This is a genomic window from Mesorhizobium sp. P2_E10 (assembly GCF_056404235.1).
Genome location: NZ_JBFUEK010000004.1, coordinates 1 through 57,439, shown reverse-complemented (window position 1 = coordinate 57,439; position 57,439 = coordinate 1). Strand labels below are relative to the sequence as shown.

Below are 57,439 nucleotides of genomic sequence, written 5' to 3'. Positions count from 1 at the left end.
GGTGTTCCGGATCGTCTCGCGGCCATTGCCACTATTCAGAACGATGCTGATGGTACCGTTGGCCGCGATCAGCGCATGACGGCTTCTTCGGACTTTTAGCAGTGCCACTCTGTCGTCGGAACTACCCATTGGACCAGTTTGGACGCCTGGTCGTGGCGCTTCTCCACGCACTCGGGCGGTTGTGCTACGACACGCTCAAGCTCAGATCCGAGCGGCCCGCCTGATCGATTGGGGCGGTCGCCCGTAGATCCGGATAAATGCCCGTCTCATGTTCTCGGCGTCGCCAAAACCGACTGCCTCCGCGATGCGTTCGACAGGTTCGGCTGTCGCCTCTATGCGGCCTCTCGCCAAATCCGCTCGAAGCCGTTCCACGACACGCGCAGGCGTGGTGCCGGTTTGCGCTCGGAATGTCCGGCTGAACTGGCGCAGGCTCATACCAGCCGCCTCAGCCAGCCGCTCGACCGGAAGTTCCTCGGCAATGTGATCTCGTGCGTGACCTAAGGCAGCGGCGATCCGATCGCTCTTTGGCGCAAGATCGATCGACGCGGCGAATTGCGACTGCCCGCCATGGCGACGATGGTAGACAACCAGATACTGGGCCACGGCTTTGGCGATGGCGAAGCCGTGATCTTCCTCGATGAGGGCCAAAGCAAGATCGATGCCGGCTGTGATGCCCGCCGACGTCCAGACATTGCCGTCCTTGCCGTCGGGGCGATGCTTCCCCCAACTACGATCAAAGTATCGAACATGCCGTCCTCGAGTGCGGCGGCAGTCGTGGAGAAGCCAAGGCTGTTGGTCACAGCCCCCGCACCGTCCGCCACGATATGGACGTCATAGGCAGGACGGCCGATCTCGCCATTTGCCGCCTCGAACGCGCCGGCCGGACCAGCGAGGTCGAGCATCTGAAATCCTGGCGAAATGTAGAAGCCGAGCTTTTTCATGGCCGAATGATAGGGAAGTTTGACCTTTAGGTCAAAGTCCTCTCGTCGTAGTTTCTCCTCAGGAGGTAAGCGATGTCACAGCCAATCAGTGTGGTGATGCCGGTGTACGACGGGGTAACCCAACTAGACTTCACCGGTCCGCACCAATTTCTTTCGCGCACGCCCGACCTGGACGTCCGGGTGGCGTCGCTGGGCGGCCAATCGATCACGACAGACCGTCTCACCTTCTCTGACCTGGAGGACCTTGCCACCATCGAGTCCTGTGACGTCCTTCTGGTGCCAGGCGGCGGTGGCTGCCTCGCTGCTGTCGAAAACGAGCTCTACCTGAACGAGATTATCCGGCTGGGGGCGTCCGCTCGCTATCTGACGTCTGTATGCTCGGGCTCGCTCATCCTCGGGGCTGCCGGCTTCCTTGTAGGCCGCCGGGCGGCTTGCCATTGGGCGTGGCGAGAACTGCTGCCGCTCTTCGGTGCCATCGTCGACGACAGCCGCATCGTCCGGGACGGCAATATTCTGTCCGGGGGCGGCGTCACTGCAGGCATCGATTTCGTTCTGGCCCTCATCGCGGAACTGAGCGGCCAACGAGTAGCCGAAATGGTGCAGCTTGGTCTGGAGTACGCGCCCCAACCGCCCTTCAATGCGGGTCGCCCGGATACGGCGTCGCCTGAAATTCTGGAAGCTGTGAACGCGCGCAACGCGACGAACCGAGCGCAACGGCGGGCACGTCTCGAAGGCTGGGTGGCTGCCCGCCAAACGTGAGGTGCGTGAGGTGACAGACATGTGCGGGCTTCACGCCTTTGTTATCGCTACAGGATCGCAAGGCGCCGCATCCTTGGTCTGGGCATCGCGATGCCAATCTCTTCAGCCAACGGGGACGAACCACACGTGTCCGCGAAACGCGTGGAGCGCGAGATGAGCGACTGCGACAAGCCAAACTTCTTTGATGCGCTGGCAGTCGGTCGGGCATTGGATCTTACCCTGCCCGACAGTCGCGCCGTCCGGGATGCCTACGAGGCTGCGCAGACCGAGTCGCCGCCTTGGCTCCTCAATCATGTGGTACGTTCCTGGCTTTATGGCGCGAAGCTCACCCAGAAACGTGCGCTCACCCCGGACGCGGAACTGGTTGCTGTCGCGGTGCTTTTGCATGATCTCGGCCTCGCGCGTGGCGGCGCTCCAGACCGTCGCTTCGAGGTTGTCGGAGCGGACGCTGGCCGCGCCTTCGCCCTCTCCCACGAGATGGGAGAGCGGCGCGCCGAAACAATATGGGACGCGATCGCCTTACACACCACCGGATCGATTGCCCGACACAAGGGGATCGACGTCGCATGCTGCCTGACTGGTATCGGGTGTGATTATGGCGGCGCCGGGTATGATGAATTGAGCGACGACAACAAGGACGCGATCTTGTCAGTCTATCCTCGCCTTGGCATGAAGAACCATCTGACGACTTGCCTTTGTGACATTGCGAGAAACCATCCAAATACGACGAGGGACAATTTCATCGCCGACTTCGCTTTGAAATATGTTCCAGGATATACGCGCGGCCGTTTGTCGGTCGACCTCCTGCGTGAATCGCCTTTTGCCGAGTAGCCGGTACAACTGTGGCACGATGTCCATGCCCGGCAGCCCGAAGAAGTGCATTTGCGGCCAAGGTAGAAGAATTCGCGTCCTGACGAGCGGTTGTACACACTGCCGGCCAAGAGATGTCGGCTTCGGGTCACAATTTCCGGTTCCGCCAGGACATGGCGCGCCGAACGCGTCGCCGCCTCGCCAAGCGACGCAAGCCCCGCGCGCTATCGATCACGAACCCCCGCCTTGTATACTGAGTGACCGATTCTCAGGGACCGACGGGGTTCGAGGCCAAAAGGCGGCGTCGAAATGAGTCATAAAATATAGTGAAATCAAACGGTTAAAATGTTGGTGGGCCCGGAGGGGGTAATAAGATCGTTGATTTCATTGGCTTTTTCGTGGGCCAAAATCAGAAGTCTTCCCGTATCGTTCCGGATGGTTCCGCGACGCTTTCATCGTCAAAACTTGGCTAGATATGCGCCACATTGATGCGCGCCTGCCTTGGGTAACTTCGAAGGCTGGGACAATCCTCTTTGGTCTGCTGCGTTTGGTCCAGTATAGCTGCAGAAACCGTACTTTTGGACGTTAGTTCTCCTAGCGCCACAAGAATGCCTGTGACGGCCTGAACAGCAACGCCTGCCTCGACCCAACTACCCGAGAGTTTGACTGGCAAGCGCATAGGTCACCGGTCCAGCTGAGCCGCCGACGGCAAAATCGTTGAGGGGCTTACCCATCGACATGGTGAGCACCGTGTCGAAAACCGGCATTCCGCTGTGCGACAGAAAGGCGGCGAACTCGCCATTGTCCATGTGAGTGTCGATGCGCAGGAAAGACCCCGAATGGTCGGCCACGTGCGGCCGCACGATCGCCACGGCGTCGGCGTCGCTTTCCGCCACGACCGGCCCCACGACATGGCCCCGCCCGAAGGGCCGACAGAGCGCGAACGCGTTCAGCTTGTCATCCTTGAAAAGACCATAGCCGGCCGAGTGCGCGAAAAGCCTTTCGATGAGCGCCGCCCGCCTCACGCCAAATCCTGCCGCGTCGAGCGCGATTGCTGCGGGAATATCCCTTGCGTCCAAAGTCCGGACATCGCCTCGAATATCGGCGGGCCTGGCCATCGTCGGCATCCGGGCGATGCCCTGGCATTGATAGACGGTCTTCTCGGGCTGGAAGTCGAGCGAGAGATAGAGCCGCCTTGCCGCGCGCGTTGCATTAAGGCGCAAGTCGCGGCCGACGACCTTGTCGAAGACCCGCTTCATCAGCCATTGCCCCGCTCCCAGCGTCTGGAGTCGCGGCGATGTGATGACCATCCCCACGGTGGCGAAATCGGCACCATGCGCGAACCACATAGCGGAACCCAGAACCCGGCCGATATCGTCGAGCGCTACGAACCCCTCTCCCGATTCACGCAGGAATTGCCAATCCTCGGCGCGATGCGGCCATCCCACGGAGAGCGAGAGTGCGTGCAACCGGTCCAGCTCAACGCCTTCGATGTCGCCGATACGCATCGAGAAGGTGTCGATTTTCAAGTTTCCGGGCGGCTTCAAGTCCATGCCTCTGAAATATCCCCGCAAATTGACCGGCGACACGCCACAGCCGCCCTTTGTCCACCAACGCTAAACAAACAGGCCCGTACGATTTGCTCGAAAGCCCCCTGCCAACGCAAGATTCAACTGAAACATTTCCGCTTTCGGCACGCAATCGCGGGAGAACGCAGACATTCTCCGCGGAAATGTAGCAGCACACAATCGTCGGCATCGATCCCGGCGATCCCGATATGCCTTGAGGGCTGGAATGGACGTCTTCGACATCCTCGACCGTCTCGTCGCCTTCCCATCGGTGGCCGGCAAGCCGAATGGTGATATCACTGGCTGGATTGAGGCCTATCTCGCGGGGTACGGGGCGCAGGTCACCGTGCTGCCGGGGCCGGAAGGCGACCGTTCCAATCTTTTCGCGACGATCGGCCCCGCCGATGTCCCGGGCTACATCCTGTCCGGCCACATGGACGTCGTCCCCGCCGGCGAACCGCAATGGAGTTCGGCTCCTTTCACGCTGCGCCGGGAGGGCGAGCGGCTCTATGGACGCGGCACCACCGACATGAAGGGGTTTCTGGCCGCGGCACTCGCGGCCGTGCCCATGCTGACTGGGCTGCGCCTCGCCAAACCGATCCATCTCGCCTTCTCCTATGACGAGGAAGTAGGATGCCGCGGCGTGCCGCATCTGATCGCCCGCCTCCCCGACCTTTGCGCAAAACCGCTCGGCGTAATCGTCGGCGAGCCGAGCGGCCTGCGCGCCGTGCGCGGCCACAAGGGCAAGGCGGCCGCCCGCGTGACGATCCAGGGCCGCTCCGGCCATTCCTCGCGACCCGACTTCGGCCTCAACGCCGTCCACGCCATGGCCGAAACGCTGGCTGCGGTCGTGAGCGAAGCCGAGCGGCTGACGCATGGCCCGTTCGACCCAGCCTTCGAGCCGCCCTATTCCTCGCTGCAGGCTGGCGTGATCAAGGGCGGACAGTCGGTCAACATCATTCCCGACAGCTGCACGCTGGAGCTGGAGGCGCGCGCCATTCCGGGCGTCGACCCGGCCAGCCTGCTTGCACCGGTAAGGGCGAAGGCAGAGGCCTGTGAGGCCGACGGCTTTCGGGTCGAATGGATGCCGCTCAGCGCCTATCCGGCGCTGTCGCTGCCACAGGACGCGCCGGTGGCGGCGCTGCTACAAGAGCTGACCGGCGAAACGCCGATCGCCGCCATCAGCTACGGTACCGAGGCCGGGCTCTATCAGGCCGCCGGCTTCGACGCGATCATCTGCGGCCCCGGCGACATCGGCCGCGCCCACAAGCCGGATGAGTACATTCTCACCGACGAACTCATCGCCTGCCAGCGACTGACCGAGGCGCTGGGCGCCCGCTGCGCGGCTTAAGGGGAACCGGAATGACATTCCTGTTCAATTCCGATGCGCGGCGCGGGGCGATCTTCGGCGAAGCCTTCGCTAGAGAACTGCCGGACGTCCCCTTCACGATGGATGCCGCAACGGTCGATCCGGACGCGGTGCGTTATCTCATTTCCTGGACTGCACCAGAAGACCTCGCGCGCTACCGGAACCTGGAAATCCTGTTTTCCCTGGGCGCGGGCGTGGACCAGTTTCGTTTCGATGCGGTGCCCACGAAGGTGAAGATCGTGCGGACGATCGAGGAGGGCATCATGCGCATGATGCAGGAATATGTGACGCTTGCGGTGCTCGCCCTGCATCGCAACCTGCCTGCCTATCTGGCGCAGCAGCGCGCCGGCGAATGGCGCGACATCTCACAGCTGCAGGCCGGGTCGCGCCGGATCGGCGTGCTCGGCCTCGGGCAACTCGGCCAGGCCGTCCTCGATCGCCTGAAGCCCTTCGGCTTTCCGCTCGCCGGCTGGAGCCGCTCGCCGCGGCAGATCGAAGGCGTGACCTGTCATCATGGCGAACCTGGACTGGAGGAGATGCTCGTGGCCAGCGACATACTGGTGTGCCTGCTGCCGCTGACCGAGGATACGCGCGGTTTCCTGAATGCCGACCTGTTTGCGAAGCTGCCCAAGGGCGCTGCGCTCGTCCATACGGGCCGGGGGCCGCAGCTCGACCATGAAGCCCTTCTCGCCGCACTCGACCGCGGCCACCTTTCGGCGGCGATGATCGACGTCACCGATCCCGAACCGCTGCCCGCGGGCCATCCGTTCTGGTCGCATCCGAAGATCATGCTGACCCCGCATATCGCCAGCGTCACCCAGCCGGCGACCGCTGCGCGGGCCGTCATCGAAAATATCAGGCGCTACCACGCCGGGCTCGACCCCATCGGGCTCGTCGACCGTTCGCGCGGCTATTGAAACCCAACCTGAAAGGCCATCCCTTGTCCCTGCTCAAGACCGTCGACACCAGCCCTGCCTTCCCGCCGCGCGAATCCCGGGCGCTGCCCGAACGGCTGATTGCCGGTAACCCCGCTTTCAAGACCTGGGCGCAGGACGCCGCCAAGGGCGATCTCGTCCACACCGGCATCTGGGAAGCGACGCCCGGCGAGACGCGCTCGATCAAGGGGGAGACTTTCGAGTTCTGCCATATCCTCACGGGCGTGATCGAGATCACGCCCGATGGCAGCGAGGCGGTGACCTACCGCGCCGGCGACAGTTTCGTGATGAAGCCTGGCTTCACCGGTGTCTGGAAGACCATTGAAACGGTGCGCAAGATCTACGTCACGGTAGGGTAATGGCGCCCGAGCGAGGTGCTGGCCCCGCAACAGATTTTGCCGTCCCTCATCGCCAGCACGCAACAATCATCCGCGACTGATCGTCGAACGGTGCATGCTGCGCTCCTGCCCGCGCTAGGCTCCCACAGAATGCTGCAAGGTGGTCGCCTATGACGTTGAGCTTCGATCCGGATACCGTCTCCCTTCCCGTCGGCCATTTCATTGACGGAGAGCTGGTCGCGGCCGAGGGTGCGATCGAGATGCGCCGACCCTCGGATGGCAAGGCATACGCCGCCAGCCCCGTCGCCGACCTCGATATGGTCGACCGTGCGGTGGAGAGCGCCAAGGCGGCGTTGAAGGCCAGCAACTGGGGCGGCGTCCGTCCACGCGAGCGCACCAGGACACTCCAGGCCTGGGCCGACCTGATCGAGGCGGAAGCCGAAACGCTGGCAAAAATCGAGGCGCTGTGCTCGACGCGGCCCGTCGGCCAGCTCGTCGCTGGCGACATTGCCATAACCGCCGAGCAGATCCGCTTCTTTGCCGAATTCGCCGACAAGGAAGGCAGCGAACTGGTGCCGACCGATGACGCCAGTCTCGGCATGATCATGAGCGAGCCCTATGGCGTGGTCGGCGCGATCACGCCCTGGAATTTTCCCATCTCTATGGCCGGATGGAAGCTCGGTCCGGCGCTGGCCGCGGGCAATGCGGTGGTGCTGAAGCCGTCGGAAATGACACCCTTCTCGGCCGTCTATATGGCAGAGCTCGCCGTCAGGGCTGGCCTGCCGGCCGGGCTTATCAACGTGGTGCTCGGCGACGGTCCGACGACCGGTACGGCGCTGACCGGTCATCCCGAGATCGCCAAGGTCAGCTTCACCGGCTCGACCCGCGCCGGCTCGGCCATCATGGAGAACGTCGCCCGCACCGGCGTCAAACCGATCACGCTGGAACTCGGCGGCAAAAGCCCCCAGATCGTCTTTGCCGATGCCGACCTGGACAAGGCGGCGACAGCCATCGCCGGCAGCGTCACCTTCAACGCCGGCCAGGCCTGCGTCGCCGGCACGCGCCTGATCGTCGAGAGGAACGTAGCCGACAGGCTGACGGCCGCCATCCTGGACAAGATGAAGGCGGTGCGGCCCGGCCCGACCTGGGATGAGGCAACCCACTATTCGCCGATCATCTCGGAACGGCAGCGGGCGCGCGTCGATAGCATCGTGCGGACCGCGATCCAGGCCGGCGGCGAATGCCTGACCGGCGGCGCCGCCATGGACAGCCCCGGCTATTTCTACGAGCCGACACTGATCGCCAATGTCGACCAGGCCAACCCGGCGATCGTCGAGGAAATCTTCGGCCCGGTCCTGACCATCCAGACCTTCGAGACCGAGGAAGAGGCGCTGGCGCTGTCCTGCCATCCGACCTACGGGCTGGCTTCCGGCCTGTTCACCTCCGATCTGTCCCGTGCCATCCGCCTGGCACGCAGGCTCGAAGCGGGCACCGTCTGGGTCAACCGCTACAGCCGCTCGCGCGACCATATCCTGCCGACCGGTGGCTACAAGCGCTCCGGCATCGGCAAGGATCTCGGCCGTGACGCCTATCTCGCCAACCGCAGGACCAAGAGCGTCCTGATCAGCCTCTAGAGAGATGCCGATGAAGTCCTACTCGATCGCTTTGATCCCCGGTGACGGCATCGGCCGCGATGTGACCGCCGCCGCCTGGACGGTGCTGGAAACCACGGCCAAGACCTTCGGCTTTGCCCTGACGGGCACCGAGCTCCCCTGGTCCTGCCGCTTCTTCAAGGAGACCGGCCGCATGATGCCGGAAGACGGCATCGACACCTTGCGCGGCTTCGACGCCATTCTTTTCGGCGCCGTCGGCTGGCCGGCGGAAGTGCCGGATTCGGTCTCGCTGCACGGCCTGCTGCTGCCGATCCGCAAGGCGTTCGTGCAATATGCCAACATAAGACCGCACCGCCTGCTGCCGGGGGTCACCGGCCCGTTGCGTGCGGAAAACTTCGACATCCTCTGCATCCGCGAGAACACCGAAGGCGAATATTCGGGCGCCGGCGGGCGCGTGCATCAAGGCACACTGGACGAGGTCGCAGTGGAGACCTCGATCTTCACCCGTGCCGGCGTCGAGCGCATCCTGCGCTTCGGCTTCGAGCAGGCGCGGTCGCGTCGACGCAAGCTGGCCTCGGTCACCAAGTCAAACGCGCAGAAATATTCGATGGTGTTCTGGGACGACATCACGCGAAAGCTGGCCGCGGAGTATCCGGACGTCGAAGTGACGAGCTATCATGTTGATGCGCTCGCCGCGCGCATGATCATGGCACCGGAGAGCCTCGACGTGGTCGTCGCCTCCAACCTGTTCGGCGACATACTGACCGACATCGGCGCGGCGATCCAGGGTGGGCTCGGCTACGCTGCCTCCGCCAATATCAATCCCGACCGCTCGGCGCCGTCCATGTTCGAGCCTGTGCACGGCTCCGCGCCCGACATCGCCCATCTCGGCATCGCCAATCCGATCGCCACCATATGGTCCGGCGCCATGATGCTCGACCATCTCGGCGAAGCGGCCGCCGCCGGCCGGGTCATGCAAGCGGTCGAAGCGACAACCGCGCGCGGCATTGGAACCACTCCGGGCAAAGACAGAACGGAGGCCATCACGGCCGCCGTCGTCGCAGCCCTCTCCTGATTGCAAGGTCGTTTTCGATGAAAAACCTGAAAGACAAAAACCTCTTCCGCGAAGCCGGCCTGATCGGCGGCAAATGGGTCGCGGCCGCTTCCGGAAAGACGGTCGATGTCGTCGATCCGGCGACCCAGACGACGATCGGCACGGTGCCCGATATGGCCGGTCCGGAGACCCAGGCCGCCATCGAGGCAGCGGCGTCCGCTTATGCTGGCTGGAAGAAGAAGACCAACGCCGAGCGCGCTGGCCTGCTGGAGGCCTGGCATGGTCTGATGCTCGCGCATCTGGACGATCTCGCCCTGATCCTGACGACCGAACAGGGCAAGCCGCTGGACGAGGCCAAAGGCGAAATCCGCTACGGCGCGTCCTTCGTCAAATGGTTCGCCGAGGAAGCGCGCCGGATCAATGGCCACACAATCCCCTCGCCGACGCCGGACCGGCGCATCATCGTGCTGAAGGAGCCGGTCGGGGTGTGCGGCATCATCACGCCGTGGAATTTCCCCAACGCGATGATCACCCGCAAGGTCGCGCCGGCGCTGGCCGCCGGCTGCACGGTGGTGATCAAGCCATCCGAGTTCACGCCCTATTCGGCGCTGGCACTCGGCGTGCTTGCCGAACGGGCGGGCATCCCGGCCGGCGTCATCAACATCGTCACCGGCATGCCGGCCGAGATCGGCAACGAGATCATGGCGAACGAGACCGTTCGCAAGATCTCCTTCACCGGCTCGACGCGGGTCGGTTCGCTGCTGATGCGCGGCGCGGCCGACAGCGTGAAGCGGCTCAGCCTCGAACTCGGCGGCAACGCGCCCCTCATCGTCTTCGACGACGCCGATCTCGATCTCGCCGTCGAGGGGGCGCTTGTCTCGAAGTTCCGCAACGGCGGCCAGACCTGCGTCTGCGCCAACCGTATTCTTGTCCAGGCTGGGGTCTATGACGCATTCGCGGCGAAGCTCACTGCTCGAGTCAACGCCATGACGGTGGGGCCAGGCACGCAGCCCGGCGTCGCCATCGGGCCGATGATCAACATGGCGGCGGTCGAGAAGATCAACCGCCACGTCGAGGATGCGCTCGCTAAGGGTGCTTCGATCATCACAACGAAGCCGGCATTGCCCGACGGTCCTCAGTATGTCGCGCCGCTGGTGCTGACCGGCGCCACAAAGGACATGCAGCTCGCCGCCGAGGAAACGTTCGGCCCGGTCGCGCCGCTGTTCCGGTTCGAGACGGAAGAGGAGGCGATCACGCTCGCCAACGGCACGCCCTACGGGCTTGCGTCCTACTTCTACACCGAGAACCTGAAACGCGCCTGGCGTGTCGGCGAGGCGCTGGAGTTCGGTATGGTGGGGCTCAACACCGGCTCGGTCTCGATGGAGGTCGCCCCCTTCGGCGGCGTCAAGCAGTCCGGCCTCGGCCGTGAGGGTGCACAGGCCGGCATCGAGGAGTATCTCGAGATGAAGAGCTTCCACATGGGCGGGCTGGGCTGAGGCATTTGGCTGAAGCCCGAGCGGGCCGGATCGACGATCACTGGATACGGTCGAGCGCCTTGTAGTAGAGGCCGACCATCGGCAGGAACCAGGGCTTGCCGGAATAGCCGGGAATGGAAGGCCACTCGAGTCCCTTCATCGGATTGCGGTCTTCGCGGCCGAGCATGGCATCGGCCAGGATCATGCCGAGATGCGTGGAAAGCTGCGCGCCGTGGCCGGAATAGCCCATCGCGTACCAGACACCGTCTTGGTAGCCGGCCCGCGGAAAACGGTCCTTGGTCATGTCGACCAGCCCACCCCAGCAATAGTCGATCTCGACCTTGGCGAGCTGCGGGAATATCGCCGCGAGGCCCGCCTGCAATATCTGTCCGCTCCTGGCATCGGAGCGCTGGTCCGATGTCGCCGAGAAGCGTGCGCGGCCGCCGAAGATCAGGCGCCTGTCCGGCGAAAGCCGGAAGTAGTTGCCGATATTCATCGAGGTCACGCATGTCCGGTTGCCGGGCATGGTCGCGGCGATCTCGGCGTCGCTCAATGGCCGCGTGGCGATGATGAAGCTGCCGACGGAGATAATCCTGCGGCGAAAATAGCGGAAATTCGGCGTGGTATAGGCGCCGGTCGCCACCAGCACATTGTCGGTGGTGATCCGGCCGCGGGAGGTCGTCAGCTCATGCCTGCTGCCGGCCTGCTTGCGGTCGGTCACCGCCGCGTTCTCGTGGATGATGGCGCCGTGGCGAACGGCCGCCGCGGCCAGGCCTGCCACATAGCGGCCCATATGCATCATGGCGCTCTTCTTCGACAGCATCGCGCCGTGGAAGGGCGAACCGATCTCGGATTTGAGGTCGGCCGCCGACAGCAGCGCCGTATCCGGATCCACTTCCGCATGGAGGGCTTCGAAGTTGCGGGCGATCGCTTCGAAATGCTGCGGCTTGGAGGCGAGCTTCAGCTTGCCGGCGCGGCGGAAATTGCAGTCGATGCCCTCTTCGGCAACCAGCGCCTCGATGGTATCGACGGAGTCGTCGAGCGCACGGTAGAGCGCGATTGCCCGTTCCTTCCCAAGCTCCACCTTGGCCGAAAGATAGCTGTGAGCGAGGCCGTTGTTCAGGTGCCCGCCATTGCGACCGGATGCGCCCCAGCCCACCCGCTCCGCCTCCAGCACCGCCACCTTCGCGCCGGCCTTCGCCAGTTGGCGCGCCGCGGCGAGACCGGTGAAGCCGCCACCGACGATGACGGCGTCATAGTGCCCCTCGACCGGGCCTTGCGCCCCGCCGGAAAAGACAGGGGCGGTATCGTGCCAGTAGGAGACCAGTTTCATCGACGATCCGCCTGTTTCAAAGCCCGACCACGCCCGGAAGACCGGAAATGTCCGGTATCTCGACATAGCCATAGTAAGGGTTTGCCGGTTCGTGGCCGCGATTGACCCAGACCTTGTTCTTGATGCCGAGATCGTGTGCCGACATCAGGTCGTAGCGGAACGAGGACGAGCAGTGAAGAATATCTTCCGGGCCGCAACCCAGCATGTCGAGCATGTATTCGAACCCCTTGAACCGAGGCTTGTAGGCCTGCGCCTGCTCGGCCGTATAAACGGCATGGAACGGCGCACCGAGCTTCTCGACATTGGACATGATCTGCGCGTTCATGGCGTTGGACAGGATGACCAGCGGGATTTCCTTGGCGACCTTCGCCAGGCCGGCCGGGACATCCGCGTGAGGGCCCCAGGTCGGGACCCGTTCATAGACCATGCTGGCGTCGTCGGGGCTGAAGGCGACGCCATTGCGCTTGCAGGCGCGCTCGAGCGCGTTGTGAACGACGTCTGCATAAGGCTTCCAGTCGCCCATGATCTCGTCCAGCCGATACGCGGCGAAGTTCTTGATGAACTCCTGCATGCGCGGTTCGTCCAGCCGGCTGCCGTAAAGGTCGCGCGCCGCTTCCGCCATCTGGAAATTGGTCAGCGTGCCGTAGCAGTCGAAGGTGATGTATTTGGGCCTGAAAGAAGCCATGTCCGTCGATCTCCAGTGGAAGCACATTCTCGTTAGGACGTATTTTCATCATAGGACGGTGAGTGGCGACCCACCTGATCGAAATGGCCCTCCCGAAAGCAGAAAGTTCCGTATCCGCCGTCCGGTTTGGCACGCTGTAGCATCTCGGCGGTCGATGGGAGCGGCGGCCTCGGCGTCAAAGGCATCCGCCGCGGCCGGTGCCAGCACAAGATGCGGCGCACCCCTCGTGCTACGGCGAAAGATACCGCCGAAGCCGAAGCCTTCAGACGATTTGCGACGCGCCAATGGTCGAGACTTGAGGGCAGACGGAAGGATGCCTCATGCACCAGGGCGAGATCGAGATTCAGGACTTCGGGCCGGACCATATCGAGGGAGCAGTGGCGCTTTCTCGCCAGGAGAATTGGCCGCATCGCCCGCAGGACTGGCAGATGGCGCTGCGGCTCTCCAGGGGCGTGGTCGCGCTCGACGACCAGGGCCGTGTCACCGGAACCATCCTGGTGACGCCCTACGGCACGGATTGCGCCATGATCAACATGGTGATCGTCGACAGGAACGTGCGTGGCAAGGGGCTCGGGCGCCGGCTCATGGATCAGGCCCTCGCCCTTGCCGGCGACCGTCCGCTGCGGCTCGTCGCGACGACTGACGGCATGCCTCTCTATGAGAAGCTCGGCTTTGTATCCTCCGGCACGATCCGGCAGCATCAAGGTACGGTTGCAGCGCTCGGCGCACCCGATGGCGTGGAAGCAGCAGGCGCCGGCGATCTGCCTGACATCAAGACGCTGGACCGCGACGCCTATGGCGCCGACCGGGAAGCCCTGATCGATGCGCTGGCCGAACGCGGCCAATTCGCCGTTATCCGCCGCAACGGCACCATCGAGGCCTATGCCGCGATCCGCCCGTTTGGACGCGGCGAGGTGATCGGACCGGTCATCGCGGGAAGCGCCGACTCCGCCAAAGACCTGATCGCCTTCTTCGCCGCGCCGCGCCGCGGTGCTTTCCTGCGCGTGGACACCGACAGCAGGACTGGCCTTGCCGACTGGCTCGAGGAAATCGGCCTTGCCCATGTCGGCGGCGGCGTGGCCATGGACCGTCCACCCAAGAACGGCGCGGAACAGGCCAGGCCAAAAGTTTACGCCCTCGCCAACCAGGCGCTCGGCTAGGAGGACAACAACAATGCTCGCCAATTCCCTGATCGAACTCGACCGCGCCCATCTCATCCATCCGGTCTCATCATATCGCGGCCATGAGGCGCTCGGCGTGCGCGTCTTGAAATCGGCGAAGGGCGCGACCGTGACCGATGCGTCCGGCAAGCAACTCGTTGACGGTTTTGCGGGGCTGTGGTGCGTCAATGCCGGCTACGGCCATGACAGCATCGTCGAGGCGGCGGCCCGGCAGATGCGCGAGCTCCCCTACGCCACTGCCTATTTCGACCTCGGCTCGGAGCCGGCCATCCGCCTCGCCTCGGAATTGGCTGAGCGCGCGCCCGGGAATCTCAATCACGTCTATTTCACGCTCGGCGGGTCGGACGCGGTCGACAGCACGATCCGTTTCGTCCGCTACTACTGGAATGCCAGGGGCGAGCCGAAGCGCGACCAGTTCATTTCCATCGAGCTGGGTTATCACGGGTCATCGGTGGTCGGCGCTGGCCTGACCGCATTGCCCGCCTTTCACGCCGGCTTTGGCATTCCCTTCGAATGGCAGCACAAGATCCCCTCCCCCTATCCCTATCGCAACCCGGTGGGCGAGGACGCGAACGCGATCATCGCCGCATCGCTCGCCGCGCTGAAGGCCAAGATCGAGGAGATTGGACCGGAGCGGGTCGCTGCCTTCTATGCCGAGCCGATCCAGGGCTCGGGCGGCGTCATTGTCCCGCCGAAGGGCTGGATCAAGGCGATACGCGAGCTCTGCCGGAAGTACGGCATCCTGTTCATCGCCGACGAGGTGATCACCGGCTTCGGCCGCACGGGACCTCTGTTCGCCTGCACGGAGGAAGACATCGTTCCCGACTTCCTGACGACCGCGAAGGGGCTGACCTCGGGCTATGTTCCTATGGGTGCCGTATTCATGTCTGATCATGTCTACAACGTCATCGCCGACGGCGCGGGCGCTTCGGCGGTCGGCCACGGCTACACCTATTCCGCCCATCCCGTCAGCGCCGCCGTCGCGCTCGAGGTGTTGAAGCTCTATGAAGGCGGCCTGCTGGAGAATGGCATCAAGGCCGGCGCGCGCCTGATGGCGGGATTGGAAGGCCTGAGCGATCACCCGCTCGTCGGCGATGTTCGCGGTCGCGGGATGCTTGCCGCGATCGAACTGGTGGTCGACAAAAAGAAGAAGACACCGCTTCCCGCATCGGCCATGCCGGCGCGGCGCGTCTTCGACAGGGCGTGGGACAATGGCCTGATCATTCGAGCCTTTGCCAACGGGGTTATCGGCTACGCTCCTCCGCTCTGCTGCACCGACGACGACATCGACGCGATCATCGAGCGCACGCGCCGGACGCTCGACCAGACGCTGGACGATGCCGACGTCCGCCAGGCCCTGGCATGACGGGCGACAAATACCACGTGTTTCGAAATAGCGCCGGGGCAGACGATTTCGCAATTTTGTGCCGCAGCCCAGCGCCTTTTCGGCGAATCCAGCGCGGGGGAAGTGCCAGACTGGTCATAAGACAAGGCCAGAAGCCCCGAACTTCCGGGTTTTTGAAAAGGCCGATGCCCCGGACAGCACGGAATTTTGTTCTGTTCAGCACCATGCAATTCGGCCACGCGCAGAGGAGAGCCAGTCTTGGCCAGGGGCTTTAGCGAATTCAAATACATGACCTTCGACGTCGTCGGCACGCTGATTGACTTCGAAGGTGGCATCACGACCTGCCTGGCCGGGATTGCCGCCGACGCTGGCGTTTCCGTCGATGGCGAAGCCGCGCTGGCCCTGTATCGGCAGGCCCGCTACATGCCCGATGCGGGCCTGTTCCCCGACGATCTCGTACGTGTCTACATGGTCATCGCGCCGCAACTCGGCCTGCCGGTCGAGGAGAAATATGGCGTGCGCCTACGCGACTCCGCCAGCGCCTGGCAAGGTTTCGCCGACAGCGCTGCGGCATTGGCCGAGCTTGCGAAATCGCACAAGCTGATTGCCATGACCAATGCCCGGCGTTGGGCGCTCGACCATTTCGAGAAGCGGCTCGGATCGCCCTTCTTCGCCACCTTCACCGCCGACGATACCGGAACGGAGAAACCGGATCCGGCGTTCTTCCACAAGGTCTTCGATTTCGTCGCCTCCCGGGGTGACAGCAAGGACGACATCCTGCACGTCGCGCAGAGCCAGTATCACGATATCGGCATATCGCGGGCGCTTGGCTTGACCAACTGCTGGATCGAACGCCGGCACGCCCAGAAGGGCTATGGCGGCACGATCGAGCCCGAGCGCTTCACCGCGCCGGACTACCGCTTCACCTCAATGACCGCATTGGCGGCGGCCGTGCGGGAAAGCCTGAAGGAACGAATCTGAGCCCAAGCCCGGAAAGCCGCGACAAGACGAGCATCCCGACCAAACAACCAGAAAGGGGAATACCATGACCGACAAGATCACGAACTGGACCAGCGCAGACGATGCCATGGTCGAAAACGCCATCCGCCGGGGCGCGAGCCGCCGCGAACTTCTCAAGATGCTGTTGGCCGGCGGCGCCGCGGTTGCCGCGGGCAGCCTGGTGCTCGGCCGCGCCACCAATGCCGTCGCCGCCGAGCCGGTTTCCGGCGGAACTTTCAAGGCCGCCGGCTGGTCGTCATCGACCGCCGACACGCTCGATCCGGCAAAGGCGTCGCTCTCCACTGACTATGTCCGCTGCTGTTCGCTCTACAACCGCCTGACTTTCCTCGACAAGGGTGGCGTCACGCAGATGGAGCTCGCCGAGAGCTTCGACAGCAAGGACGCCAAGACCTGGACCGTGAAGCTGCGCAAGGGCGTCACCTTCCACGACGGCAAGGACCTCACTGCCGACGACGTCGTCTTCTCGCTGAAGCGTCATCTTGATCCGGCGGTCGGCTCCAAGGTCGCCAAGATCGCCGCACAGATGACCGGCTTCAAGGCGGTCGACAAGTCGACCGTGGAAATCACGCTCGCCGACCCGAATGCCGACCTGCCGACCATCCTGGCGCTGCACCATTTCATGATCGTCCAGGACGGCACCACGGACTTCTCCAAGGGCAAAGGCACCGGCGCCTTTGTGCTGCAAACCTTCGAACCGGGCGTGCGTTCGGTGGTCACCAAGAACAAGAACTACTGGAAGTCGGGCAAGCCCTATCTCGACTCTTTCGAGTTCATCGCCATCAGCGACGACAGCGCCCGCGTCAACGCCCTGCTTTCCGGCGACATCAATTTTGCGGCCTCGATCAATCCGCGTGCGATGAAGCTCATCGGCGGCCAGCAGGGCTTCGAATTGTCGAAGACGACTTCGGGCAACTACACCGACCTCAACATCCGGCTCGACATGGATCCGGGCAGCAAGGCCGACTTCGTGGCGGGCATGAAGTATCTCGTCAACCGCGAGCAGATCGTCAAATCGGCATTGCGCGGCCTCGGCGAAATCGGCAACGACCAGCCTGTCTCGCCGGCGAATATTTTCCACAATCCCGACGTCAAGCCGAAGGCTTTCGACCCGGACAAGGCGAAGTTCCACTTCCAGAAGGCCGGCCTGCTCGGCCAGTCCATCCCGGTGATCGCTTCCGACGCCGCCACCTCGTCGATCGACATGGCGGTGATCATCCAGGCCGCCGGCGCGGATATCGGCATGAAGCTCGACGTCCAGCGCGTCCCGGCCGACGGCTATTGGGACAATTACTGGCTCAAGGCGCCAATCCATTTCGGCAATATCAATCCGCGCCCGACGCCGGACATCCTGTTCTCGCTCCTCTACGCTTCCAACGCGCCGTGGAACGAAAGCCAGTACAAGTCCGAGAAGTTCGACAAGATGCTCATCGAGGCGCGCGGCTCGCTCGACCAGGCCAAGCGCAAGGAGATCTACGGCCAGATGCAGGCTATGGTCTCCGAGGAGGCCGGCACCATCATCCCGGCCTATATTTCCAACGTGGATGCCCTCTCGAGCAAGGTGAAGGGTTTGGAGGCGAACCCGCTCGGTGGCATGATGGGCTATGCAATGGCGGAATATCTCTGGCTCGAAGCCTGAGAGAAGCCAGCCGGGGGCCGGTCAGCCAGCCCCCGGCACTTCATTGCGCAAGATTGCTTGGCCGAACAACCGCAGGGAGCGCTTCCATGACGTCTGGGGTTCTCAACCTCGTGCTGAAGCGGCTGGGGATCGCGGCCGTCACGCTTTTGATCGTGCTGTTCGCTGTCTTCTTCGCCACCAGCATGCTGCCAGGCGACACCGCATCGATCCTGCTCGGCCAGGCGGCGACTCCGGAAGCGGTCGCCGGCCTGCGCGAGGCCATGCATCTCAACGATCCGGCGATCCTGCGCTTTCTGCTCTGGCTTGTGGGACTGCTCCACGGCGACCTCGGCACCTCCTATGCCAATGAGATGCCGGTCGCGACACTGATCGGCGGACGCCTGGTCAACACCATGAAACTCGCGGGCATCACCACGCTGCTCTCGGTGCCATTGGCGCTGACGCTCGGCATCACCGCCGCCATGCTACGAGGCTCCGTCTATGACCGCACCGTCACCATCCTTTCGATCGGCATCATCTCCGTACCGGAATTCATGGTCGCGACACTCGCGGTCCTGCTCTTCGCCGTTTATCTCAAATGGCTGCCGGCGCTGTCCTCGGTCAACGAGGCGCATTCGCTGACCGACCTCGTGCGCATCTATGCAATGCCCGTGATCACGCTCACCTTCGTCATCTCCGCCCAGATGATCCGCATGACGCGCGCCGCGGTGATCGAAACGCTTTCCACGCCTTACGTGGAGATGGCGCTTCTGAAAGGTGCTTCGCGCGGCCGCATGGTGCTGAGGCACGCGCTTCCGAACGCTCTCGGCCCGATAGTCAACGCGGTCGCGCTCTCGCTGTCCTATCTGGTCGGCGGCGTCATCATCGTCGAGACGATCTTCAACTATCCCGGCATCGCCAAGCTGATGGTCGATGCCGTCGCCACCCGCGACCTGCCGCTTATCCAGAGCTGCGCGATGATCTTCTGCCTCGGCTACCTCTTCCTCATCACCGCCGCCGACATCGTCGCCATCATGTCCAACCCGAGGCTCAGATGACGATGGCGCGCGCGACAACCTCCCGACGGTCCTTCCTCAGCCACAGCTACAGCCTCGTCGGCGTCGTGGCCGCGCTGGTCATCCTGGCCTGGACGCTCATCGCGATCCTGGCGCCTTACCTCATTCCCCATTCGATCGGCGACATTGTCGACGACGACTATTTCGGCCCGATGCGCCAGGGACTGTGGCTCGGCTCGGATTATCTTGGGCGCGATATGCTCTCGCGGGTTCTGATGGGCGCCCGCTACACTGTCGGCATATCGCTCGCCGCCGTCTCCATCGCCTGCTTTTCAGGTGTCGTGCTGGGGATGATCGCGGCCGTCACCGGTGGCTGGCTCGACACCTGCCTCAGCCGCTTCCTGGACGCCATGAACTCCATTCCCAGCAAGCTGTTCGGTCTTGTTGTCGTCGCCGCGGTCGGCTCGTCGATCCCGGTGCTGATCCTGACGCTGGCCGTCATCTATATCCCCGGCGCCTACCGCTTCGCGCGCGCGCTCGCCGTCAACATCAACACCATGGACTTCATCACCGTCGCCCGCGTCCGTGGCGAGAGCACCGCCTACCTCATCGGCTCCGAGATCCTGCCCAACATCATCCGCCCGGTGCTTGCCGACTTCGGGCTGCGCTTCGTCTTCATCGTGCTGTTGCTCTCCGGCCTTTCCTTCCTGGGGCTCGGCCTCCAGCCACCGCTCGCCGACTGGGGCGCGCTGGTGCGCGAGAACATCGGCGCCCTGCCCTTCGCGGCCCCCGCCGTCATCGTGCCGTCGCTGGCAATCGCCAGCCTCACCATCAGCGTCAACCTGCTGATCGACAACCTGCCGCAGAAGATCAGGGACCGGGACGCATGAGCAATCTCGTCGAGGTCAGAAACCTTAGGATCGAGGCGAAGACCGACTCCGGACGGCTTGTCGAAATCATCAAGGGCGTCAGCTTCGACATCGCCGACGGCGAGATCGTTGCCCTGATCGGCGAGAGCGGCTCCGGCAAGACGACGGTAGCGCTCTCGCTCATGGGCTATGCGCGGCCCGGCTGCCGGATCGTCGGCGGCGAGATCAACGTCAACGGCAAGAACATGGTTGCCCTTTCCGAAAAGGAACGCGCCAGGCTGCGCGGCACCGACATTGCCTATGTTCCGCAAAGTGCCGCCGCCTCTTTCAACCCCTCCTCCACGATCATGGAGCAGGTCATCGAGGTCACGCGCATCCACAAGCTGATGCCACCCGAGCAGGCGCGCCAGCGCGCGGTCGAGCTGTTCCGGGCCTTGTCGTTACCAGATCCCGGAGGGATCGGCGCGCGTTATCCGCACCAGGTTTCGGGCGGGCAATTGCAGCGGCTTGCCGCGGCCATGGCGCTCATCGGCGACCCCAAGCTGATGATCTTCGACGAGCCGACGACAGCACTCGACGTGACGACGCAGATCGACGTGCTGAAGGCATTCAAGTCGGTCATGCGGGCGGGCGGGATAGCGGGTGTCTATGTTTCCCACGACCTCGCGGTCGTCGCCCAGATCGCCGACCGCATCGTCGTGCTGAAAGGCGGCGAAGTGCAGGAGACCGGCACCACGGCGGCAATCCTTTCGGCCGCCCAGCACCCCTACACGCGCGAACTGCTGGCCGCCTTCGAACCGAAGCCGCGACAAGCACATGCAGACGCGGATGCCGGGACGAAACAGCTGCTGCGTATCGACAATGTGACGGCCGGCTATGGCGCGGTGCGGGATGACGGACTGCCGCTAATCCGCGCGGTCGATTCTGTCAGCCTCGTTGTCGAGAAAGGGCGCAATCTCGGCATCATCGGCGAATCCGGCTGCGGAAAGTCGACGCTGGCGCGCGTCATCGCCGGCATCCATCCGGCGGCCGCCGGTGATATCGTCTTCAACGGTGAGGAACTGCAGCGTGCCGCCAGGAAGCGCAGCCAGAACCAACTGCGCGAGATGCAGATTGTTTTCCAATATGCCGATACCGCGCTCAATCCGGCCAAGCCGGTGGAGGACATCATCTCCCGCCCGCTGGCCTTCTATCACCGGCTCGACAGGCAGGCGCGCTCGAAGCGCGTCGACGAACTGCTCGACATGGTGCGCCTGCCCAAGACGCTGCGCTACCGTCACCCATCGGAGCTCTCGGGCGGCCAGAAGCAGCGCGTGAACTTCGCTCGTGCGCTGGCGGCCGACCCCAAGCTCATCATCTGCGACGAGATCACCTCGGCGCTCGACACGGTGGTGGCGTCCGCCGTGATCGAGCTGCTCAAGGAACTGCAGCGCGAGCTGGGCCTCTCCTACATCTTCATCAGCCACGACCTCTCCGTAGTCGAGGCCATCTGCGACGAGATCATGGTCATGTACAATGGCGAGCGGGTGGAGCAGATCACGCCCGACAAGCTGACGGCGCCCACCCACCCTTATTCCAAGCTTCTGTTCTCTTCGGTGCCGAAGCTTGACCCGACCTGGCTCGACGGCCTCGTCCGCGACCCCGAACTCGTCAGCCAGTACGGCCACCGATAGAGCGGTTCGCCATTTCACGGAAACCGCGAAACGCTCTATCTGTTTCCTTTCTGGCGCAATTCCAAAGGGAAAGCGATGCGCGCTTTTCCCAGGAAAACCGCTTCACACTTTTCCTGGAATTGCTCTGATTTCCTGGAATTGCTCTGACTACATCGGAAACAGGCTGGGTAGCGGCATGTGCGCCTTGACGATGGGGGATTTCAGCACCACGAAGCTGAAATACTTGTCGATGCCGATATCCATGTCGGTCAGCCGCTCCATGATCGTCTGATACTCACTAATGCCGGAGGTCACGAATTTCATCAGATAGTCGTAGCCGCCCGACACAAGATGGCATTCGATGACCTGCTCGATCTTCTCCACGACAGCGAGAAAGCGGGCGAAGTCAATCTGACGATGGTTCTTCAAGGTGATTTCGGTGAACACGGTCAGCGTCTGGCCAAGCTTGCCGATATTGATCTGCGCGGAATAGCCTTCGATGTAGCCTTCCGACTGCAGTTTCTTGACCCGCATCAGGCACGGGCTCGGCGACAGATGCACCAGATCGGCCAGTTCCACATTGGTGATGCGGCCGTTCTTCTGCAACTCGTGAAGAATTCTGATGTCGATCCGATCCAGTTTCACGGCCGTCTCCGAAGAACGCATGCCGCAGCACAAAATGCTGCCCTGCCAACAACCATTGACACTACCACAGCCCGCTGCCCTGTCCATCCGAGCGGATACCCGCTGAATGGCAGGGACTCCCGATTCCGATGGCGCTTCCAGAATAAAATACTGCTTCGGCCTCAACTGCAGCAGCGGCTGCCTGCGCAAAGCACTAGATTGTAGCGTCAATGTAGAGAAGACCATGCCCGCGCCACTGCAGCAAATCGAGACATCCGGCGAACTGCCACGGTCCGCTGACGCGGTGGTGATCGGCGGTGGCATCGTGGGGGCCTTCGCAGCTTACTATCTGGCGAGGCGCGGCATGCAGGTTGCGCTTGTCGAAAAGGGACGCATCGGCGCCGAGCAATCCAGCAGGAACTGGGGATGGTGCCGCCAGCAGAACCGCGATGCCCGCGAGCTGCCGATGGCGACGCGAAGCCTCGATCTTTGGGAGCGTTTTGCCGCGGACGCCGGCGAGGATACCGGCTTCCGACGCTGCGGCTTGCTCTATCTTAGCAATGACGAGGCGGAACTGGCCGGCTGGGCGCGCTGGCGTGACTTCGCCCGCACGGCCGGTGTCACCACACATATGCTCGACAGCGCCGAGGCCAGTGAGCGAGGCCACGCCACGGGCCGGACCTGGAAGGGCGGCGTCTTCTCGCCAGCCGACGGCATCGCCGATCCATCGCAGGCTGCGCCCGCCGTCGCCCGCGCCATCCTTAAGCTCGGGAGCAGCGTGCACCAGAATTGCGCCGCGCGCGGCATTGAGACCGAGGGCGGGCGCGTGAGCGCCGTGGTTACGGAGAGCGGAACGATCCGAACCAAGGCGGTCGTCCTGGCTGGCGGCGCCTGGGCCTCCTCGTTTTGCCATCAGTTCGGTTTCCGCTTTCCGCAGGTGTCGGTCCGCTCCTCCATCCTGTCGGTTTCGCCGGGCGCAGAGGGCCTGCCGGATGCGCTTCACACGGCAACGATCTCGGCCACGCGTCGCAGCGGCGGCTACACGCTCGCCATAAGCGGACGCGGCCGCGTAGACTTGACGCCGCAGCAGCTGCGTTTCTCGTCGCAATTCCTGCCGATGTTCCTGAGGCGGTGGCGAAGCATCGCACCCGGCGGGCTGGAAGGCATGCGTTCGGGCCACGAAACGCTACGGCGCTGGCGGCTCGACCGGCCGACGCCTATGGAGCGGATGCGCATCCTCGACCCGGCTCCGGACCAGGCGACGATCCGCTTGACCCACGCCCGCGCGCTTGAGCTGCTGCCGGCACTGCGCCAAACCAGGATCAGCGCGACCTGGGCCGGCTACGTCGACAGCACACCGGACGGCGTGCCTGCCATTGGCGAAATCCAGACCATTCCGGGTTTCTTCCTGGCTGCCGGATTTTCGGGACACGGCTTCGGCATCGGGCCCGGCGCCGGGCATCTCGTCGCCGATCTGGTGACGGGAGCGGAGCCGATCGTCGATCCGACATCCTATGATCCCAGGCGCTTCGGCGCTTCGGCCTGGGGGAAGGTCGCCGATTTCTAGCATCTGATCCTCATCATGCGCGGCCTCCGCAATTGCATCAGCCGTTGCGCAGAAAGGCGCCAATAGGCGCCGGCCGGACAGGCGCCTGCCCGCGAAACCGGCCGACAGCGTCGGGCATGCAGCCGGCTTGCGCCGCCACGAGTTCGGCGGCGGCCAATTGGCAATAGCGCCCCTGGCAGCGGCCCATACCGACGCGCGACAGCGACTTCACCCTGTTGGCTTCGCCGCCACCGAAAGTCACGCTCTCTCGTATGTCTCCGGCACTCACGTTCTCGCAGCGGCAGACGATCGTGTCGTCGGGGAGTGCCTGCGCCATCGCTGTCGGCCAGGGAAAGGCCCGAGCCAGGCCGCGGGCAAAGCGCTCGAGCCGCGCGAGCTTGCGCAGATCGGCGCCGGCGGAGGGCGACGGATGTCCGAGATCGGCAAGGCATGCCGCCGCAGCGAGACGCCCAGCGATCTCAGCGCCGTCCGCGCCAAGAAGACGAACCCCATCGCCCGCAAGATAGACGCCGTTGCCGGCACGACCCATCTGGTCGGTCTTTGGCAGCCATTGCCGCCACTGCTCATCATATGTGAAGCCGCATCCCGCGAGGTCGGCCAGATGCGTCTCCGCCCGCAGGTGCCAGCCCATGCCGATCATGTCGCATGGAGTGAGGCGCTGCCTTCCGCCGGCGTCGCGCCAGTGCATCGCTGTGACACCCTGCCCGTCGGCCTCGATCCGTTCGAGCGTCACGCCCGCATGGTAGCGGCCGCCGAGCCTCGCCCGCAGGGCCAATCCGAGCAGCGCGACCGATGGCCGGGCGGCAAGCTGCCAGAGCCCCCGCATCTGTTGATCCCAGGGAGAAGTGTCCAGCACCGCCGCCACATCAGCTCCGGCTTTGAGGAGTTGGGCGCCGACCAGCGTCAGCAAAGGCCCCGATCCGATCAGCACGATCCGCCGCCCGAGGGCCACACCCTGCGCCTTGAGCGCGATCTGCGCTGCGCCAAGGCTGTAGACGCCGGCGCTCTGCCAACCCGGGACCGGAGCGACGCGGTCGGACGCGCCGGTGGCAAGGATCAGGCGGTCATGGAAGATCATCTGCACGCCGTCCTCCCCCAGCACGTGCAGTCGCCCGTCCTGCGCAGCGATAACTGAACTCGCTGCGCGATGGGTGAGCCGCCCGTCTTTGGCCAGCCGGTCGAACGGCGCATGCAGCGCGTCCGCCTTCGCCGCCTCCGACCCGTAGAGCTGCTTCGCGGTGCGGGTGAACCCGGTGGGCGGGCGGCGATAGATCTGTCCGCCTACGCGCTGCCCTTCGTCGATCACCACCGGGTGGAGCCCGGCCTCCACCAGCGTCGCGGCGGCCCTAATGCCAGCCGGGCCGGCGCCCACGATCACGATCCGCGGCGGCATGGTCCCGCTCACGGCCAGCTCTCCGGTGGCATCGTGCGCAACCGCATGCCTTGGCTGACAAATGTCGAGCACGCCCGCAGGCGCGGTCCCTCGTCCTGCCATACCCAGCAATCCTGGCAGGCTCCCATCAGGCAGAAGCCGGCGCGCGGCTCGGGTCCGAACTCGGATTTTCGCAACGCGTGTCCTGATGCCAGAATGGCGGTCAGCACGGTGTCGCCCGCAAGGGCGCCGCGCATCTCACCGTCGAGAAAGAAATGCACCACTGCGCGGTCGCGCTCGGCCAGCCGGACGATGCGGCCGGCGGTGATCATTCCGCTGCCTCTCGCACGGTGCGAGGACGGGGCAGTTCGGGGAACCGTTCGCAGACCGCATCGAACGCCTCCTGGACGCCCTCCTGCCCCGAGCGCCCCTTCATGCGACGGAAGATCTCCGTCTTGGCGAAAAATCGCCAGTGGATCGGCAAGTCCCGCAGAATGGCGGTCAGCAGGTCATAGGCGGCCGGCGTCCACTGCGCTTCGTAGCCATCGCGCTCCGGACCGAAATGAAAATGGCCGGCGGCTGGCCCCTGCCGCGCGCGCAGTCTTTCCGTCGCCTGCATGTCGACCTCGCCGTCGCGGATGACGACCCCATAGTCGCGCTCGGCAGCCGTTGGCGAGACATAGCCACGCAGCACGTCCTGCGCGACGCGCCAGGGCTCGCGATTGCGCGGATCGCCGCGCCCGCCGCCTCCGGCGGAGCGGATATCGAGCACGTCCCCAGGCTGCAGCACCGCCGTGTCGATGTTGCCCAGCCGCCGCTCGTGCTCGGTCCCTGGATTGACGACCATGTCCGATAGGCCGGCCGCCTTGCCGCCCAGCACGCCCCACGGACGAAAGAAGCCGCGATCGCGGTTGCGCGCCGTGATCCTGGAGTCGGGGGCGAAGACACGGAAGGCCATCTCGGTCGCCAGCCCGCCGCGCCAACGCCCCGCACCGCCACTGTCCCTGGCGAGCCCGTATTTCACGAATTCGACCGGGGTCTCGGTCTCGGTGATCTCGATCGGCGTGTTCTTGAGATAGGCGGCATCGGCGCCCGACCCGTTGGTTCCGTCGCGATGCGGCATCGCGCCACCGCCGCCCACCACGGGATTCACCGCCGTGATGACAGTCTTGCTGGTCCGCTCGTCCGTGGTCATGACATTGACGATGCAGTTGTTGCCGGCAGGTGCTGCGGGCAGGCGCTCCGGCACGGCTTGCGAGAAGGCGCCGAAGATGACCGACCGCAGCCGGGCGCAGGTGAGCGAGCGCATGCCCACCGCGGCGGGATGGACCGGATTGAGCACCGAACCTTCGGGCGTAATGCAGGTGAACGGCCTGGTGAGGCCCGTATTGAGCAGGAGCTTCGGGTTGAGTGTGTAAAGCACGTAATAGACGCCCACGAGCAGCATGGTGTGTCGCGGGTCGCCGCCTGAAGGCACGTTGAGCGAGGAGCCGAGCTGCGGATCGGAGCCGGTGAAGTCGAGCACCGCCTCGTCGCCTTTGATCGTCAGCGTCAGCTTCAGCCTGCAGGGATTGGCCTCGACCGAATCCTCGTCGGCATAGTCGGCGAACTGCCATGTGCCGTCGGGCATGGCGCGCAGCACGTCACGCGCCTGCGCCTCCGCATGGTCGAGAAGCGCGGAAACGCCCTCGATGAAGCCGGCCTTGCCGAACTTCTTCACCATCGCCTGGATCTTGCGCTCGCCGGTGTTGAGCGCGCCGACCAGCGCCTTGATGTCGCCGATGTTGAGGTCGGGCTTGCGCACATTGGTGCTCATGATCCGCAGGATCGTTTCATCGAAGACGCCCTCGTTCACCAGCTTCATGGGCGGAAAGCGGATGCCTTCCTGATGGATTTCGGTCAGCGCCCGGCTGAGTGAGGCCGGCACCGCGCCCCCCATGTCGGTGTTGTGGATGTGCCCTCCGGTCCAGGCGACGATCTCGCCGTCGACGAAGACCGGCTTCCACAGATGCGTGTCGGGCGCGTGCGTGGCGACGTGGCCGGAATAGGGATCGTTGGTGAACGCAACGTCCCCCGGCCTGTAGTCGTCGACCATCGCGATCGCGCGGTGATATGAAAGCCCCGGATACCAGGTGGCGCCGAGTTCCATCGGAACGGCGAAGGTCGCGCCTGAACGGTCCATCAGCATCACCGTAAAATCCTGCGTCTCCTTGACGAAGGCGGAGTGCGCGGTGCGGTGCAGCGTATGGGCCATGTTCTCGGCGGCCGCGCGGGCGTGGTTCGCCAGAACCTGAAGGTTTGTCCGGTCAAACATGGCTTTACTCCGGGAAGGTCAGCAAAAGGTTGAGGTGACGGTCGACCCTTGCCTGTGCTCCCGCGGGAATGGCGAAGGTGGTGTCTTCCTGCACGACCACGGCAGGACCGTGGAACGTGCTGCCGGATACGAGGGCCTGCCGCTCGTAGAGGTCGACGGTCTCGACGCTCAGGCCGGTGTAGACCGGGAGCCGACGCGCCGGGATGGCCGAGCCGCCGATCTCGTCGATCTCCGGGAAGGAGAGCTTCGGCCCCGCGCCTACGGCGGATAGCCGGACATTCACAAGTTCTATCTCACCGTCCGGGTCGTGGAAATCGTAGAGCTGCTGATGGGTGAGGTGGAAGGCCTGTGCGACGGCGGCCGCATTCCCGTCCGTCAGCCACTCCGGCTGAAGGGCGACCTCGATCTCATAACTTTGTCCGACATAGCGCATGTCGCAGGAGAGGTTGAGCTCCGCCTCCCCGTCATGACCTTGCTCCGCAAGCCAGTCGCGCCCCTCTTGCGCGAGGGTCTCGAAAGTCTCGCGAATTCCGGGGAGCGACGTGCCCGACAGGGGGCTGAAGATCGTGCGAATGAAGTCTCCGCGCAGATCAGCCACCAGCCCGCCCAGCGCCGACACCACGCCAGGGCGGCGGGGCGCAATGACGCGCCTCATCCCGAGTTCGCGGGCGAGGAAGGCGCCGAGCATGGGGCCGCCGCCGCCGAAGGGCATCAGCGTGAAATCGCGCAAGTCGACGCCGGCGCGCGAGGCGAGTTTCTCGACCTCGACGAACATTTCCGACACCGCGATGTCGAGGATCGCCTGCGCGGTCTGCTCGATCGGGCGGCCGAGCCGGGCGGCAAGGTCCCCGACCGCGCGATGCGCCAGTCCGGTATCGATCCTGAGCTGGCCGTAGGCCATCTCGCTGTGGCCAAGCCATCCGCATGCCACCATGGCGTCCGTCACCGTCGCCCGCACGCCACCCCGGCCGTAGCATGCCGGTCCTGGCGTCGAACCTGCCGACTCCGGTCCGACGCGCAGCACCCCTTGCGCGTCGACACTGGCGATCGAGCCGCCGCCGACGCCGATCGAGCTCACCGACACGGAAGGGATATGCAGTGGAAATTCGCCGATCAGTTCACCGGTTCCGAATTGCGCCTCGCCGCCGATGATGAGCGCGAAGTCGGCCGAGGTGCCGCCAATGTCGAGAGTAAGAATCTTGTCTTCGCCTGCCTGACGCGCCAGCCACGAGGCGCCGATGACGCCGGAGGCCGTTCCCGACAAGAGCATGTTCACGCAGGCACGCTTGCCTTCGGCAGCGTTCATCAGCCCACCGTTCGACTTCGTCAGCATCGGGCGGGCCGGCACGCCGCGGTCCTTCAGCCGCTCTTCCAGCGCCGTCAGGTAGCCCGAGACGCGCGGATGGACATAGCCGTTGAGAATGGCGGTCGAGCTGCGCTCGTATTCGCGGATGACCGGCCACACCTCAGCCGAGGAGAAGACGAAGAGGTCTGGCGCGAGACGCGCGATCGTCGCCTTGACGGCCGCCTCCTGCGCGGCATTGCGCCATGAATGGAGGAAGGAGACGATGATCCCCTGCGCCCCATTCGTTTTCGCCGCCGCCACCGCCCTGGCCACCGCCGCCATGTCCGGTGCCTTGGATTCGCTTCCATCGGCACGCATGCGAACCGGAATGCCGAACACCATGTCGCGAGAGATCAGCGGGTCCGGGCGCGAGCAGAACAGTGAATACATGTCCGGCATTCGCAGCCGTGCGAGTTCGATCACGTCCTCGAAGCCCGCATTGGTGAACAGCGCCAGCGGGGCGCCCTTGCGCTGGATGATCGTGTTGATGCCGACGGTGGTGCCGTGCACGAAGCGCGTCATGAGCGTAGGATCAAAACCTTCGCGTTCGGCCAGAAGGGTGAGGCCGGTCATCAGTTCGGCACCCGGATCTTCCGGCGTCGTCAGCACTTTCAGCGAGGCGACCCGTCCGGAACGGGCTTCAAGCGCGCAGAAATCGATGAATGTCCCGCCAATATCGACGCCGACCTTCCAGTCGGCCCCGCTTTTCGCCGCATCCGCCGCGATGGCACTGTCCATGATGCGTCCCTTCCTGTCTGCCAAAGGCAAAACTGGCATGACTGGATGGTGCGGGTCCAAGACGTATGATGAGCAAGGATATAAGTCTTGCTTATGCGTTCGCGCTATGCTCATCCAGGACGGCGGAACAGGCGGCGCGGATTTCGTCGCGCATCATCTCATCGGCCCGCGAGAGAGGCCGTGTGCGCGAGGTCAGCAGAGCGATCGGAAATTCCGGCCCCGCGGCGAGCGGCCTGACGGCAAGCCCGGCAAACTGGTGCCACGGCAACAGCGCATCGACCAGCGCGATGCCCAAGCCAGCCTGGACGAAGCCGACGGCGGAGATGGATACGTCGATCTCGAGCGACGGCGAAAGCACCACGCCCTGTGCGCGGGCCGCATGGGCCAGTTCGTCGGCGGGACGGGTGTTGCCACGATAGGATATCAACTCCTCGCCGGCGAGATCGGCGAGCGTCAGCTCGGTTTTCCCGACCAAAGCATGCCCGGCGGGCAGGAGGCATGAGAAGCCGACGCTGCCGATCTTTTCCGCCTCGATATCGGGAGGCAGGCGGTCGTCCATGGCCACGCCGAGGCTGGCATCGCCGGCGCGCAGCATGTCGATGATGGCGGAGATCGGCGCGCTATGAGCACGCAACATTATGTTGGGATGCTGGACCCGGAATTTGGTGAACGCACGCGGCAAGATAGCCATGGCCGGCGGCGGTGAAGCCGCGACCCGCACCAGCCCGGTCCGGCCCAGGCGCAGGTCGGTGGTCTTGCGGCGCAGGCCCTCCAGCCCCGCCGACAGCCTCTCGGCATCAGGGAAGATCTCGAGCGCCTCCGGGGTCGGTCGTAACCGACCCTTCACCCGCTCGAACAGGGTGAAGCCGAGTTCGTCTTCGGTGTGGAGCAGGATCTGGCTGAGCGCGGGCTGGGAGATGTTCAGCATCCGCGCCGCAGCGGTCACGCTGCCCGCGCGCATGACGGCGATGAACACTTCGAGCTGCCGGGCCCGCATAGCCACTCCATAGGTAAAGCTTATGGCTTCTGTCCAAACCCATCTTTGACGCAATGCCGGGGCACCGACAAGATGGATACATCCAAGGATCAGCTGCTCTACGCTAAGGAACGACTATGGATGTGATCGTGCTGGGCGGCGGCCTGATGGGGACGGCTTCGGCCTATTTCCTCGCCAGGCGCGGGGCGCGCGTGACGCTTATCGAGCGCAACCGGATCGGCACCGGAGCAACGGTCGCTTCCTTTGGCAACATCCGGCGTACGGGGCGTCATCTGTCCCAGCTTCCGCTGGCCCATCGCTCGCTCAGGCTGTGGGGCGAGGCCGAGAAGATGCTTGGCCGCGACGTGGAATTCCGCGCTACCGGCCATATCCGGCTGATCTTCGATGAAGATAGCCTCGCCGACATGCGGGCCTACGCCAAGGCGGCGCGCCCCGAGGGGCTTGAACTGGAGGAACTCGGTCCACGCGAGATTCGTGCCCGCTTTCCCGGCCTCGGTCCCGAAGCGATCGCTGCGTCGTTCTCTCCGCAAGATGGCAGCGGCAATCCGCGGCTGATCGCGCCTGCCTTTGCCGAGGCAGCCCGCAAGCTCGGTGCGGAGATCATCGAAAGAGCGGAGGTCGAGAAGATCACTCACACGGGCTCCGGTTTCCTTGTCGCGGGTTCGAAAGGCAAATTCGCCGCGGGCTGCCTGCTCAATACCGCCGGAGCCTGGGGCGCGCGCATCGCCGCGCAGTTTGGCGAAGAGGTCCCGCTGGACGCCTATGGCCCGCAGATGGGCGTGACCGAGCCGCTGCCGCATCGGATCCTGCCAGTGGTCGGCATCTGGACGCGCGACAAGGACTATGGCGCCTATCTGCGCCAGGTCGAGCGCGGCAACATCGTCTTCGGCGGAGCGGCCGAAAGGGTGCCGGTGGACCTCGATCCAGGCCACGCGGCCGCCGACCCTATGCGCCTGCTCATGCAACTGCGCGCCGTCGCGCGGCTGCTGCCGGCGATCGCGCAGGCTACGGTCATCCGCACCTGGTCCGGTTGCGAGGGCTATGTCAGGGACATGCTGCCGGTCATGGGACGCTCGGCGACGACGCCAGGCCTGTTCCACGCCTTCGGCTTCAGCGGACACGGCTTCCAGCTTGGTCCGGGCGTGGGCGACGCCATGGCCGAACTCATCACGACCGACCGTTGCGAAACGCCGCTCGACGACTTCAGGGTCGATCGCTTCGCCCGTGCTGCCTGAACGAGCAGAAAAAGAACGGAGGCGTAGCGAGATTTGGGCGTGGCGTCGGAGCTCGGTCCTAGCCACTCTCACACACTCGCTGCGAGTGCCTTCCACCGGGAGACAGGAACTCTTCCCGACTGAGCCGCCAAACTCCTAAAGTGCCAGTCATCTGGACAAAGAGAGGACTGTCAGGTGCACGTGGTTCGCCATCAAGGCATCAAATACCGCCGCCCGCAACGCGGTAATGCTCTCGTCGTAGTTCGCGTCTCCCGTTCGGTCCTTTCTGACGCGCCGATTTGCACCAGTGGCGCGACCTTCCAACTGCGCATATTTCAACCCACGCCATCGACCTTGTTCAGGAACAGGCGAAGCTGCTGCGGGTCCATATGCACGACATGTCGGTCTTCGGGATAGGCGAGGCTGTTGACGTCGGCGACATATTCGGAGAATGCGGCGATGCGCTCCGCCTGCAAGCGATCATATTCGGCGGCGAAATTGCGATAGACCTTGGAGTGACGAGGCATGTGACCACGGTTCTGGCCAAGAATGTCGTCGGCGAACAGATATTGCGCGTCGCAGCCGGTGCCCGCCCCCATCGACAGCATGATCAGCGAGGTCCGCTCCGAGATTGCCTTCGCCACCTCGACCGGCACAACCTCGATCTCGGCGCCGATGGCGCCGGCGGCCTCATACTGCTTCACCGCCTCGAAGATCTGCATCGCGGTGTCGGCGGTCTTGCCGACCGCCTTGAAGCCGCCGGTCCAGGTCGCGCGCGAAGGAATGAGGCCGACATGGCCGATCACCGGGATGGCATCGTCGGCCAGCCGTTTGACGGTGGCAAAGCCGGCGCTGCAATAGACCGCGTCGGCACTCGCCTTGTAGAGCCGGAACGCCCAGCGGATAAAATCATCGGCGGTGCCGATCTCATAAAAATTCTCGCCCGGCATGGTGAACAGGCTGGGCGCCGCATCGCGATACTCTGGGTTCAGCACCAGCTCCGGCGGCACCGAAACGATGTCGACCCCTGCCCGCTCGGCGGCCTCGGCCTCGTCCATCGTCATCACGCGCAGCATGGTTAGCTGCCGCTTGCCCTTCATGGCGCGCAAATCCGCCACCGTCGGTCTTTTCCGGCTCATCGATTTTGCTTCCTTGTGTTGCGGCTACGGCAGGCCGGTCAGCTGATGTCGATCATCACTTTGCCGGCCTCGACCTTGACCGCATAGGTCCCGAGGTTGACGCAGACAGGCGCGCCCCTGGCAGCACCTGTCTTGTAGTTGAAGCGGCCATTGTGCTTGGGGCATTCGATGATGTCGTCCATGACCAGCCCGTCGGCAAGATGCGCCTTCTCATGCGTGCAGAACCCGTCGGTGGCAAAGAATTCGTCATCGGGCGAGCGATAGATCGCGAAGCTGCGCCCGCCATGGTCGAAGCGGATGACATCCTCTTCGTCGACATCGTCGACGGCGCACGCTTCAACCCAGTCAGCCATTTTTGTCTCCTGCTGAGGCCGCAAGCCTATTCCGCCGCTGCCGACATATTCAACTCGTGGAATTCGCCCCGATAGGGTCGCGCCGTCGCCGGCAATTCGCGCCTGAGGAAATAGTCCTCGTATTTGAGCTGCTTGAGCATTACCGGCCAGACCTCGCGATAGGCATGCCACATCGACGGGTTGGGCTCCGGCAGATCGTGCTTGATCAACTCATGCAGCCGGGGCAGCCCATGATAGGGCACCATCGGGAACATGTGATGCTCCACATGGTAGTTCATGTTCCAGTAGATGAAGCGGCTGATCGGGTTCATGTAGACGGTGCGGGTGTTGAGCCTGTGGTCGACGACATTGTCGGCGAGGCCGATATGCTGCAGCAGGCCGGTCAGCACCATGTGCCAGCTGCCGTAGAGGCGCGGCAGGCCGATGATCATCAACGGCAGGAACGACCACATATAGAGCGCCAGCGCGATGGTCGCGATGTAGATGGCGACATGCCAGCGTGCGGCCGTGATGACCTTCGGCTGCTCCATCTCGGGGATGTAGCTCTTCTCGTCGGGCGAGATGTTGCCGAAGGCGTTGCGCACCAGGGTCGGCAGCGAATAGCGGAAATCGAGAATGCCGGTGAAGGCAAGTGCGGCGCGCAGCAGGTCCGGCGGCCGCATCACGGCGATCTCGGCGTCGCGGCCTACGATGATCGTGTCGGTGTGGTGGCGGGCGTGACTCCAGCGCCAGGTCACCGGATTGCGCACCACCATGAAGCTGGCGATCTGATAGATCACATCGTTCATCCAGCGCGTCCTGAACGCGGTGCCATGGCCGCATTCGTGCCAGCGCGAGTCGCTGGAAGAGCCGTAGAGCAAGCCATAAACGAAGAAGAACGGCACGCACCACCATGTGCCCCAGAACCAGATTCCGCCGGCGGCGGACCCCAGTATGGCTGATATCCAGATGATGGTGTCGCGGATCGCCGGGCCGTCCGAGCGCTGCATCAGTTCCTTCATCGCCTTGCGCGAGACATCGGTGTGATACCATTCGGCCGAGGCCAGCCCGGTCTCGATCGCCCTCCGCGTGCTTTCGCCGACCAGGCTATAATCGCGCTTGTTCTCCGTCACATCGACCTCCGATTTCCGGCCCGCCAGCCGACGTTTTGCATCCCGGTCATGCCCTGCCCGCCAATTTTGGGAAATTGCCCGACGGCCTCGGGTATTCCTCGCGCGGCTGCTGCGCGATGCCCGCGATCCGGCGCTCGGCAGCGATGATCTCATCAGTGCCGTCGAGCACGCGGAACACCGCATCGTAGGAGCGGCTTTCGCCATGCTCCAGCCAGATCATCTCGCCACGTTCGCGCGCCGCCAGATTGCCAAGCACATGATGCGTCGAGGGTTCGATGCCCAGTGCATACTGGCCGGCCTGGAAATTCTGCCATTGATAGACGCACGGCAACTGGTCCTTGCGCGTCACCACTTCGAAGCCGAGCCCGAGCCGGTCGTTGACCAGCGCCACCGGCACCTCGCCGGCGGCATTGGCCGCCATTTCATGCTGCCAGACCTGCTCGCTGAACCCCATTTGCGGCGCCGGCATCGTGCGGTAGCCGACTTTCTGCGCCTCGTAGCGCTCGCCGGCATGTCCGGCCCAGACGACATCCTTGATCGGCGCCAGATAGCGCGACCCCTCGTCGAGCAAGGGATGGCTGACATTGATGTGATAGAAATACATATGCGGCGTGCGGTTGAAGCCGTGATTGACGACGCGGTCTGAAAGCCGGATTTCGTTGCCGCCGACATCGGCCTCGATGCGGCGCAATAGGTGCAGATCCTCGCCGAACACCGTCGACTGCTGGACGATCGCCTCGGCCCACAGCACGCAGCGGTCGCCGTCCCAGGCCTCGCCATAGCCGGTCAGCCGCGACGGGATGGTGCCGATGCGGCCATGCAGCGAATGGACCACGCTCTTCTTGCCGGGGTAGTTGTAGGTGTCGGCCGGCACTTCATCGCGGCCGAGAATATGGTCGAGACCGCAGGTCAAAAGCAGGCCGGAAAACGAACGCGCCCAGCCAAGGCCTTGCTCGCCTTCATAGTCGTGCAGCCCGGGATGACGGAAGCCGCTCGGCGAATGCCAGCCGATCGCCTGGCCCCTAAAGTCGCAGTCGGCGATATCGAGCGCCCGGTCGACCAGCGCGGTGAAGCGCAGGCCGGAGCCGGTGCGGAATTCGAGCATGCGGATGCCGCGCTCGACACCGTCGCCGAGCGTCATCAGCCGCACGCCGGCAAATTGCGAAAGCATGCCCGAACGTTCGCTGACCTGTCGGCGCGAAAGCGTCTTGCCGTAAAGCTCTACCATCTGCCGGCCGCTTCTCTCACTTCCCTGTGGCGATGCGCCGCCGCAAAGCGGCGACGCAAGGTGTTGGTGTCAAAGGCCGTTGGCGCGGAACTTGTCGTCGAGGAATTTCTTGGCGCGCGGCACATCGTCTTCCGAGAGATGCTCGATGATGACAGGAATGTTCGGGTTCTTCTGCGCCAGGCGCTGCAGATAGAGATCGTAGTTGAGCGAACCGGTGCCCGGTGCGTTCAGCACCATCTCGCCGACGCCGCGGAACGTATGCGAGGCGAGCGCGTCATCATCGCCGATATCGGCGTGCTTCTCGCTTTTGTCGTCGCCGGCGCGCGCGACATCCTTGGCGTGCGCAATCTTGACCTTGTCGGCCAGCGTGTCGAACACCTGGTTCAGCACCTTGTCCATCTGGTCGATGTTGTGGCTTTCGAAATAGTTGGTCGGGTCCATCAGCAGGCCGAGACCGGGATGGTCGACCTGCGCGAACATGCGCACCGTTTCCTCGACCGAGCCGACGACATTGTTGACGTAGGTTTCGAGCAGGAACATCGAGCCGTGATCGTAGGCCTCCTGCGCCAGCTCGGCGATCACCTTGCGGCACATCTCGAAGCCCTCTTCGGACTTGTTCTTGGGATCGCTCATCCACTCGCTCTCGGTGTTGTAGGTGCCGGTCTCCGAGATCACGTAAGCACTGCCGAGCTGGCGGGCGTTGCGGATGATTTCCTTCAGCCGATCCACATTCGCCTTGCGGTGCGCGAGGTCGGGATGAATGACATTGGTGTAGCCCGAGATGCAGCAGATCGGCAGGTCGTAGCCACGAAACGTATCGCGCACCTTCTTGGCCTTGTCCTTGGTGATCTGGCCGGCCGACAGGTCGATATCCTTGAAATGCAGGTCGAGCTGTACGGTGTTGAAGCCGTGGCCGCGAATTTTCTTCGCCGTCTCTTCGAGCCCGTAGGGGAAATACCCTGTGAAAATTCCAGATTGCATCATGGCGTGAAGTCCTCCCTGTAAGCGATTCTGTTGATTCAGTTTGTCGAGATTTCGGAAAGCTTGACCGTGCGACCCTTGTCGATCGAGCGGTAGCCGGCTTCGACCAGCGCCATGGTCTTGACGTTGTCGGCGACCGAGAGCGCCGGCGGCGTGCCGGTCTTCACCGCGTGCTGCAGCTGTTCCATGACGCCGATAAAGGCGTGCGGGAACCACATCGTGTCCCAGCTCGGCGTCACCCATTTGCCGTCGGTGGTCTCGGTCGAGGCGTAGGTCAGCGTCGAGGCCGAGCCCGTCGGCCAGCCAATCGTGCCCTTGGCGACACCCTTGGTGCCGTCGACGCGCCAGTTGATGTGCTGGTCGTCCTTGTAGCCGTCCTGGCGAGGGCCGGACCAGACATCCTCCAGCGACACGGCGAGCACGCCGAACGGGAAGCGCAGCGTCGACACGGTGATGCCGTCGGAATGGTCGAATTTCGTGCGCGGGTCCTTGCGCGTCAGCGTCGTGATCTCGTCGGGATCGCCGAACAGAAAACGCAAAACGTCGAGATGGTGCACGCTCATATTGGCGAGCGTCAGCCGGTCATAATCCTCGAGAAAAGTCTGCCAGTGCGGGATGGCGTGCATGTCGATCTGCGCGAAGACGATGTCGCCCAGCGCGCCGCTGTCCATGATCTGCTTCAGCACACGCATCGACTGGTCGTAGCGCATGTTCTGGTTGACCGAGAGGATTTTGCCGGCCTTGGCGGCCGCGTCGCGCAGCTCGATCGCATCCTCGAGCGAAAGCGCCAGCGGTTTCTGCGCCAGGATCGCCTTGATGTGCTTCTGCTTCAGCGCATGGCGGATCAGTGCCGGCTGCTGGTCCGGCGGAAATGCAAGGTCGATGATCTCGACGTTTTGATCCTCGATCAGCTGTTCAGGCGTGTCGTGGACGGTCGGGATGCTCCATCGCTTTGCGACCTTTTCGGCGCTGGCTTTGGTGCGCGAGGCAATCGCCACCACGGGAAAACCCGCTTCGTGATAGGCAGCCAGATGGCATTCGGCCATGATCATGCCGGCGCCGACGCAGCCGATCCTGTATTCCTTCGTGCGGACCTTCACGTCCGGCTCAAAGCCCTTGTTTGCCATCTGGTCCTCCCGAAATCCTTCTCTGAGCGTCGCCGTCATCGTGCCAGCGCTCCCCCGCTCTGTCCGAAATAATGCACGCGGGCCGGCTCGCAGGATATCGCCACCATCGCGTCCGGCCTGATGTCGGGCTGGCCGCGCAGCAATGCCCGCAGCCGCGCCTGCCCGGCGGCCAGCGTCACCACCGTATAGCCGCCGAGCGGCTCGACCTCGAACACCCGCGCCGGACGGCTTGACGTCCCATCCACCCATGGCCCGACCTTGATGTCTTCCGGCCTGAGTCCGATCTCGACGGCATCGCTGGGAGCCTTTGCATCCGCAACGCGGATCGTGCCTTCCGCCGCCTCGACGCCGCCGGCGCCGCGCACCGATTTCAGGATATTCATCATCGGCGAACCGAGCAGCCGCGCCACATAGGTGCTGGCCGGCCGGTCGTAGATCTCGGACGGCGCGCCGATCTGCCGGATCTTTCCATTCTCCAGGATGGCGATGCGGTCGGCGACCGACATCGCCTCTTCCTGGTCGTGCGTGACATAGATCAGCGTCTTGCCGAGTTCGCGCTGGATGCGCTTCAACTCGACGCGCGTCTCCTCGCGCAGCCGGGCGTCGAGCGCCGAGATCGGATCATCCATCAGATAGGCATTTGGGTCGCGCACGAGCGCACGTGCGATCGCCACACGCTGCCGCTCGCCGCCCGAAAGCTGCGCCGGCGGCTTGTGCAGGATATGGCCGATATGCAGTTTCGCCGCGACGTCGGCGACGCGCTTTTTGATCTGCAGCTCGGCGACCCCGCGTTCCACCAGCGGGAAGCGCACATTGTCGAGCGCGCTCATATGCGGAAACAGCGCCAGGTTCTGGAACACCATGGCGACGTTGCGCTCAGCCGGCGACACCGCATTGACCGGCTTGCCGCCGATCAGGATCTCGCCCACATCCGGCGTTTCGAGGCCGAGCACCAGCCGCAGGATCGTCGACTTGCCGGATAGCGGCGGACCAAAAAAACAAAAAAACTCGTTGTCGTTGACCGTGAACGAGGCGTCGTCGACGGCCAGCGTTTTGCCGTAGCGCTTGGTCACATTGCGGAAGACGATGTCGGCCATGGTTTCAGTCCGCTTTCATGGCGACGCCAGTGGCAGCGTCGAAGATGCGCACCGAATGAGCGGCCGGCGCGAGGGTGGCGGTCTGCCCGATCGCCAGGCCGACATCATTGTCGAACACCGCCTTCACCGCGCTCTCACCCTCGCCGAGATGAACGATGGTGCGCGCGCCGATCCGCTCGACGAACGTCACCGGCATCGACAGGCCCGGGCCGTGCTGCACCAGTGTCACCTGCTCCGGGCGAAAGCCGTAAAACACTTCGCCGCGCGCACGGCGCACGGAAGCGGCGATATCGTCGGGCAGCGGTGGCGTCGCGCCAAGCGGGCCGAGGTCGACGACCAGGCCGCGATCGCTTTCCGCCAGCCAACCCTTGAGCAGGTTCATGCCGGGCGCGCCGATGAAGCGTGCGACGAACAGATTGGCCGGATTGTTGTAGACTTCGAGCGGCGTGCCGACCTGCTGCAGCACGCCATGGTCCATGACGGCGATGCGGTCGGCCATGGTCATGGCTTCGAGCTGGTCGTGGGTGACATAAACCATGGTCTGCTTGAACTGCCGCTGCAGCTGCTTCAGCTCGGTGCGCATGACAGCCCGGAAGGCGGCGTCGACATTGGACAGCGGCTCGTCGAGCAGGAAGATCGCCGGCTCCATGATCGCCGAGCGGCCGATCGCCACGCGCTGCAAGATGTTGACCGACAGCCGGTCGGCCTTGCGGTCGAGCAGCGGCGTCAGCTGCAGCATCTCGGCAATGGCGCCGACGCGGCGGTCGATCTCGGCCCGCGCCGCGCCGCGCATCTTCGGCCCGTAGGCAAGGTTCTGGCGCACCGTCATATGGGTGAAGATGGCGTAGTTCTGGAAGACGAAGCCGACGCCACGCCGCCCCATCGGCACGCCAGCCATGTCGCGCTCGCCGAACAGGATCTTGCCGCCGGTCGGCTCTTCCATGCCGGCGATCATGTTCATCGTCGTCGACTTGCCGCAGCCGGAGGGGCCGAGCAGCGCCATGAATTCGCCGTCCGATATCTCGAGGTCCATCGTCTTCAACGCGGTGAAGTCGCCGAATTTCTTGACCAGGTTCTGCAAATGGATGGCGCTCATGCCGGCACCGCCCGCGCCATGCGCTTCATGGCAAAGACGGCGGCGATCGACAGCACGATCAGTATGGCCAGCGCGATCGCCGCGACATAGCCCCAGATCAGGTCCTGCGTGGTGAGCTTGTAAATGTAGACGGAGATGGTTTCGGTGGCGACGCCGGGACCACCGCCGGTCATGATGTAGAGCGTGTCGAAGATCTTGAAATTCTCGATCACCCGGATCGCCAGCGCGATGATGATGATCGTCTTCATCTTCGGCAGCACGATGGTGACGAAGCGCTGCCACGGATTGGCGCCGAGCAGCGTCGCCGCCTTGATCTGGTCCTCGGGCACGCCGACCAGGCCGGCCAGCAGGATGAGGAACATCAGCGGCGTCCACTGCCAGATGTCGGCGACCATGACGGCAAACAGCGCCAGCGTCGGATCCGACAGCCAGGCGATGGTCACAGGCGAACCGGTGAGCGACGACAGGATGTCGTTCACCGGACCGCCGGACTGGAACAGCATGAAGAACATGTAGCCGGCCACCGCCGGCACCACCATCATCGGCATCAGCAGGATCGAATAGAAGATGCGCTTGCCCGGAAACTCGTCGGCAAACAGCGTCGCCAGTGCCAAGCCGAGCAGGAATTCGACCGGCACACAGACGATCATGACGATGGCCGTGCGCTTCAGCGCGCTCCAGAAGCGCGCATCGGCGACAAGGTCGGTGTAGTTGGCAAAACTGTTCCACATCGACCAGGCGTTCCACCAGCCGAGGCCCGACAGCGGCGACCAGTCGGTCAGGCTGATGTAGAGCTGCATCAGCAGCGGGAAGACAGCAATGAACAGCACCAAAATCTGCGCCGGCAGCGTCAGCCGAAAGCCGAGCTTTGCGCCATCGTCCCGCTGGGCCGGCTTTACCTGGACGGCGTTCATGTCGTCCTCCGAAATCGTTGCAGTTACCGCGCTCATTGCTTGAGCGCCCCGAAGGTCAGACCGCGCACCAGATGGCGCTGGATGGCGATGCCCATGATCACAGGCGGCACCGCGGCGATCAGGCCAAGCGCCGCCTTGGCGCCGTAGAGCTGTCCGGTCATCGAGGACGACAGCGAGGCCATATAGACGGGGATCGTCACCCATTCGCGCGTCGTCAACAGCAGCGCGATCAGATAGTCCGACCAGTTGAGGATGAAGACGAAGAGCGCGGCGCTGGCCAGCGGTGCGCGCATCATCGGCAGCGTGATGCGGGTGAAGACGCGCCACCGCGAACAGCCCTCGACCAGTGCGGCTTCCTCGATCTCGCGCGGCATGTCGTCAAAGAAGGTCTTCATCAGCCAGAAGGCGAAAGGCAGCGTGACGATGCCGTAGATCAGCGACAGGCCCCACCAGCTGTCGGTGAAGTTGAGAAAGGCCCACATGATCATGACAGGTGTCATCACCGCCATCGGCGGAAACAGCCTGAGCTGGATCAGCGCCAGCGGCAGGTTCTGCCCCGAGCCGAAGCGCGACAGCCCGTAGGCGGCGGCGGTGCCGGCGGACATGGCGATCATTGTTCCGAACGTGGCCGACAGCAGCGACGACAGGATCGGCTTCAGCGCATTGCGGTCGAGCGCGACGATAAGATTGTTGGTGGACTCGCCGAAGACGAAGCGGAAATTGCTCAGCGTCGGGTTTTTCGGCCACCATGTCAGCTCGGCGCCGGTCGCCGACCATTCGGCGATCGGCTTGAACGCCATCGACACCATCCACAGGATCGGGATCAACGTCACCGCCATGGCCGCGGCAATCGCGGCATAGCGGAATATCTCGAAGGGAACGGAACGCTTCATCTGGCTGCTTTGCTGGTGGCGTCGTTTGCGGAGGGGAGGAGCGACAAGCCCCTCCCCTCCCTTTTGATCCCGGATCAGCTGATCGGGTCGAGAACGGTCGGCCAGGCCTCCTTGTTGGTCTTGATGGCTTCGAGAAGCTTGTCCTCGCCGATGCGGCGAGCAATCTTCTTCCACTCGCCCTCGGTGTCGGCCATTGCCTGCTCTGCGGTCTTGGCTTTGGTCAGCGATGCCATCAGGTTTTCGTCCAGCGCATTGTGGAAGGCGGTGGCACCGGGATAGTTGATGGTCGGCACGGTCCGGGCGACCGTCTCGCGCACCACATCCATGTGGTAGGCGTGATAGGTCTGGCGGACCAGCGGATCGGAGAAGTCCGACAACCGGAACGGATCGAAATAGCCGCCCGGATTGGCCGTCATCCAGGCGTAGATGCGCGCGGAGCCCAACCATTGCAGCAGGAGATAGGCGACCTCCTGGTTCTTCGACTGCGATGAGACCATGCCGGTCAGCGAGAACCAGAGCACGGAACGGCTGATCAGCTTGCCGCCGATCTCGCGACCGGGCGGCAGCATGGAGCCGATCTTGCCGGTAACCTGGGAATCCTTGTTGCCGGCATTGTCGAGGAATTTCGGCAGGTTGGAGAAGGCGCAGGTCATGGCCGCACCGCCCTTGGCGAAATTGCCGTACTGCTCCGGCCAGCCCCACGAGATCGCATCTGGCGAATGATGCGCCAGCGAGGCGATGTATTCGTTGGTGGCGGCAATGCCCTGTTCCGAGTTGATCAGCGGCTTGCCGTCTTCGCCGAACAGGAACTGGTTGGGCGACGCCATCGAGACATAGCGCTGGTACCAGTTGGTGTAGCCCCAGCCCTGGTTGCGCAGGTCTGTCGAGCCGAACAAGCCCTTGTCCGGACGCTGGAAGAACGCCGCGATGTCGCCATGCTGCTTCCAGGTTTTCGGCGGCGCCAGGTCGTAACCGTATTTGTCCTTGAACGCCTTCTTCTCGGCTTCGTCGCCGAGCAGGTCGGTGCGATAGACCCAGGTCTGGAAGTCGCCGTCCAGCGACACGCCATAGGTCGAGCCGCGATATTTGTTGAGCAGCGACACGCCCTTGGCGCCGTCGACATAGCCGGTCTTGGGGTCGTCCCACTCCGGCTTGTACTGGGCGACGAAGTCGTCGAGCTTGGCGATGCCGCCGGTCTCGGCGAGATCACCGAGGCGGTTCCATTCCGTAGAGTAGATGTCGTAGGCCCCACCCTTGGTGGAGATGTCCTGCATCGTCTTGGTGAATTCCTGGCCGTTCGGCAGGCCGACGATTTCGATCGGAATTCCGGTTTCCTTTTCCCACAGATCCTTGATCGATGGCGCGCCGGCCGGGAACGGCTGCGTCAGCTGGCCGATCGAGCCATCCGACAGGCCGAGCACGATCTTGGCCGGCGCCTTGCCGGCGCCCTTGAGCGCCTTGGCCGCCTCGATGGCGCGGCCTTCAGGGGTGTCGGCGCCATATTGATAGCGCTCGGCGCCATCGAAGCCGGTCGGGCCACCGATCATGCCCGGCGCCAGCGCGTCGGCCGCAAAGGCGCGGCCGGGACGAATGAACTGCGGTGCGATACCTGCCGCGGCCACGAAGACGGCCGCCTTTCCACCGGACGCCAGCAAACGGCGCCGCGACATGCGGATCAAATCAGACATTGAAAACTCCTCCCTCAAGGCCTTGTTCCTCCATGGCCTCGATGATTGATATTGACGGCACTATGCAAAGGCTGTCAACATCATAAATAATCAAAAAACATCATAACATCGCAGAAGGGGAGAGAATATGCCTTACACCGACCGCCATCCACCGCTCCCGATGCCTGTATTTGATGGGAAAATGCAGTGCGCCCCAAATTTGCGGCGGGGCCGCTTGATTTGGTTTAGCGCGATGGCTTGCGCATCGGCCAAGGCCGGTTACATCATTTCCCATCAGAATCGCCGACGGGGATGAACCGTCAATGCTATCCGGTTGCGTGATTTTGATGCTCTAGATGAGGTGATCGACAGTGCGGTCCACGCTGACAGACATAGCCCGGGAAGCCGGTGTTTCCCCGGCCACGGTCGACCGTGTGCTCAACAACCGTGCCGGTGTTCGGGCGCGCACCCGCGAAGTCGTGCTCGAAACCGCACAGCGGCTTGGCTACATCGCGGAGAATTCGAACAGCCCGGTGCCGCGTAGCGTCTTTTCCGGCGACGTCATCCGGCTCGACTTCGCGCTGCCCGCCGGCACCAACTCCTTCATCAAGATGCTGCATCGCCACATCGAGGCGCAGGCGCAGGCGCGGCCCGATCTCGACGTCCATGTCTCCACCATCGAAGGCTTCAATCCGGACCGGCTCGCCCGCCTGCTGCAGGACTTGCGCGGCCAGACGCAAGGTGTCGGCGTCATCGCGCTCGACCATCCGACGGTGCGCGAGGCGATCCGCTCTTTGTCGGCCAACGACATCAAGGTCGTCACCATCGCCTCAGACATCCAGCATGTGCCCAGGGTCGCCTATATAGGCATCGACAACCGCGCCGCCGGCCGGCTGGCCGGCTATCTGCTCAACCGCTTCATGGGATCAGGGCGTCCGGGCAAGGTGGCGTTGTTCGCCGGCTCGCTGTCCTATCGCGGCCATGAGGAACGCGAGATGGGTTTCCGCCACATACTGACGGAAGAATCGCCGAACCTGCAGATCGTCGAAATGCGCGAAATGCTCGACGACCGCGAGAAAGCCTATTCGGAGGCGTCGGCCCTTTTGGAGCGGCACCCGGATCTCGCCGCGATCTACAATGTCGGCGCCGGCAACACCGGCATTGCTCGTGCGCTGAAGGAGCGTGGCCGCGAACATTCGACCGTCTTTCTCGGCCATGAAGTGACGGACGGCACCAAGGACCTTTTGCTCGACGGCACGCTCGACGCGGTCATAGACCAGAACCCGCGCGTCGAAGCGCGCGAGGCGCTCAATACGCTGACCCATGCGGTGAAAGGCCTGCCCTACGAACTGCACCAGCCCCGGCTGCAGGTGATCTTCCGGGAAAACATCCCGGAGATTTGAGTTTTGGGCGGCTCGACCGATCCCACCTGCGTTCAGCACCGTGCTTTCCGGCGACCAGTGCAACACGGCTTCCTTCTGCGTCCGGTCAGCCCATCCTACAAAATAGGAGCTGTTGTTGCCGCAAAGATTCGGTTCGAGATCTGACTTTTGAACGTGTGACGTTGGCAGTATGCGGGATCCCCGCATCGGTGAATTTTTTTCGGCCCCCGATTGGTGCCGGCGCTTGCCAGGCGACAGGCGGTGACGCGGCGAGCGCCGGTCGATCCGACAGGCAGTGATAACAATCCCGCCATGCAATCAGGCGACCGGAAGGCATGAAACGGCGGCGAAGGCCTCTGGTCAAACCATCGCAATGTGGTAGAGTGATCATACCAGTTAATAACTTGACGATCGGCGGGGCCATCGTTGGAAGATCAGGAGCACGATTAGATGACAACGATTGCGCTGTTCGGTGCCGGCGGGAAAATGGGTTACCGCCTGTCGACCAATTTTCGCGGCTCGCCCTATACGATACGCCATGTCGAGGTCAGCGAAGCCGGCCGCGAGCGGCTGAAGTCGGGCCTGGGCTTCGATGCCGTCAGCGCCGATGAGGCGCTCAAAGGCGCCGATGTGGTGATCCTGGCGGTGCCCGATACGCATATCGGCAAGGTGGCGGCCAGCATCGAGAGCAAGCTCGCACCAGGCACGATGGTCGTCGTGCTCGACGCTGCCGCACCGTTTGCCGGCCATTTGCCGAAGCGGCCGGACCTGACCTATTTCGTCACCCATCCCTGCCATCCGCCGATCTTCAACGACGAAACCGACCTGGCGGCCAAGAAGGACTACTTCGGCGGCGTCAAGGCCAAGCAGCATATGGTCAGCGCGCTGATGCAAGGACCGGAAGAGGATTTTGCCAAGGGTGAGGCGATCGCCAAGATCATCTGGGCGCCGGTGATGCGCTCGCACCGTGTCACTGTCGATCAGATGGCGTTGCTGGAGCCCGGCCTTTCGGAAACCGTATGCGCCTCGCTGCTCGTCGTCATGAAGGAAGCCGTCGACGAGGTGGTGGCGCGCGGCGTCGACAAGCAAGCTGCGCTCGATTTCCTGCTCGGCCATATGAACGTGCTTGGCGCCGTCATCTTCGGTGAAACCAATGGCGTGTTCTCCGACGCCTGCAACAAGGCGATCGAGTTCGGCAAGCCGGTGCTGATGCGCGACGACTGGAAGCGGGTGTTCGAGCCGGAAGAGATCGCCGCGAGCATTCAGCGCATCACCTGAGGTTTATCCAAGCGCTTGCCGGAACGCGTGGAAGCGTCGGGGCACCGTCGCCGACGCTCAGCTTAGAACCCTCAGGTACATATCATCTGAATTTGTGATTGACTCATCATACCAGTTGGCTTAGCTGTTCATTGCTCGGATCGATCAGGTTTCGCAGGCAGTTCGAGGCTTGGACGAGTGGAGGGAATGGCGGGGGAGCAACGATCGTCAGGGAAGCCGGCGAACGGCTTTTGAGCCTGAACCGATCGGCGGCCCGCGCTGCGTGACGAATTCGAATGCAGACAGTGGCCTTGGTTGACCAAGGCATTTTTCAAACGGGAGGACATCATGAAACTCACACGCAGAATGACACTCGCGGCTTTCGCCGGTATGCTGGCGCTTGGCACGGCGGCGCCCGCCTATGCGGCGGACCTCATCGCCATCATCACGCCGTCGCATGACAATCCGTTCTTCAAGGCGGAAGCCGTCGGCGCCGAAGCCAAGGCCAAGGAGCTCGGCTACGAAGCGCTGGTGCTCGTGCATGACGACGATGCCAACAAGCAGTCCGAGCTGATCGACACGGCAATCGGTCGCGGCGCCAAGGCGATCATCCTCGACAATGCCGGCGCCGACGCCACCGTCGCCGCCGTGCAGAAGGCCAAGGACGCGGGCGTGCCTTCGTTCCTGATCGATCGCGAGATCAATGCCACCGGCGTTGCCGTGGCGCAGATCGTTTCGAACAACTACCAGGGCGCCCAGCTCGGCGCGCAGGAGTTCGTCAAGCTGATGGGCGAGAAGGGCAATTTCGTCGAGCTGGTTGGCAAGGAATCCGACACCAATGCCGGCATCCGCTCGAAGGGCTATCACGACGTCATCGACGATTATCCGGATCTGAAGATGGTCGCCCAGCAGTCGGCCAACTGGAGCCAGACCGAAGCCTACGCCAAGATGGAATCGATCCTGCAGGCCAACCCCGACATCAAGGGCGTCATCTCCGGCAACGATACGATGGCGATGGGCGCCTATGCGGCGCTGGTCGCGGCAAACCGCAAGGATGTCATCGTCGTCGGCTTCGACGGGTCGAACGACGTACGCGACTCGATCACCGCCGGCGGCATCAAGGCAACCGTCCTGCAGCCGGCTTATGCGCAGGCGCAGATGGCGGTCGAGCAGGCCAACGATTTCATCAAGAACAAGAAGTCGCCCGAGAAGGAGAAGCAGCTGATGGACTGCCTTCTGGTCAATGGCGACAATGCTGCCAAGCTGGAAACGTTTGCGCTGACCAACTGAGCCGGCGTGACATGACTAGCGAGGGGCGACCCAAGGGGTCGTCCCTCGCCGCCATTTTCCGTGGGTGCCGACCACCATGAACAACAGGCCGCCATGCTGAACAACAAGCCGACCTGGCCGATCCTTGCCGTGACAGTCGGCATCAGCCTGACCGCCTGCAAGATTCTGCCGACGCCTTCGGGGGATAGCGGCAATGCCGCAGCGTTCAATCCGGACAAGACGGTAGAGGAGATCTGGGCGGCGAAGGTCGTGCCTTATCTCCAGCGGAAGGCCGGACCGTTTGCCGAGGTTCACGCGCTGGCGAAAACCGATCCCGCTTCTGCCGGCGCCAAATATGGCAATCCGAACAAGCAGGCGAATTCGCCATGGACCTTCGCGGTTCGCGTCGAGGGCAAGATCATCGCCGCCAACACGGCGTCGCGCGCGGCGACGATGGATATCGATGTCGATGGCGACGGCAAGGCCGATGCGCGGGTGCAGATCGGACCCGCGATGCGGGGAACCGCGCTGCGCGACAGCCTCGATTTCATCCAGTTCAACGATTTTACCAACCAGATCGATTTTGCCCAATTCGGCAAGGCGTTCAATGCCTATGCCGACAAGACAGTGCTTTCCAAACTGCCGCGCGACACGTTGGAGGGCCGGACCGCCAGGGTTCTCGGCGCCTACACGCTCGAAAGCGGCCAGGACTTGCCGCTGGTGACGCCGGCGGAGGCAGAAATCGGGCCGAAGCCATGAGTGCTGGCGTCGCTCACGATGTCATCCTGAAGCTGGAGGACGTCTCGAAAGTCTATTCCGGCACCGTTGCGGTCAAGCGCGCGAATTTCGAGGTGCGCAAGGGCGCGGTCAATGTGCTGGTCGGCGAAAACGGGGCCGGCAAATCGACGCTGATGAAGATCATCGCCGGCGTCGAACAGCCGACTCTCGGCCGGATTCTTCTGGAAGGGAAGGAGGTCTCCTTCTCTTCGTCCGGCGACGCGGTGAACCGCGGCATCGGCATGGTGTTCCAGGAACTGAACCTGTTCGGCAATATGACCGTCGCCGAAAACATCTTTGCCACGCGCGAGATCACCAACCGGTTCCGCAAGATCGACCGCAAGGAGCAGGAGCGACGCGCGGCGCAATTTCTCGAACGGCTGCAGGCCGGGATCCGTCCGGACATGCTGGTTGAGGATCTGCGCATCGGCCAGCAGCAGCTGGTCGAGATCGCCAAGGCGGTTTCGCTCGATGCCCGCATCCTGATCATGGACGAGCCGACCTCGGCGCTGAGTGCGGCGGAGGTCGAGATCCTGTTCAAGGTGATCGCCGATCTCAAGGCGCGCGGCGTCGCCATCGTCTACATCTCGCACCGGTTGGAAGAGCTGATCCGGATCGGCGATTACATCACCGTGCTGCGCGACGGGCACATCACCGGCCAGGAAGAAATGAAAAACGTCGACACGCGGTGGATCGTGCGACAGATGATCGGCTCCGACGCCAAGGATTTCGCCAAGTCCGACGCCCATGTTCCGGGCGAAGAAATATTCCGCGCCGAAGACATCTGCCTGCCGCGCGCGACCGGCGGGCTGGCGGTCGACCATGTGTCGCTGTCGCTGCGCGCCGGCGAGATTCTGGGCATCTACGGCCTGATGGGCGCCGGGCGTAGCGAGCTGTTCGACTGCATCATGGGCCGCCATGGCCAGGCCACCGGAACGATCTTCATCGCCGGCAAAAAGGTCAAGGAGCGCGACACGACGCGGCGCATCCGGCGCGGACTGGCGCTGATCCCCGAAGACCGCCAGCGCGAAGGGCTGGTGTCGATCCTGTCGGTCGCCAGCAATCTGACGCTGGCCAGCCTGTCGCGGTTTGTCCGCCTGTTCCACATCCGTGGCGGCCCCGAAAAGCAGGCGGTGACGCAGATGGTGCGGGAACTGGCGATCAAGGTCGCCGACCCGGCGCAGGAGGTGTCGTCGTTGTCCGGCGGCAACCAGCAGAAGGTGGTGATCGGCAAGGCGCTGCTCACCGGACCGAAGGTGCTGCTGATGGATGAGCCGAGCCGCGGCATCGATGTCGGCGCCAAGGCCGACGTCTTCCGCACCATGCGCAAACTGTCGCGCGATGGGCTGGGCATTCTCTTCGCCACCTCCGATCTCGACGAGGTGATGGCGCTGTCCGACCGCATCGCGGTGATGAGCAATGGAAAACTGACCGGCATGTTCGATCGCGCCGAGGCGACGGAGGCAGCCCTGGTCGCCGCTTCCGCACTTGGCCACGGACCGGCCCCGCACACGGAGAACCCATGACTGACATCCCGGCCAAGGCGGCTGTCTCCTCCGTCCCGAGTGGCTCCCTGCTGCTGACGCTGATGAAGGCGAGGACGTTCATCGCGCTGATCGCCGTCTTGATCTTCTTCTCGATCGCGGCGCCGAATTTCCTGTCGACCGCCAATCTGATCCTGATGTCGAAACACGTGGCGCTGAATGCATTCCTGGCCATGGGCATGACCTTCGTCATCATCACCGGCGGCATCGACCTTTCGGTCGGCTCGATCGTCGGCCTGTGCGGCATGGTCGCCGGCTACCTCGTGCTCAACGGCATCGATCTGCAGATTGGCTACACCATCTATTTCAACGTCGTCGAGATCGCGCTGATCACGCTGGCGGTAGGCATCCTGATCGGCGCCGTCAACGGGTTGCTGATCACCAGGCTGAATGTCGCGCCGTTCATCGCCACGCTTGGCGTGCTCTATGTCGCGCGCGGCCTGGCGCTGCTGTCGTCGGATGGCCGCACCTTCCCGAACCTCGTCGGCAAGCCGGAACTCGGCACCACCGGCTTCGGCTTCCTCGGCGCCGGCCGGCTGCTCGGCCTGCCGGTGGCGATCTGGATCCTGATCGTCGTTGCGCTGGCGGCGGCCTATCTCGCCAAATACACGCCGCTCGGCCGCCATATCTTCGCCGTTGGCGGCAATGAACGGGCGTCGCGAATTTCCGGCGTCCGTGTCAACATGGTGAAAATGTTCGTCTACATGTTCTCCGGTTTCTGCGCAGCGATCGTCGGCCTGATCATCTCGTCCGAGCTGATGGCCTCGCATCCGGCAACAGGTGAAAGTTTTGAGCTCAACGCCATTGCGGCGGCGGTGCTCGGCGGCACCTCGATGTCGGGCGGGCGCGGCACGATCGGCGGCACCATTGTCGGCGCCTTCGTTATCGGCATTCTTTCGGACGGGTTGGTGATGATGGGGGTGAGTTCGTTCTGGCAGATGGTGATCAAGGGCCTCGTCATCATCGTCGCGGTCGTCGTCGACCAGGCGCAGCGCCGGCTGCAGAGCCGGGTGACGCTGATGCAGATGGCAAAGGCAGGCTGAGCATGGCGGAGTTGCGGGGAGCGCTGATCGGTTGCGGCTTCTTTGCCGTCAACCAGATGCATGCCTGGCGCGACATTGAAGGCGCCTCGATTGTCGCCATCTGCGACCGCGATCCGGACCGGCTGCGGATCGTAGGCGACCAGTTCGGCGTTGCCAAGCGCTACACCGATGCGGCTGCTTTGTTCGAAAGCGAAAGCTTGGATTTCGTCGATATCGCCACCACCGCGCCGAGCCATCGTCCGCTGGTCGAGATGGCGGCACAGCACCGCGTTCCGACAATCTGCCAAAAACCGTTCGCGCCGACGCTTGCCGACGCCAAGGCAATGGTGAAGGCCTGCGTCGACGCCGCCGTACCGCTGATGGTGCATGAGAACTTTCGCTGGCAGTCGCCGATCCAGGCGGTGCGCGCGGTGCTCGACAGCGGTGAGATCGGCACGCCCTTCTTTGGACGCATCTCCTTCCGCTCCGCCTATGACGTGTTTTCCGGCCAGCCCTATCTCGCCAAGGGCAAGCGTTTCATCATCGAGGACCTCGGCATCCATAGTCTCGACATCGCCCGCTTCTTGCTCGGCGACGTCTCGACGATCACGACGCGAACGGCGCGCATCAACCCTGCCATCGCCGGCGAGGACGTCGCGACGATGCTGATGGATCACAAGAGCGGCGCGACGTCTGTCGTTGATTGCAGCTACGCGACGAAGCTTGCCATGGAGCCGTTTCCGGAAACGCTGCTCGAGATCGACGGCAGCGACGGCACCATCCGGCTGGCGCAAGGATACCGGCTCACGGTCACTGGCAGAAGCGGCACGAAGATCACCGACGTCTCGCCGCCGTTGCTGCCCTGGGCATCGCGGCCCTGGCACAACATCCAGGAGAGCGTCGTTGCCATCCAACAGCACTGGGTCGACTGCCTCGCAAAGGCAACCGAGCCGGCGACTTCGGGGGCGGACAATCTCAAGACCTTCGCGCTGGTCGAGGCCGCCTATCTGGGCGCGGCGAGCCACGAACCTGTCCACCTCGATGCCTTGCTGAAATGACAGCCGACGCCTTCCTCCTCTACGGTACCCATACCGTCGAAGCCGAGCCAGTCAGGCTGAGTGCGGGCCTGCTCAGCGCCGACTTCGTCAACGGCAATCTGCGCACCATCCGCCATAGCGGCACCGAAGTGCTGCGCGCCATCGCCTATATCGTGCGCGACCGCGACTGGGGCACTTACGAGCCTGAACTGACCGACCTTGTCATCAACCAGGGCGCCGACACTTTCTCGGTCGGCTACACGGCGAGCTGCGTCGGGCCGGATGCAAGCCGGCTCAGCTTCCGCGCCACCATCAAGGGCTCCGCCAGCGGCGAACTGTTGTTCGATGTCAGCGCTCTAACTGATAGGGACTTCGAGACCAATCGCTGCGGCTTCTGCATCCTGCATCCGATCGCTGGCCTGGCCGGCAGCCCGGTCACTGTCGAGCATACCGACGGCAGTGTGGTGGCGACGAAACTGCCGCTTTTGATCGATCCCTGGCAGCCTTTCAGGGATTTGCGCGCCATCACCCATGAGGTGCGGCCCGGTGTCAGTGCCGAGTGCCGGATGGAAGGCGATACCTTTGAGATGGAGGACCAGCGCAACTGGTCGGACGCCTCCTACAAGACCTATGTGCGGCCGTTGGCGCTGCCATGGCCCTATGTGCTGCCGGCCGGGCAAACCGTCAGACAAACGGTCAGCCTGCGCATCACCGGCGACGGGAAGCTGCCGGTTGTCGCGGCAAGCAGCGAACCGGTCCGTGTCGAGCTTGGTGAGGCCGGGCAGAGGCTGCCGGATATCGGCGTGATTATCTACCCGGATGAGGTCGAAGCAGCACTTGTGAACCTGCCGGTGCTCTCTACGCTTGGCCCGCAACAGCTGATCTTCCACTACGATCCCACGAGCGGCCATGGGCTCGACGCTCTGCACTCCTTTGCCCGGCTCGCAGCAGCCTATCCAGCCGACACGACGCTGGAATGCGTCGTCGCCTGTGCCGGCGATCTCGATGCTGAACTTTCAGCCGTCGCCGACATGGTGCGCCAAGCTGGGCTAAAACTCTCGGCCATCGCCGTCTCGCCTTCGGTCGACCGGCAGTCGACGCCGCCGGGCAGTGCGTGGCCGGATTGTCCGCCGCTCGAAGACGTCTATGCCGCGGCACGGCGCGCCTTTCCCGATATCCGCCTTGGCGGCGGCATGTTCAGCTATTTCACCGAACTCAACCGCAAGCGCGTGCCGGCCGGCTTGCTCGATTTCGTCACCCACTGCACCTGCCCGATCGTGCACGCCGCCGACGATCTCAGCGTCATGCAATCGCTGGAGGCGCTGCCCTTGATCACCGCATCGGTGCGGGCGATCTTCGGGGCAAAGCCCTACCGGATCGGCCCGTCGACGATTGCCATGCGCCAGAACCCCTATGGTGGCGCGACCAAGGCCAATCCCGGGGGACAGCGCATCGCCATGGCCGATCGCGACCCTCGTCACGCCGGCCTGTTCTCCGCCGCGTGGACGATCGGCTATGCCGCGCGCGTCGCGCCGGCAGGGCTGGAGGTGCTCACGCTCTCCGGCTTCACCGGACCATTCGGCGTGCTGGCCGCCTCTGGGGAACCCGTCGCGGAAGGATCTCCCCGGCCGATCTTCCAAGCCATCAAGGGGCTTTGTGAAATGGCCGGCCTTGCGCATGTGGCGGCAGGGACAAGCGACGAGACCAAGGTGCTGGCGCTGGCCGGCCGCTCCGCTTCGGGCAAGACCGTCACGTGGCTGGCGAACCTGACGGCGGACGATGTACCGGTCGACATCTCAGCGCTTGGCCGAGGCCAGTTCGTGATGGCGCCCTACGCGATTGCCCGGTTCGGCTGAGCTATTTTTCGGAATTCATCACATAGAGCGCGCGCGAGCGCTCGAGATGCTTAATCATCGCCTTCTCGGCGCCGTCGGCATCTTTTTTCTCGATGCGGCCGATGATCTCTTCATGCTCGGTCAGCGTGAACTTTTCCTTGCCGGTCCAGATCAGCATTTCGGTGTGATATTCCTTCAGCCAACCCAGCATCGCCTCGCTGACGGCGACATAGATCGGGTTGCCTGAAATCGCCGCGATCTGGGTATGGAACTTCATGTCGGCGGAGATGAAGGCCTCAGAGTCGCCGCGAAAGCCGCGCTGCTCGGCAACGGTGGCCCGCAGGCGCTCGACGTCCTCGGCGGTGGCGTTTTCGGCCGCTTCCCTGACCATGCCGCGCTCGAAGAAGATGCGCGCGGTTTTGAGGTGCTCCAGCGTGTCCTTCGACGACGACAGGATGATCTTGGCGGCGCCGTCGACCTGTTTGATGATCGACTTGGCAGTCAGCTGCAGCACCTTGGCGCGCTCGCCATGCGAGATGGCGACGAGGCCCATATTGCTCAGTGCCTGCATCGCCTCGCGGATGGCGGGCCGGCCGACCTCGAAGCGCTCCATCAGCTCGCGCTCCGACGGCATGTCGTCGCCCGGCGTCAATTCTCCGCTGGTGATCAGGCGCTTCAGCCGCAAAAATACTTCGTCGGAAAGTTTGCGCCGGACGATCGGCTCCGAACGGTTCATCGTCGCGAATCACTCCCTTGACCGGTGTCTATCTAGCACTGCCGCCACGATTTCCAGAATGCCTGCCGGCCAATCTGCTCATATCGTGCGAGCAGGATATTGCTTGCAAAGCTTATGTACTCATTATACCAGATTTCGACGATCAAGGAACTCTTTTCGAACCTCCTTAGGCCTCAGACGACGAACCATGATCACGCTCACCTACCGCATCGAAACATCAGGCAGCATCGAGGCGCTGGCAGCCAAGATCGCCAGCGACCAGTCGACCGGAACCTTCGTTGCGCTGCCCGGCGAAACCGAGGAACTGAAGGCCCGGGTGGCGGCGCATGTTCTGGCGATACGGCATTTGCCTGACGCCCTTCGGCCCTCCATTCCCGAAGCCGGTGATGGGCCCTTCAAGCGCGCGGATGTCGACATCGCCTTTCCGTTCGATGCCATCGGCACCGACCTCTCGGCGCTGATGACCATTGCCATCGGCGGCGCCTATTCGATCAAGGGCCTATCCGGCATTCGCGTCGTCGACATGAAACTGCCGGAGGACTATCGCGGCGCGCATCCAGGTCCGCAGTTTGGCGTCGCCGGCAGCCGCCGGCTGACCGGAGTCGAGGGCCGCCCGATCATCGGCACTATAGTCAAGCCGGCGCTGGGGCTCAGGCCGCACGAGACGGCCGCAATGGTGGGCGAGCTGATCGCCGCCGGCGTCGATTTCATCAAGGACGACGAGAAGCTGATGAGCCCGGCCTATTCGCCCTTGGCGGAACGGGTGAAGGCAATCATGCCGCTGATCCTCGACCATGAGCAGAGGACCGGCAAGAAGGTGATGTACGCCTTCGGCATCTCGCATGCCGACCCCGACGAGATGATGCGCAACCACGACCTTGTCGCCAAGGCCGGCGGCAATTGCGCGGTGGTCAACATCAATTCCATCGGCTTTGGCGGCATGGCTTTCCTCAGGAAGCGCTCCAGCCTGGTGCTGCACGCCCACCGCAACGGCTGGGACATTCTCACCCGCCATCCCGGCCTCGGCATGGACTTCAAGGTCTGGCAAAAATTCTGGCGGTTGCTCGGCGTCGACCAGTTCCAGATCAATGGCATTCAATCGAAATACTGGGAGCCGGACGCGTCCTTCGTCGAGTCCTTCAAGGCGGTGACGACGCCGATCTTTGCGCCTGAGGATTGTGCCTTGCCGGTGGCGGGCTCCGGCCAATGGGGCGGGCAAGCGCCCGAGACGTACGAGCAAACCGGCCGTACGGTCGATCTGCTCTATCTCTGCGGCGGCGGCATCGTCAGCCACCCGGACGGGCCGGGCGCCGGCGTGCGTGCCGTGCAGCAGGCCTGGCAAGCGGCGGTCGACGGCATTCCGCTGGCGGAGTTCGCCTTGAGCCATCCTGAGCTGGTGCGGTCGATCGAAAAATTCGGCAACGGCAAGGCAGCCTGAAGCGATGCAAGACCTGCTGCTCAGCTATTATGGCGATGACCTCACCGGTTCGACCGACGTGATGGAGGCGCTTGAACTCGGCGGCGTGCCGACGGTGCTGTTCATGCGCCAGCCGGACGCGGCGCAGCTGGCGCAGTTCAACCATTGCCGCGCGATCGGATTAGCCGGCACCAGCCGCAGCGAGACGCCGCACTGGATGGACACGAACCTGCGCGATGCGTTCGCCTGGCTGAAGACGCTGAACGCAGCGATCTGCCACTACAAGGTCTGCTCGACCTTCGATTCCAGTCCGACGATCGGCAGCATCGGCCGGGCGATCGAGATCGGCCGCTCGGTCTTTACGCAGGACAGCGTGCCGCTGCTGGTCGGCGCGCCGCAGCTCAAGCGCTACACCGCCTTTGGCCACCTGTTCGCCGCCTATCGTGAAAAGTATTTCCGCATCGACCGCCATCCGGTGATGAGCCGCCACCCGACCACGCCGATGGATGAGTCCGATCTGCTGATCCATCTGTCACGACAAACGGAGCTGACGTCAGGGCTGGTCGATCTCGCGACGCTGCAGTCGGCGGGCCGGTCGGAAGCCTTCGACCGTGTGGTCGCCGAGGGCACCGCTATCGTGCTTGTCGATGTTGACAGCCTGGAAACGCAGGCGCTTGCTGGCAAGGAGATTTGGCGTAGCCGCAAGCCCGGTGGCACCTTCGTCGTCGGCTCGTCCGGCGTCGAGTACGCGTTGCTCGCCGAATGGGCGGAGACTGCCGTCGTTCGGGCCGCGTCCCGCTTTTCTCCGCCAGGTGCCGCCAACCGGATCGCCGTCGTGTCGGGCAGTTGCTCGCCGACCACGGAAAGGCAGATCCGGCACGCTTTGACCGACGGCTTCGACGGCATCGAGGTCGATCCCGTCGAACTGGTCTCGGAGACGTCCGAACAGGCGATAGCGCGCGCGGCGGCAAGCGGCCGCGCCAGCCTGGAAGCCGGGCGCAGCGTCATCCTCTACACCGCGCTCGGACCTGCGGCCGATCGCGGCGCCGAGATCGACCGCCAGGAAGGCGCCCGCCACAAGCTTGGCCGCGGCCTTGGTGCGCTGCTGCGGCAACTGACCGAAGATCAGGACCTAAAGCGCGTCATCATCGCCGGCGGCGACACGTCGAGCCATGCGCTGGGGCAGATGGGCGTCGATGCGCTGACGGTCAGGATGCCGCTGCCGGCGTCACCAGGCTCGCCGCTCTGCGTCGCCCATTCGCGCGTCAAGGCGATCGACGGGCTGGAGGTTGCGTTGAAGGGCGGGCAGGTAGGAACCGACCGCTATTTCTCGTCCATCCGTGACGGCCTTCGCGGTTGATGTGGCGTTAGGCTGGTAAACCGCCAGACCTGGTGAGGAACAGGCGCTGTCCAATAGCGCTTCAACTTGCGCCGCCGAAGCACTAAGCAAAAACATGTATGCTCGAAATTAACCAGCAGAGCCCCTCCCGACCAGGCCTTTGGGGCAAGTTGAGCGATGACCGCTTCCGGGAAGGCTGCGCTTCGCCCGGAATGATGAACATGCTGAAGGGTTTCGGGTGCCGTCAGGCGTACGAAAGTCTCTCATGCAGGAACCCGCGGGCCGCGGACGATTGCCTATGGGGATTTGTGCCTCGGGGTGTGCCAGCGCCTGTCGCGAACTTCCGCATAGGACGCGGTGGGCATGTCGTGGAAGCGGCTTCCGGGCCAGGTCGCAGAGCCTGTAGCGTTGATTCCGACGGGACTGGTGTGCGTGACGACCGGCGCCACGGCAACGTGCACATAACAT

General features: G+C 63.8%; 48 protein-coding genes and 1 pseudogene. 27 read left to right on the top strand and 22 right to left on the bottom strand.

All coding sequences use genetic code 11. The features are described 5' to 3' along the window. Nucleotides 1–201: 201 nt before the first annotated feature. Nucleotides 202–941, bottom strand: a pseudogene (locus AC1D0N_RS12220) (GlxA family transcriptional regulator). A 72-nt stretch (nt 942–1,013) separates the two neighbouring features. Between AC1D0N_RS12220 and AC1D0N_RS12215 the strand changes: the two are divergent. Beyond that, nucleotides 1,014–1,700, top strand: coding sequence for a DJ-1/PfpI family protein (locus AC1D0N_RS12215; protein ID WP_477244133.1), 687 nt, complete (start codon nt 1,014–1,016; stop codon nt 1,698–1,700). A gap of 153 nt (nt 1,701–1,853) precedes the next feature. Next, entirely contained in the window at nt 1,854–2,531 is a 678-nt protein-coding gene (locus AC1D0N_RS12210; RefSeq protein ID WP_477244131.1) for an HD domain-containing protein, read from the top strand. A gap of 629 nt (nt 2,532–3,160) precedes the next feature. On the opposite strand, the gene AC1D0N_RS12205 is transcribed toward AC1D0N_RS12210, so the two are convergent. Further along, complete coding sequence (locus AC1D0N_RS12205; protein WP_477244129.1) at nt 3,161–4,063, bottom strand: GNAT family N-acetyltransferase; 903 nt, start codon at nt 4,061–4,063, stop codon at nt 3,161–3,163. A gap of 241 nt (nt 4,064–4,304) precedes the next feature. Between AC1D0N_RS12205 and argE the strand changes: the two genes are divergently transcribed. The 6 genes from argE to AC1D0N_RS12175 all read left to right on the top strand — a co-directional run bounded on the left by argE (nt 4,305) and on the right by AC1D0N_RS12175 (nt 10,883). Then, the gene (gene argE / locus AC1D0N_RS12200) at nt 4,305–5,429 is read left to right on the top strand and encodes an acetylornithine deacetylase (protein ID WP_477244127.1); all 1,125 of its coding nucleotides are present in this window, start codon (nt 4,305–4,307) and stop codon (nt 5,427–5,429) included. Nucleotides 5,430–5,440: 11 nt separating this feature from the next. Further along, complete coding sequence (locus tag AC1D0N_RS12195; RefSeq protein WP_477244125.1) at nt 5,441–6,364, top strand: 2-hydroxyacid dehydrogenase; 924 nt, start codon at nt 5,441–5,443, stop codon at nt 6,362–6,364. 23 nt (nt 6,365–6,387) lie between these two features. After that, the gene (locus AC1D0N_RS12190) at nt 6,388–6,741 is read left to right on the top strand and encodes a cupin domain-containing protein (protein WP_477244123.1); all 354 of its coding nucleotides are present in this window, start codon (nt 6,388–6,390) and stop codon (nt 6,739–6,741) included. Between the two features lie 149 nt (nt 6,742–6,890). Continuing rightward, entirely contained in the window at nt 6,891–8,354 is a 1,464-nt protein-coding gene (locus AC1D0N_RS12185; protein ID WP_477244121.1) for an aldehyde dehydrogenase family protein, read from the top strand. Between the two features lie 10 nt (nt 8,355–8,364). Next, complete coding sequence (locus tag AC1D0N_RS12180) at nt 8,365–9,408, top strand: tartrate dehydrogenase (RefSeq protein ID WP_477244119.1); 1,044 nt, start codon at nt 8,365–8,367, stop codon at nt 9,406–9,408. A 17-nt stretch (nt 9,409–9,425) separates the two neighbouring features. Next, a complete protein-coding gene (locus tag AC1D0N_RS12175) occupies nt 9,426–10,883 on the top strand; it encodes an NAD-dependent succinate-semialdehyde dehydrogenase (RefSeq protein WP_477244117.1) in 1,458 nt (485 codons plus the stop codon). Nucleotides 10,884–10,920: 37 nt separating this feature from the next. Here the strand turns inward: AC1D0N_RS12175 and AC1D0N_RS12170 are convergent, their stop codons facing one another. Together AC1D0N_RS12170 and AC1D0N_RS12165 are read right to left on the bottom strand one after the other, a co-directional pair. Next, nucleotides 10,921–12,195: an NAD(P)/FAD-dependent oxidoreductase gene (locus tag AC1D0N_RS12170; protein WP_477244115.1), complete on the bottom strand. Its 1,275-nt coding sequence runs from the start codon at nt 12,193–12,195 to the stop codon at nt 10,921–10,923. A gap of 16 nt (nt 12,196–12,211) precedes the next feature. Further along, complete coding sequence (locus AC1D0N_RS12165) at nt 12,212–12,880, bottom strand: haloacid dehalogenase type II (protein ID WP_477244113.1); 669 nt, start codon at nt 12,878–12,880, stop codon at nt 12,212–12,214. A gap of 320 nt (nt 12,881–13,200) precedes the next feature. Between AC1D0N_RS12165 and AC1D0N_RS12160 the strand changes: the two genes are divergently transcribed. The 7 genes from AC1D0N_RS12160 (at nt 13,201) to AC1D0N_RS12130 (ending at nt 21,599) form a co-directional block, all read left to right on the top strand. Further along, entirely contained in the window at nt 13,201–14,040 is an 840-nt protein-coding gene (locus tag AC1D0N_RS12160; RefSeq protein ID WP_477244111.1) for a GNAT family N-acetyltransferase, read from the top strand. 13 nt (nt 14,041–14,053) lie between these two features. Further along, nucleotides 14,054–15,427, top strand: coding sequence for an aminotransferase class III-fold pyridoxal phosphate-dependent enzyme (locus AC1D0N_RS12155; RefSeq protein WP_477244109.1), 1,374 nt, complete (start codon nt 14,054–14,056; stop codon nt 15,425–15,427). Nucleotides 15,428–15,694: 267 nt separating this feature from the next. Beyond that, the gene (locus AC1D0N_RS12150) at nt 15,695–16,387 is read left to right on the top strand and encodes an HAD-IA family hydrolase (RefSeq protein WP_477244991.1); all 693 of its coding nucleotides are present in this window, start codon (nt 15,695–15,697) and stop codon (nt 16,385–16,387) included. A gap of 64 nt (nt 16,388–16,451) precedes the next feature. After that, the gene (locus tag AC1D0N_RS12145) at nt 16,452–18,062 is read left to right on the top strand and encodes an ABC transporter substrate-binding protein (protein WP_477244108.1); all 1,611 of its coding nucleotides are present in this window, start codon (nt 16,452–16,454) and stop codon (nt 18,060–18,062) included. 86 nt (nt 18,063–18,148) lie between these two features. Further along, on the top strand, nt 18,149–19,099 hold the full coding sequence (locus AC1D0N_RS12140; protein ID WP_477244106.1) for an ABC transporter permease: 951 nt from the start codon (nt 18,149–18,151) through the stop codon (nt 19,097–19,099). Beyond that, nucleotides 19,096–19,947: an ABC transporter permease gene (locus AC1D0N_RS12135; RefSeq protein ID WP_477244104.1), complete on the top strand. Its 852-nt coding sequence runs from the start codon at nt 19,096–19,098 to the stop codon at nt 19,945–19,947. Before AC1D0N_RS12140 ends, AC1D0N_RS12135 begins: the two co-directional genes overlap by 4 nt. Beyond that, nucleotides 19,944–21,599 carry an ABC transporter ATP-binding protein gene (locus AC1D0N_RS12130; protein WP_477244102.1) on the top strand — a complete coding sequence of 552 codons (1,656 nt, stop codon included), beginning with the start codon at nt 19,944–19,946 and terminating at the stop codon, nt 21,597–21,599. Before AC1D0N_RS12135 ends, AC1D0N_RS12130 begins: the two co-directional genes overlap by 4 nt. 147 nt (nt 21,600–21,746) lie before the next feature. Here AC1D0N_RS12130 and AC1D0N_RS12125 read toward each other — a convergent pair whose 3' ends face one another. Beyond that, nucleotides 21,747–22,223 (bottom strand): Lrp/AsnC family transcriptional regulator, encoded by a 477-nt coding sequence (locus AC1D0N_RS12125; RefSeq protein ID WP_107648477.1) that lies wholly within the window; start codon nt 22,221–22,223, stop codon nt 21,747–21,749. A 223-nt stretch (nt 22,224–22,446) separates the two neighbouring features. Here AC1D0N_RS12125 and AC1D0N_RS12120 point away from each other — a divergent pair, with 223 nt between their 5' ends. Beyond that, nucleotides 22,447–23,769 carry an NAD(P)/FAD-dependent oxidoreductase gene (locus AC1D0N_RS12120; protein WP_477244100.1) on the top strand — a complete coding sequence of 441 codons (1,323 nt, stop codon included), beginning with the start codon at nt 22,447–22,449 and terminating at the stop codon, nt 23,767–23,769. 37 nt (nt 23,770–23,806) lie between these two features. Here the strand turns inward: AC1D0N_RS12120 and AC1D0N_RS12115 are convergent, their stop codons facing one another. The 5 genes from AC1D0N_RS12115 to AC1D0N_RS12095 form a co-directional block, all read right to left on the bottom strand. Continuing rightward, nucleotides 23,807–25,162, bottom strand: a complete 1,356-nt coding sequence (locus AC1D0N_RS12115; protein WP_477244989.1) for an FAD/NAD(P)-dependent oxidoreductase — start codon at nt 25,160–25,162, stop codon at nt 23,807–23,809. A gap of 8 nt (nt 25,163–25,170) precedes the next feature. Next, entirely contained in the window at nt 25,171–25,473 is a 303-nt protein-coding gene (locus AC1D0N_RS12110) for a (2Fe-2S)-binding protein (RefSeq protein WP_477244098.1), read from the bottom strand. Continuing rightward, entirely contained in the window at nt 25,470–27,455 is a 1,986-nt protein-coding gene (locus tag AC1D0N_RS12105; protein ID WP_477244096.1) for a hydantoinase B/oxoprolinase family protein, read from the bottom strand. Before AC1D0N_RS12105 ends, AC1D0N_RS12110 begins: the two co-directional genes overlap by 4 nt. A gap of 4 nt (nt 27,456–27,459) precedes the next feature. Next, on the bottom strand, nt 27,460–29,538 hold the full coding sequence (locus AC1D0N_RS12100) for a hydantoinase/oxoprolinase family protein (protein ID WP_477244094.1): 2,079 nt from the start codon (nt 29,536–29,538) through the stop codon (nt 27,460–27,462). Between the two features lie 91 nt (nt 29,539–29,629). Next, nucleotides 29,630–30,535: a LysR substrate-binding domain-containing protein gene (locus tag AC1D0N_RS12095; protein ID WP_477244092.1), complete on the bottom strand. Its 906-nt coding sequence runs from the start codon at nt 30,533–30,535 to the stop codon at nt 29,630–29,632. A 116-nt stretch (nt 30,536–30,651) separates the two neighbouring features. Here AC1D0N_RS12095 and AC1D0N_RS12090 point away from each other — a divergent pair, with 116 nt between their 5' ends. Then, nucleotides 30,652–31,770, top strand: a complete 1,119-nt coding sequence (locus AC1D0N_RS12090; RefSeq protein WP_477244090.1) for an NAD(P)/FAD-dependent oxidoreductase — start codon at nt 30,652–30,654, stop codon at nt 31,768–31,770. Nucleotides 31,771–32,084: 314 nt separating this feature from the next. Here the strand turns inward: AC1D0N_RS12090 and AC1D0N_RS12085 are convergent, their stop codons facing one another. The 11 genes from AC1D0N_RS12085 to AC1D0N_RS12035 all read right to left on the bottom strand — a co-directional run bounded on the left by AC1D0N_RS12085 (nt 32,085) and on the right by AC1D0N_RS12035 (nt 43,377). Further along, nucleotides 32,085–32,888 (bottom strand): 3-methyl-2-oxobutanoate hydroxymethyltransferase, encoded by an 804-nt coding sequence (locus tag AC1D0N_RS12085; RefSeq protein WP_477244088.1) that lies wholly within the window; start codon nt 32,886–32,888, stop codon nt 32,085–32,087. A 38-nt stretch (nt 32,889–32,926) separates the two neighbouring features. After that, on the bottom strand, nt 32,927–33,241 hold the full coding sequence (locus AC1D0N_RS12080) for a MocE family 2Fe-2S type ferredoxin (protein ID WP_477244086.1): 315 nt from the start codon (nt 33,239–33,241) through the stop codon (nt 32,927–32,929). Nucleotides 33,242–33,267: 26 nt separating this feature from the next. Continuing rightward, a complete protein-coding gene (locus AC1D0N_RS12075; protein WP_477244084.1) occupies nt 33,268–34,353 on the bottom strand; it encodes a fatty acid desaturase family protein in 1,086 nt (361 codons plus the stop codon). 46 nt (nt 34,354–34,399) lie between these two features. Continuing rightward, nucleotides 34,400–35,581, bottom strand: a complete 1,182-nt coding sequence (locus AC1D0N_RS12070; RefSeq protein ID WP_477244082.1) for an aldose 1-epimerase family protein — start codon at nt 35,579–35,581, stop codon at nt 34,400–34,402. A gap of 69 nt (nt 35,582–35,650) precedes the next feature. After that, the gene (locus AC1D0N_RS12065) at nt 35,651–36,565 is read right to left on the bottom strand and encodes a sugar phosphate isomerase/epimerase family protein (RefSeq protein WP_477244080.1); all 915 of its coding nucleotides are present in this window, start codon (nt 36,563–36,565) and stop codon (nt 35,651–35,653) included. A 35-nt stretch (nt 36,566–36,600) separates the two neighbouring features. After that, nucleotides 36,601–37,689, bottom strand: coding sequence for a Gfo/Idh/MocA family protein (locus AC1D0N_RS12060; protein ID WP_477244078.1), 1,089 nt, complete (start codon nt 37,687–37,689; stop codon nt 36,601–36,603). Nucleotides 37,690–37,724: 35 nt separating this feature from the next. Continuing rightward, entirely contained in the window at nt 37,725–38,786 is a 1,062-nt protein-coding gene (locus tag AC1D0N_RS12055; protein ID WP_477244076.1) for an ABC transporter ATP-binding protein, read from the bottom strand. A gap of 4 nt (nt 38,787–38,790) precedes the next feature. Continuing rightward, nucleotides 38,791–39,882 carry an ABC transporter ATP-binding protein gene (locus AC1D0N_RS12050; protein ID WP_477244074.1) on the bottom strand — a complete coding sequence of 364 codons (1,092 nt, stop codon included), beginning with the start codon at nt 39,880–39,882 and terminating at the stop codon, nt 38,791–38,793. Further along, nucleotides 39,879–40,832 (bottom strand): carbohydrate ABC transporter permease, encoded by a 954-nt coding sequence (locus AC1D0N_RS12045; protein WP_477244072.1) that lies wholly within the window; start codon nt 40,830–40,832, stop codon nt 39,879–39,881. Before AC1D0N_RS12045 ends, AC1D0N_RS12050 begins: the two co-directional genes overlap by 4 nt. Beyond that, nucleotides 40,829–41,689: a carbohydrate ABC transporter permease gene (locus AC1D0N_RS12040; protein ID WP_477244070.1), complete on the bottom strand. Its 861-nt coding sequence runs from the start codon at nt 41,687–41,689 to the stop codon at nt 40,829–40,831. Before AC1D0N_RS12040 ends, AC1D0N_RS12045 begins: the two co-directional genes overlap by 4 nt. Nucleotides 41,690–41,763: 74 nt before the next feature. Further along, nucleotides 41,764–43,377, bottom strand: a complete 1,614-nt coding sequence (locus AC1D0N_RS12035; RefSeq protein ID WP_477244068.1) for an ABC transporter substrate-binding protein — start codon at nt 43,375–43,377, stop codon at nt 41,764–41,766. A gap of 350 nt (nt 43,378–43,727) precedes the next feature. On the opposite strand from AC1D0N_RS12035, the gene AC1D0N_RS12030 reads away from it, so the two are divergent. The 8 genes from AC1D0N_RS12030 to apnL all read left to right on the top strand — a co-directional run bounded on the left by AC1D0N_RS12030 (nt 43,728) and on the right by apnL (nt 53,500). Continuing rightward, the gene (locus AC1D0N_RS12030; RefSeq protein ID WP_477244066.1) at nt 43,728–44,759 is read left to right on the top strand and encodes a LacI family DNA-binding transcriptional regulator; all 1,032 of its coding nucleotides are present in this window, start codon (nt 43,728–43,730) and stop codon (nt 44,757–44,759) included. Nucleotides 44,760–45,188: 429 nt separating this feature from the next. Beyond that, nucleotides 45,189–46,016, top strand: coding sequence for a phosphogluconate dehydrogenase C-terminal domain-containing protein (locus AC1D0N_RS12025; protein ID WP_477244064.1), 828 nt, complete (start codon nt 45,189–45,191; stop codon nt 46,014–46,016). Nucleotides 46,017–46,343: 327 nt separating this feature from the next. Next, a complete protein-coding gene (locus AC1D0N_RS12020; RefSeq protein WP_477244062.1) occupies nt 46,344–47,285 on the top strand; it encodes a substrate-binding domain-containing protein in 942 nt (313 codons plus the stop codon). Nucleotides 47,286–47,378: 93 nt separating this feature from the next. Next, nucleotides 47,379–48,023 carry a DUF2291 family protein gene (locus tag AC1D0N_RS12015; RefSeq protein WP_477244060.1) on the top strand — a complete coding sequence of 215 codons (645 nt, stop codon included), beginning with the start codon at nt 47,379–47,381 and terminating at the stop codon, nt 48,021–48,023. After that, complete coding sequence (locus AC1D0N_RS12010) at nt 48,020–49,567, top strand: sugar ABC transporter ATP-binding protein (protein ID WP_477244058.1); 1,548 nt, start codon at nt 48,020–48,022, stop codon at nt 49,565–49,567. The genes AC1D0N_RS12015 and AC1D0N_RS12010 overlap by 4 nt, the downstream gene beginning before the upstream one ends. Further along, entirely contained in the window at nt 49,564–50,628 is a 1,065-nt protein-coding gene (locus AC1D0N_RS12005; protein WP_477244056.1) for an ABC transporter permease, read from the top strand. Before AC1D0N_RS12010 ends, AC1D0N_RS12005 begins: the two co-directional genes overlap by 4 nt. 2 nt (nt 50,629–50,630) lie before the next feature. Beyond that, a complete protein-coding gene (locus AC1D0N_RS12000; RefSeq protein WP_477244054.1) occupies nt 50,631–51,665 on the top strand; it encodes a Gfo/Idh/MocA family protein in 1,035 nt (344 codons plus the stop codon). After that, on the top strand, nt 51,662–53,500 hold the full coding sequence (apnL, locus tag AC1D0N_RS11995) for a D-apionate lactonase (protein WP_477244053.1): 1,839 nt from the start codon (nt 51,662–51,664) through the stop codon (nt 53,498–53,500). The genes AC1D0N_RS12000 and apnL overlap by 4 nt, the downstream gene beginning before the upstream one ends. A 1-nt stretch (nt 53,501) precedes the next feature. Here the strand turns inward: apnL and AC1D0N_RS11990 are convergent, their stop codons facing one another. After that, nucleotides 53,502–54,215 (bottom strand): transcriptional regulator NanR, encoded by a 714-nt coding sequence (locus AC1D0N_RS11990; RefSeq protein ID WP_477244051.1) that lies wholly within the window; start codon nt 54,213–54,215, stop codon nt 53,502–53,504. 187 nt (nt 54,216–54,402) lie between these two features. Here AC1D0N_RS11990 and oiaX point away from each other — a divergent pair, with 187 nt between their 5' ends. Both oiaX and AC1D0N_RS11980 read left to right on the top strand, forming a co-directional pair. After that, on the top strand, nt 54,403–55,653 hold the full coding sequence (gene oiaX, locus AC1D0N_RS11985; protein ID WP_477244049.1) for a 3-oxo-isoapionate-4-phosphate decarboxylase OiaX: 1,251 nt from the start codon (nt 54,403–54,405) through the stop codon (nt 55,651–55,653). Between the two features lie 4 nt (nt 55,654–55,657). Next, complete coding sequence (locus tag AC1D0N_RS11980) at nt 55,658–56,992, top strand: four-carbon acid sugar kinase family protein (protein WP_477244047.1); 1,335 nt, start codon at nt 55,658–55,660, stop codon at nt 56,990–56,992. Nucleotides 56,993–57,439: the final 447 nt, after the last annotated feature.

Excerpts from the sequence above, each read along its gene's own strand:
- oiaX (WP_477244049.1), top strand. The coding sequence starts at position 54,403 with ATGATCACGCTCACCTACCGCATCGAAACATCAGGCAGCATCGAGGCG.
- AC1D0N_RS12215 (WP_477244133.1), top strand. The coding sequence starts at position 1,014 with ATGTCACAGCCAATCAGTGTGGTGATGCCGGTGTACGACGGGGTAACC.
- AC1D0N_RS12060 (WP_477244078.1), bottom strand. The coding sequence starts at position 37,689 with ATGGCAAACAAGGGCTTTGAGCCGGACGTGAAGGTCCGCACGAAGGAA.
- AC1D0N_RS12120 (WP_477244100.1), top strand. The coding sequence starts at position 22,447 with ATGCCCGCGCCACTGCAGCAAATCGAGACATCCGGCGAACTGCCACGG.
- AC1D0N_RS12205 (WP_477244129.1), bottom strand. The coding sequence starts at position 4,063 with ATGGACTTGAAGCCGCCCGGAAACTTGAAAATCGACACCTTCTCGATG.
- AC1D0N_RS12105 (WP_477244096.1), bottom strand. The coding sequence starts at position 27,455 with ATGTTTGACCGGACAAACCTTCAGGTTCTGGCGAACCACGCCCGCGCG.
- AC1D0N_RS12005 (WP_477244056.1), top strand. The coding sequence starts at position 49,564 with ATGACTGACATCCCGGCCAAGGCGGCTGTCTCCTCCGTCCCGAGTGGC.
- AC1D0N_RS12000 (WP_477244054.1), top strand. The coding sequence starts at position 50,631 with ATGGCGGAGTTGCGGGGAGCGCTGATCGGTTGCGGCTTCTTTGCCGTC.
- AC1D0N_RS12160 (WP_477244111.1), top strand. The coding sequence starts at position 13,201 with ATGCACCAGGGCGAGATCGAGATTCAGGACTTCGGGCCGGACCATATC.
- AC1D0N_RS12140 (WP_477244106.1), top strand. The coding sequence starts at position 18,149 with ATGACGTCTGGGGTTCTCAACCTCGTGCTGAAGCGGCTGGGGATCGCG.
- AC1D0N_RS12035 (WP_477244068.1), bottom strand. The coding sequence starts at position 43,377 with ATGTCTGATTTGATCCGCATGTCGCGGCGCCGTTTGCTGGCGTCCGGT.
- AC1D0N_RS12100 (WP_477244094.1), bottom strand. The coding sequence starts at position 29,538 with ATGGACAGTGCCATCGCGGCGGATGCGGCGAAAAGCGGGGCCGACTGG.
- AC1D0N_RS12045 (WP_477244072.1), bottom strand. The coding sequence starts at position 40,832 with ATGAGCGCGGTAACTGCAACGATTTCGGAGGACGACATGAACGCCGTC.
- AC1D0N_RS12070 (WP_477244082.1), bottom strand. The coding sequence starts at position 35,581 with ATGGTAGAGCTTTACGGCAAGACGCTTTCGCGCCGACAGGTCAGCGAA.
- AC1D0N_RS12050 (WP_477244074.1), bottom strand. The coding sequence starts at position 39,882 with ATGAGCGCCATCCATTTGCAGAACCTGGTCAAGAAATTCGGCGACTTC.
- AC1D0N_RS12040 (WP_477244070.1), bottom strand. The coding sequence starts at position 41,689 with ATGAAGCGTTCCGTTCCCTTCGAGATATTCCGCTATGCCGCGATTGCC.
- AC1D0N_RS12065 (WP_477244080.1), bottom strand. The coding sequence starts at position 36,565 with ATGATGCAATCTGGAATTTTCACAGGGTATTTCCCCTACGGGCTCGAA.
- AC1D0N_RS12130 (WP_477244102.1), top strand. The coding sequence starts at position 19,944 with ATGAGCAATCTCGTCGAGGTCAGAAACCTTAGGATCGAGGCGAAGACC.
- AC1D0N_RS12135 (WP_477244104.1), top strand. The coding sequence starts at position 19,096 with ATGACGATGGCGCGCGCGACAACCTCCCGACGGTCCTTCCTCAGCCAC.
- AC1D0N_RS12015 (WP_477244060.1), top strand. The coding sequence starts at position 47,379 with ATGCTGAACAACAAGCCGACCTGGCCGATCCTTGCCGTGACAGTCGGC.
- AC1D0N_RS12115 (WP_477244989.1), bottom strand. The coding sequence starts at position 25,162 with ATGCCGCCGCGGATCGTGATCGTGGGCGCCGGCCCGGCTGGCATTAGG.
- AC1D0N_RS12055 (WP_477244076.1), bottom strand. The coding sequence starts at position 38,786 with ATGGCCGACATCGTCTTCCGCAATGTGACCAAGCGCTACGGCAAAACG.
- AC1D0N_RS12155 (WP_477244109.1), top strand. The coding sequence starts at position 14,054 with ATGCTCGCCAATTCCCTGATCGAACTCGACCGCGCCCATCTCATCCAT.
- AC1D0N_RS12025 (WP_477244064.1), top strand. The coding sequence starts at position 45,189 with ATGACAACGATTGCGCTGTTCGGTGCCGGCGGGAAAATGGGTTACCGC.
- AC1D0N_RS12185 (WP_477244121.1), top strand. The coding sequence starts at position 6,891 with ATGACGTTGAGCTTCGATCCGGATACCGTCTCCCTTCCCGTCGGCCAT.
- AC1D0N_RS12180 (WP_477244119.1), top strand. The coding sequence starts at position 8,365 with ATGAAGTCCTACTCGATCGCTTTGATCCCCGGTGACGGCATCGGCCGC.
- AC1D0N_RS12145 (WP_477244108.1), top strand. The coding sequence starts at position 16,452 with ATGACCGACAAGATCACGAACTGGACCAGCGCAGACGATGCCATGGTC.
- AC1D0N_RS12095 (WP_477244092.1), bottom strand. The coding sequence starts at position 30,535 with ATGCGGGCCCGGCAGCTCGAAGTGTTCATCGCCGTCATGCGCGCGGGC.
- AC1D0N_RS12090 (WP_477244090.1), top strand. The coding sequence starts at position 30,652 with ATGGATGTGATCGTGCTGGGCGGCGGCCTGATGGGGACGGCTTCGGCC.
- argE (WP_477244127.1), top strand. The coding sequence starts at position 4,305 with ATGGACGTCTTCGACATCCTCGACCGTCTCGTCGCCTTCCCATCGGTG.
- AC1D0N_RS12080 (WP_477244086.1), bottom strand. The coding sequence starts at position 33,241 with ATGGCTGACTGGGTTGAAGCGTGCGCCGTCGACGATGTCGACGAAGAG.
- AC1D0N_RS12195 (WP_477244125.1), top strand. The coding sequence starts at position 5,441 with ATGACATTCCTGTTCAATTCCGATGCGCGGCGCGGGGCGATCTTCGGC.
- AC1D0N_RS12010 (WP_477244058.1), top strand. The coding sequence starts at position 48,020 with ATGAGTGCTGGCGTCGCTCACGATGTCATCCTGAAGCTGGAGGACGTC.
- AC1D0N_RS12210 (WP_477244131.1), top strand. The coding sequence starts at position 1,854 with ATGAGCGACTGCGACAAGCCAAACTTCTTTGATGCGCTGGCAGTCGGT.
- AC1D0N_RS12150 (WP_477244991.1), top strand. The coding sequence starts at position 15,695 with ATGACCTTCGACGTCGTCGGCACGCTGATTGACTTCGAAGGTGGCATC.
- apnL (WP_477244053.1), top strand. The coding sequence starts at position 51,662 with ATGACAGCCGACGCCTTCCTCCTCTACGGTACCCATACCGTCGAAGCC.
- AC1D0N_RS12110 (WP_477244098.1), bottom strand. The coding sequence starts at position 25,473 with ATGATCACCGCCGGCCGCATCGTCCGGCTGGCCGAGCGCGACCGCGCA.
- AC1D0N_RS11990 (WP_477244051.1), bottom strand. The coding sequence starts at position 54,215 with ATGAACCGTTCGGAGCCGATCGTCCGGCGCAAACTTTCCGACGAAGTA.
- AC1D0N_RS12020 (WP_477244062.1), top strand. The coding sequence starts at position 46,344 with ATGAAACTCACACGCAGAATGACACTCGCGGCTTTCGCCGGTATGCTG.
- AC1D0N_RS11980 (WP_477244047.1), top strand. The coding sequence starts at position 55,658 with ATGCAAGACCTGCTGCTCAGCTATTATGGCGATGACCTCACCGGTTCG.
- AC1D0N_RS12175 (WP_477244117.1), top strand. The coding sequence starts at position 9,426 with ATGAAAAACCTGAAAGACAAAAACCTCTTCCGCGAAGCCGGCCTGATC.
- AC1D0N_RS12170 (WP_477244115.1), bottom strand. The coding sequence starts at position 12,195 with ATGAAACTGGTCTCCTACTGGCACGATACCGCCCCTGTCTTTTCCGGC.
- AC1D0N_RS12165 (WP_477244113.1), bottom strand. The coding sequence starts at position 12,880 with ATGGCTTCTTTCAGGCCCAAATACATCACCTTCGACTGCTACGGCACG.
- AC1D0N_RS12085 (WP_477244088.1), bottom strand. The coding sequence starts at position 32,888 with ATGAGCCGGAAAAGACCGACGGTGGCGGATTTGCGCGCCATGAAGGGC.